Source organism: Dokdonella sp., from assembly GCF_035511235.1.
In the GTDB taxonomy this organism is placed as follows: domain Bacteria; phylum Pseudomonadota; class Gammaproteobacteria; order Xanthomonadales; family Rhodanobacteraceae; genus Dokdonella.
Genome location: NZ_DATKFQ010000013.1, coordinates 1 through 57671, shown reverse-complemented (window position 1 = coordinate 57671; position 57671 = coordinate 1). Strand labels below are relative to the sequence as shown.

Here is a 57671-nt window from a genome sequence, read left to right as displayed (position 1 = left end):
CTCGCAGGTCGCTGGACGACCTGCCCACCGGGCCGGGATCGGAACCGATCCGTGATGACGACCGTGGTGGCGGGAGCTACTCCCCTTCGTTGCGGCCGCGACTCTACACGATTCCCGGGCGGCCGTCTCAAGCCCCCGCGATCCGTGCCGGGGACGACGCCATGCGGGGCAGCGCTTATCATTCGCCGATGAACGTTCCTCAGACCGGGCCGCTGCCCGTCATTCAGCTCAAGACCGAACGCCGTTCCAACCATCCCTGGATCTTCCAGAAGATGGTCGAGAAGCCCGTCGAGCGGCCCCGGCCGGGCTCGATCGTCGACATCGTCGACCGCGACGGGACCTTCGCCGGCCGCGGCTTCTACAACGGCCATTCGCGGATCGCCCTGCGCGTGCTGACCGCCGACCCGGACGAGCCGGTCGACGAGGCCTTCTTCGCACGCAAGATCGCCCAGGCGGTCGCGCTGCGCCGCGAGGTGCTCAAGCTCGACACCGTGACCGACGCCTATCGGCTGATCCACTCGGAAGGCGACGGTCTGTCCGGCCTGGTCGTCGACCGTTTCGCCGATACCCTGGTCGTGGAGTATTTCTCGGCCGGCATGTTCAAGCAGCGCGACCTGCTCAAGCGCTGCCTGCTCGAGCATTTCCCCGGCGCGAACCTGTATGCGTTCGCCGAGGAACACGTGCAGAAGCAGGAGAGCTTCGACTGCGCGACGCCGAGCACGCCCGAGCCGACCGTCATCCACGAATACGGCGTCAAGTTCCACGCCGCGCCCGGTTCCAAGCACAAGACCGGCTTCTTCGCCGACCAGCGCGACAACCGCCGCCAGCTGGCCGACCTGTGCGCCGGCAAGCGCGTGCTGGATCTGTGCTGCAACTCCGGCGGCTTTGCGATCTACGCCAAGACGATCGGCCAGGCCGCCGAGGTGGTCGGCGTCGACCTCGACGAGGACATCCTCGAGATCGCCGAGCGCAATGCGCGCCTCAACAGGGCCAAGGTCCGTTTCGTGCAGGCCGACATCTTTCCGTGGCTGCGCGAGCTGGCGGTCGGCGGCCGCGAGCGCTTCGACGTCGTCGTGCTCGATCCGGCCAAGATGACGCGCGACCGCGACCAGGTAATCCCGGCGCTCAAGAAGTATCTGGACATGAACAAGCTCGCGCTCGGTGCGGTCAAGCCCGGCGGCCTGTTCGTGACCTGCTCGTGCACCGGCCTGGTCAGCGAGGAGCAGTTCCTGGACATGCTGCGGCGCGCGGCGTTCTACGCCAACCGCACGGTCCAGGTGCTGCGCGTCAGCGGTGCCGGTGCCGATCATCCGTTCCTGGCGCACGTCCCCGAGAGCCGCTACCTCAAGGCGGTGTTCTGCCGTGTCGAGTGAGCCGCTGCTCGATCGGCCCGGCGACCGGGACGATCCGAACGCGCCGACCCTGACACCGCTGCGGATCGCGTTCGAACCGGCCGATCCGGCGGCCGTCGCGGTGCAGGCCGACGTGCTCGCGGTGATCGGCTTCGGCGCGGCGGCGCTGCCGGACGATCCGCGCTGCCTGCGCGTCGGCCTCGAACCGGTCGGCGCGGCGCTGCTCGAGGTCTGGCGCAGCCGCGGCCCGGTGCGGACCGGACGCGACGGCGAGATCCGCTGGAGCAGCGACGGCGATTACACGTTTTTCTCGATCGAGGTGCCCGAGGACGCAGTCGATGCGATCGGCGCGGCCGCCGAGCATCTCTACCGCCGGCTCGGTGAATGGCTCGGGCAGCGGCCGCTGCACGTGCTGCGCCTGTGGAACTACTTCGACGCGATCAACGAAGGCGACGGCGACGCGGAGCGCTACCGGCGCTTCTGCACCGGCCGCGTCGCCGGCATGCAGGGCCTGTTCGGCGGCGACTACCCGGCCGCCACCGTGATCGGCCGGAAGGACGGCGTGCGCAGTCTGCAGGTCTATGGCCTGGCCGCGCGACGAGCCGGACGGCCGGTCGAGAATCCGCGCCAGCTCAGCGCCTGGCGCTATCCGCGCGACTACGGTCCGACCGCGCCGCGCTTCGCGCGCGCGATGCGTGCGCCGTCCGGCCAGATCCTGATCTCCGGCACGGCCGCGATCGTCGGCCACGCCTCGCGTCACCGCGACGACGTGGCCGCGCAGCTCGGCGAGACGCTGGCCAATCTCGACAGCGTCTGCGCGGCCGCCGGCGCGGCCACGCCGCTCGGCGAGGGCAGCGTGCTCAAGGTCTATGTGCGCCGGGAGGCCGACGCCGAGCAGGTCACGCGCGGCGTGCGCGATCATCTTGCCGGTGGCGGCGAGGCGATGCTGTTGATCGGTGAGGTCTGCCGGCGCGAGCTGCTCGTCGAGATCGACGGCAGTCACGGCTGAGCGTCGGCGCTGCGCGGCAAAGGTTCGCCGCGCTGCCGCAGCTGGGTCAGCGCACCCAGGCCGGCATCGCCGGCCGGCACGAAGCCCGGCCCCACCCGGGTCTCGCGGCGCAGGCGTTCGGACAGCGCGAACCAGTCGTCGTGGAGGCCGATCCGCGCCAGCAGCCGGCCCGGCAGCAGGAACGCGGCGCTGTCCTCGCGCGTGGCCTCGGCGGCGGCGGGATCGAACAGCAGCCACGGCACCGGCTGCTGCTCGGCCGGCAGGCCGTCGGCGAAGCCGAGCGTGCGGAACGTGATCGGCAGGCCCGGCAGATGGTCGCCGTAGAACAGCAGCAGCGTCCTGCGTTTGCGCACGCGCAGCGCCTCGGCGAGCCGGCCGAGTGCGCGGTCGGCGTTGTCCAGGTGATAGAGGAACGTGCGCAGGCGTCCGGCGCTGTCGGCCGGCAGCCGGTCCGGCACGGCGATCGCATCGCGGCGCGCGTGGTCGCCGAGCGGCTTGCGCGCATCGTAGGGTCCGTGCAGCTCCATGCTGATCGCGAGCACGAGCTGCGGCGGCCCGCTGTCGGGCAGGCGCTCGACGATGCGATCGACCAGGGCCTGATCGCTGACGAAGTAGCCCTCGCGCGGTGCGTCGGGGAAGTCCGCCTCGCTCTCGAACGCGTCGAAGCCGAGCTGCCGGAGCGCGGCGGCGCGGTTCCAGAACGCCGGATCGTTCGGATGCAGCGCCAGACTGCGGTAGCCGTACTCGGACAGCACCGAGACCAGACCCGGCAGCGCATGGTCGACGAGCTGGAAGTACGGATATTCGTTGCGCGGGAAATAGCGCATCGCCAGACCGGTCAGCACCTCGAACTCGGTGCGGATCGTGCCGCCGCCGAACGCCGGCACCCACAGGTCGCCGTGCACCGACTCGGCTGCGAGCGCGCGGTAGTTCGGCAGGACATCGCGATCATCCAGTCCGTTCAGGCGTGACGCGTCGAAGAACGACTCGCTCTGCAGGATGACGATGTCGGGCAGGGCCGCCGGCGTGACGCGCGGCGTGGGCGCGCCCCAGTCCATCCGGGCGAGCAGGTCCGATGCCGCGGCGTGGTCCGGCATCGGTACCGGCTCGGCATAGCGCCAGCGATACTGCAGCAGGCCGGAGATCAGGCCGGTTTTCGAGACCGTCTCGCGCGGCGACCACGGCACGAAACGCGCGTCCTCGCGTGCGTACAGGCTGCGCCACGGCGCGACACCGGCGAACAGCGTGATCGCGAGCAGCAGCGTGAGCAGCAGATGCAGCACGCGCATGCGCCGGCCCGAGCGCAGCTGCGCAGGCTCCCACAGCGCCAGTCCGAGCGTGACGATGCCCAGGCCCGCCAGGCGCAGCCAGTCGTCATGCGAATCGGGCAGGTAATGCAGCAGCAGGCCCGCGCTGGCCTGCGGCGTGCCGAGCATGACGAAATCGGCCGGCAGCAGCGGCGTCTCCAGATGCTCGATCTTCAGCGCATTGACGCCGTAGAGCGCCGCTAGCAGCAGCAGGGCGATCCAGAACGACAGCAGCGGGCGCCGCGTCAGCGACCACGCCACCAGGCCGAGCAGCGCGGCCGGCAGGGCGTTCAGCAGCGGCAGCGGCCATGGCGGCTCGACCGCCCGGAACGCCGGATCGAGCGTGGCGACCGCGATCGACAGCAGGCCGACCACCAGCAGCAGGTAGGCGATGTCGCCGGACCAGGCAGGCGCGTATCGCACACGCGAACGATCCTCTCCGCCTCGTCGCATCGCGGCGCTGCGCCTCCTCGCTTGCGAGCACCGGTACGCTGCCGGCACTTCGTATCGACGGCCGGTACGCCCCCCGAGCTGCGGCGTCCGGATGATGAACGCCGGAGTATGTTGCGACGCGACGTGGCAAATGTTGGCAAATCGTTAGAATCGACCGCGCTGCACTGAAAACACCTCGTGGGGAGGGAGAGCCCGCTACAGCCGCCTCGGCGCTGTAGCGGGCTTTTTTCATGTGCGGGCCGCGGCGCCGCGGGGAGGCGTGCGAGACGCTGGCCGCGGCGCCGGCGCCGCTCTCAGGGCGCCAGCGCTTCGGTCGGTTCGACCACCGGCTCGGCGGCGAGCGCCTCGTCGAGCAGCGACGGCAGCTCGCCGCGCAGCTGCAGGCGTGCCAGCGCGAGCAGACCCTCGTATTCGGCCTCGGCCAGCTCGCGGTCGTCCAGATCGATCTGCGCGCGCAGCGTGTCGATCACCGCGAAGTACGGCTCGTCGCGAATGCCGGCGGCATCGAGCAGCAGCGCCGGCAGCAGCCAGCTGCGCGTATCGAAACGCTGCGGCCGCGGCCGGGCGCTGTCGTAGAGCAGCCACGGCACGGTCTGCTGCTGCGCGTCGCGCTCGTCATCGAAGCCGAGCTGGTGGTAGACCGGCGGCAGCGCCGGCAGGTGATCGCCGTAGAACAGCACCAGGGTGCGGCGCTTGCGCTGTTTCAGCGACTCCACGAGGCGGCCGAATTCGCGGTCGGCGTCTTCGAGCAGGTACAAATAATTGCCGAACCAGTAGCGGCCGCCCTCGTCGAGACGCTCGGGCATCAACAGCCGTGCCAGTCGATCGGCGTCCAGCCCCGGGCGCCAGTCGAACGGCCCGTGGTTCTGCATGCTGATCGCGAACACGAACTGCGGCCGCGCGTCGCCGTCGAGCTCGGCCAGGATGCGGTCGGTCAGCGCGGCATCGGACGTGAACAGGCCGACGACGTCGTCCTTCGAAAACGCGCCGACGTCGATGAACTGCTCGAAGCCGAGCGCCGGATAGGCCTTGCCGCGATTCCAGAACGCCGCGGAGTTCGGATGGATCGCCGTGGTCCGGTAGCCCTGGCGCGCCAGGATCGAGGCCAGGTTCGGCAGGTCGTGGCGGTGCAGCTCCAGCCACGGATACTGCAGCCCGCCGAGCGTGTCGAGCGGCACGCCAGTCAGCACCTCGAACTCGGTGCGGATCGTGCCGCCGCCGAATGTCGGCACCGTCATCTCGCCGGCCTTGGCGCGCTTGCGCAGCCGGTGGTACTCGCGCAGGAACTGACCGCTCGGCACGTCGCGCAGGCGCGCCGGGTCGAACAGCGATTCGCTCTGCAGCACCACGATGTCCGGCGCGCCCTCGGCCGGCAGCGCGGCCAGGCGTGCGCGCAATGCGGTGCCGTGATCGTGCAGCAGGCCGAGTGCCGCATCGCGGTCGGCCCGCGGCACGTCGCCGCCGCCGAGCTCCCAGTGGTACATCAGCAAGGCGCCGATCAGGCCGACATGCGTCGTGCTCTCGGCCAATGCCCAGGGCTCGAAGCCGAGCCGGCGCGCGTCGAACACGCGCTTCCACGGCGCGCTGCCGGCGACCATCGTGACCGTCGCCGCGATCGCGAGGCCACCCAGCGCGACACGGCGCCAGCCGGCCAGCCCCGCCTGGCCGGGGCGGTTCCACAGCAGCAGCGTGAACAGCACGCCGGCCGCCATCGGCAGCAGGTGCCGCGTCTCGAACGAGACGTAATGGCCGAACAGCTCCAGCGCCGGTCCCGGTTCGCGCAGGAAGCGCAGGTCCGCCGGCAGCAGCGGCGTCTGCAGATGCTGCAGCTTGGCGGCATTGGCCGCGTACAGACCGGCGACCGCCAGCAGCGTCAGCCAGCACGCCAGCGCCAGCCGGCGGGTCAGCGCCCACAGCGCCAGCAGCAGGCCGAGCGCTGGCAGCGTATTGATCGCGACCAGGCCGAAGCCGCCGCCGGCGCGCGCGACCGGCGCCGCAAAGGCCGGGTCGAGCCGATCGACCATGACCATCAGCAAGGCGACGCAGATCAGCAGGCCGAACCCCATGCGCAACGGCAGGCGCCCGACCGGCGATTGGCGGATGGACTCGATCAGCTTCATGACAGGGACGTGACAATGCCATGAACCGATGAGGGACGCATGAATCGCCGGCACCGCCCGGCGACCGGCTGTGCGGCGGTCGCCGGCTGCGCGCGATCGCGGATAATCGCGCGATGCCCGATACCTTCCGACGCCCCGTGCTGCCGGCCGCGCTGGCCGCCCTGCTCGACCAGCGCCTGTCGCGCCTGGAGGCGGCCTGCCGCCAGGCCGACGTTCCGTTCTACGACGACGCCGGCGTCGACACGCATCTGCTCCAGGTGCTGCTGGTCAGCGACTTCGCCTACGAGACCTTGCTGCGCGCGCCGATCCTGCTGGGCCCGGAGCTGGTGCGCCTGATGGGCGACCCGCGCCATGCCGACGCGCGCGCCGGCCATCTGGCCGCGATCGACGACGAGGCGATGCTGCGCGCCGAGCTGCGGCGCTTCCGCAAGCGCGAGGCGATCCGTCTGATCTGGCGCGACGTCAACGGCCTCGATCCGGTCGAATCGACGCTGGCCGGTGCCAGCGTACTGGCCGAGTGCTGCCTCGAGGCGGCGCTGCGGCATGCCGAGCGCCAGTTCGCGGCGCGCCACGGCCACGTCCGCGCGGCGGACGGTTCGGTGCAGCGCCTGGTCGTGTTCGGCCTCGGCAAGCTCGGCGGCAGCGAGCTCAACTTTTCGTCCGACATCGATCTGATCCTGGCCTATCCGGAGGCCGGCAGCAGCGACGGCGCGCGGCCGCTCGACGCGGAGACCTTCTTCACGCGGCTCGGCCAGCAGGTGGTGTCGCTGCTGGCCGAGCACACGGTCGACGGCTACGTCTACCGCGTCGACCTGCGGCTGCGCCCGTTCGGCAGCGTCGGGCGCGTCGCGCTGTCGTTCGCGGCGATGGAGCAGTACTACCAGCGCGAGGGGCGCGACTGGGAGCGCTACGCCTGGATCAAGGGACGTCCGGTGGCGGGCGACCTCGCCGCCGGGCAGCGCCTGATCGAGGTACTGCGGCCGTTCGTGTTCCGGCGCTATTTCGACTACACCGCCTTCGCCGGCCTGCGCGAGATGAAGACGCTGATCGACGCCGAGGTCGCGCGCAAGGATCTGGCGGCCAATCTCAAGCTCGGGCCCGGCGGCATCCGCGAGATCGAGTTCGTCGTGCAGCTGATGCAGATGATCCGCGGCGGCCGCGAGCCGGCGCTGCGCGTACGCGGCCTGCTGCCGGCGCTGGCCGCCTGCGAACAGCTCGGCGTGATCCCGGCGCAGCGTGCGCGCCGCCTGCGCGAGGCGTACCGCTTCCTGCGCCGCGTCGAGAACCGCGTGCAGATGTTCGCCGACCAGCAGGTCCACGACGTCCCCGCCGAGGACGAGGCGCGACAGCGCCTGGCGCTCGGGCTCGGCCATCCGGACTGGCCGGCGCTCAAGAGCGAACTGGACCGGCAGCGCGCCGTCGTCGCCGAGGAATTCGATGCGGTCATGGCGCCGGCGCGGCGTGCGCCGGAGGACCGGGCAGCGGCCGGCTGGGCCGCGGTCTGGCAGGACTTCGTCGAGCACGGCGTGCGGGCCCGGGTGCTCGCCGAGGCCGGCTTCGATCCGCCCGAGGCACCGGCCGCCGCGCTCGAGACGCTGCTGGCCAGCCCCGCCCTGCGCGCCGCCTCGGCACGCGCCCGCGCGCGTCTGGACCGCGTCGTGCCGGCGCTGTTCGCCGCGGCGGCCGACACCGCGGCTCCGGCGCCGTGCCTGGTGCGTCTGCTCGGCCTGGTGCACGCGGTGGCGCGCCGCTCGGCCTATCTCGCCCTGCTCGACGAGCAGCCCGGCGCGTTGAAGCGCGTCACGCGCGTGTTCGCGGCCAGCGCGTTTCTCGCCGAACGGGTGACCGCCCATCCATTGCTGCTCGACGAACTGTTCGACGACCGTCACGAGGCGGCGGTACCGGACCGCGATGCGGTCGAGGCCGAGATCGGGCGGCGTCTGGCGGCCCTGCCCGACGGCGACGCCGAGGCCGAGATCGAGGCGGTCCAGGATGCGCGACTGGCTGCCGCGTTCCGGATCGGCCTGGACTTCCTCGCCGGGCGTCTCGAGGCGGTCGCCACGGCGCGGGCGCTGGCCGGCGTCGCCGAGGCGGTGCTCGGCAGCGTACTGCGGCTGGCCGAGCGCGATCTGGCCGCGCAGCACGGACGCCTGCCCGGCAGCCTCGACGAGTCGTCGGGCCTGACGATCCTCGGTTACGGCAGTCTCGGCGGCAGCGAACTCGGCTTCGGCTCCGATCTCGATCTGGTGTTCCTCTACGACGGCGCCTGCGCGCAGGCCGAGTCGCTCGGACCGCGCCCGCTCGAAGGCACGCGCTACTACGCGCGCCTGGCGCAGCGCGTCGTGCACTATCTGACCACCCTGACGCGCTCGGGCCGCCTCTACGAAGTCGACGTGCGCCTGCGCCCGGACGGCGGCAAGGGCCTGCTGGTATCGAGCCTGGACGCCTACATGGCCTATCAGCGCGAACGCGCCTGGACCTGGGAGCATCAGGCCCTGGTGCGCGCGCGCCCGGTCGCCGGCGACGTCGCGCTCGGGCGGCGTTTCGCCGAATTCCGCCAGGAGGTGCTCGCCGTGCCGGTCGACGCGCCGCGCCTGCACGGGCAGATCGTCGACATGCGCCGGCGCTGGCGGATCGAGCGCGACCGTTCCGATGCCGCGCAGTTCGATCTGAAGCAGGGACGCGGCGCCCTGGTCGACCTGGAGTTCCTGCTGCAGGGCATCGTGCTCGAGCACGCGGTCGATGCGCCGTCGCTGCTGGCGTCGGGCAACAGTGCCGATCTGATCGAAGCGGCCGCGCGCGCCGGACTGCTGTCGGCCGACCAGGCACAGGCGCTGGCGGCGGCGCATGCCGCACTGCTCGGGCGTTCGCTGTCGTGCACGCTCGATGCGCGTTCGCGCGTGATCCGCCGCGACCCGGACGTCGAGCGCCACGCCGATCGCGTCAGCACCGTCGCGGCCGCGCTGGATTTCGACTTCGCGGCACCGTCCCGGTAGCGGTCCGGCTGGAGCGAGGCGCCGGCTCGATGCCGGCCATCGCGCAGCGGGCGCCGGCGCGGTCGCCGCGCGGTCAGAAATCGGCCAGCGCGTGGCGGATGCCGGCGGCCAGGGCGCGGTCCGCCGTCGTCTCGTGCCGGGTCAGCGGCAGGTCCATCAGCAGCCGCGTGGCCTGATCGTAAGCGTCGCCGGGCACGTACTGCGCGATCTGCCCCGCGTATTCGCCGAGCACGAGCAGGGCGAGCTGCCGCAGCGAGGGCTGCGGCGCGGCCACGGCGCCTTGCAGGGCCGCGACCGCCTCGTTGCGTGCCTGCAGCGAGCGGATCGGATAGTGGATCGGCGCCCATGGCCACCAGGCCGGACGGCGCGCGCGGTGCAGGTGGTCGCGGCGCACCAGGCCGTCGAGCAGTTCGCGCGCCAGCGGCGCCATGCGCGTGGCCAGCAGATCGATCGCCGCCGATACGCGCAGTCCATGGCTCGGCGTGCCGATCACGCGCAGCGCCTGGCCGAGCAGCGGATGACTGACCGGCAGCGAAGACTTCAGCGCGACGTGATCGGCTTCGTAGCGCAGCCGCTGCTGCTCGGCGAGGTCGAACAGCAGCGCCGCGGCGGCGAGCACGTCCGGATCGATGTGGGCGCGTACCGGCGTCAGCACGCCGCTGGCTGGTTCCAGTACCAGCAGTATCGATTGTTCGGCGATCAGCACGATCGGTCGTCCTTGTGGCCCGGGCGAGGACGGGCCCGGGATCGATGATCACGCAGCGGCCGGCGGCCGTACAGCCTGCGGATGTCGAAAAATGTCTCGCGCCGGCTGCTCAGTTGGCACGGCGGGTCGGCACCCCGGCCGTCGCCGCGGCCGGCTCGATGCCGGCCCAGTCGACCGCCGGCAGACCGAGGTAGCGGTCCATCACCATCGGCAGCAGGCCCGACGGCAGCGGCGACTCGCTGTTCCAGAGCATGACGATCCCGAACCGGTACCTGGGCAGAAAGCCGACCATGCCGCGATAGCCCTGTACCGCGCCGGCATGAAACACCATCGTCTCGCCGGCGTAGTCGAAAATGCGCCAGCCGAGGCCGTAGTGCGCCGCGAGCAGCCGTCCGCGCCGCCACGGCGTGGTCGTCTGCTCGTGCGCGGTCGGAATCTGCGGGCTGTGCAGCTGGTCGAGGATCGGCAGCGGCAGCACGCCCGGACGTCCGCCCATCTGCGCGATCAGCCATTCCTCCATGTCGCGGATGCTGGCGTTGACGCCGGCGGCCGGCGCGATCCGGTAGTAGTTCTCCTTCGGCTGGAACGACTGGAAGCGATCGCCGATCCGGCGGTGCGGCCGTGCCCACGACGCCGAGTTCTCGAGGCCGTCGCGGCCATAGGTCGCGGTCGTCATGCCGAGCGGATGGAACAGGCGCTTCTCGACCTGGTGATAGAAGAAGTCGCCGGTGGCCGCGTAGGTGACGTCGCCGATCAGGCTGAAGGAGATGTTCTGATAGCCGTAGCAGGCGCCGACCGAGCACACCAGCGGGACTTCCTTGAGCCGCTCGACCAGCAGCGGATACGGCTCGTCGGCCTCGAGCAGGCGGTCGTAGGTATTGCTCGGCAGACCGACGCGCTGGCTCAGGATGTCGCGGACGGTCAGGCGCTGCCCGCCTTCGACGTCGGCCAGCGTGAAGGTCGGCAGCATCTCGGCGATGCGCGTATCCCAGCGCAGGCGATCGTCGCCGACGACCAGCGCCGCCAGGGCGCTCGCGAAGCCTTTCGACAGCGATGCCAGGCGGAAGGCCGTCGTCGCGGTGACCGGCGTCTGCGTGTTCCAGTCGGCGTAGCCGGCGACGCGCTCGAGCACGACGGTATCGTCCTTGACGATCGCGACGGCGAGACCGGCGACCTGCCCGCTGGTCTCGATCGCGTCGAGCCAGCGGTCCGCATCGGCGACCACCGTGGCGGTGTCGACCGCGACCGCGTGCGGATCGACGCGCGGCACGATCAGCGGCAAGGCGGCAGCCGGCGCGGCCTTGCGGGCGGCCTTCTTCCGGGGAGCGCCGATCGTATCGGTCGCGGTGGTCGTCCCGATCAGTACGGTGAACAGAAAAATCAGCAGATTTCGGGTGGTACGACTCAACGCGAGCCTCCGGGGACGTCGGCATGGTCATGCTATTCTGCGGCCGGCAGCGGTTCAACCCGGTGCCGACGTCCACCATCCAGCACGGGGATATCGTCCGATGGGTTCGATCGTTTTCCTGGTCATCGTCGCAGCGGTCGCGTTCTGGGCGATCGGCCTCTACAACGGCCTGGTCACGGCCCGCAACGCGTACAAGAACGCGTTCGCGCAGATCGACGTGCAGCTGACGCGTCGCTACGACCTGATTCCGAACCTGGTCGAGACCGCCAAGGGCTACATGAAGCACGAGCGCGAGACGCTCGAAGCGGTGATCCAGGCGCGCAACTCGGCCGTGTCGGGCCTGTCGGCGGCCAAGGCCAATCCCGGCGACGCCGCGGCGATGCAGCAGCTGGCGCAGTCCGAAGGCGCCCTCGGCGCGACGCTCGGCCGCCTGTTCGCGCTGGCCGAGGCCTATCCGGACCTCAAGGCCAACCAGAACATGATGCAGCTCTCCGAGGAGCTGACCTCGACCGAGAACAAGGTCGCGTTCGCGCGCCAGGCGTTCAACGACTCGGTGATGACCTACAACAACCAGCGCGAAGTCTTCCCGAACTCGCTGATCGCCGGCATGTTCAACTTCCAGCCGGCCGAACTGCTGCAGATCGAGGCGCCCGAGAAGCGCGAGCCGGTCAAGGTGTCGTTCACCTGATCGATCGGCCCGGACCGTCGCGCGGCCAGTCTCGCGCGCGACGGTCGACGGCCGGTCCGGAGGCTCGCGCGGCATGGATTTCTTCGCCCATCAGGCCCAGGCGCGCAAGCAGTCGCGCCGCATGATCGGACTGTTCGTGCTGGCCGTCGTCGCGATCGTCGGCCTGATCGACCTGGCCTTCATCGTCGGTTTCGGCCACGAGATGATCCGCGCCGGCGACGCGGCCGGATCGGTGCGTGCCCTGCTCGTGCTGTCGCTGTTGGTGGCCGCGGCGATCGGTGCCGGTTCGCTGTACCGGATCGCCACGCTGCGCGGCGGGGGCGCTGCGGTCGCGCGCCAGCTCGGCGCCACGCCGGTACCCGAGAACACCGCCGATTTCGCGTATCGGCGGTTGCGCAACATCGTCGAGGAGATCGCGATCGCCTCCGGGGTGCCGGTGCCGGACGTCTACGTGCTGGAGGAGGACGCCGGCATCAACGCGTTCGCGGCCGGCTACTCGCCGGCCGACGCGGCGGTCACGGTCACGCGCGGCGCGCTCGACAAGCTCGACCGGGACGAGCTGCAAGGCGTGATCGCGCACGAGTTCAGCCACGTGCTCAACGGCGACATGCGCCTGAACATCCGCCTGATCGGCGTGATCTTCGGCATCCTCGTGATGGCGACGATCGGCCGCAAGATCATCGAGGTGGCCGGTCGCGGCCGCGGCCGCAGCACCGGAGGCATCGTGCTGTTCGGCGCCGCGCTGTTCGCAGCGGGCTACATCGGCGTGCTGTTCGCGCGCATGATCAAGGCTTCGGTGTCGCGGCATCGCGAGTACCTGGCCGATGCGTCGGCGGTGCAGTTCACGCGCCAGACCGAGGGCATCGCCGGTGCCCTGAAGAAGATCGGCGGCCTCGCCGAGGGTTCGCGGCTGAGCGGCGACGACCGCGAGGAGGTCGCGCACATGCTGTTCGGCGACGGCGTCGGCTATTCGGCATGGTTCGCGACGCATCCGCCGCTGGTCGAACGCATCAAGCGGCTGCAGCCGCGCTTCGACCCGGCTGAATTCGCCGCGATCGCAGCCGCCTGGTCGCAGCCGGTACGCGTCGGCGACGTCGAGGCGTCGAACGTGTCGATCTCGGGCTTCGCTCCGGCCGCGGTCGCCGCGCATCTGGCGTGCGCGCCGGCCGCCGCGCCGGGCCGGCTGCCGCCGGCCGATGCGGTCGTGTGCGTGGAGCCCGAACGCGTCTCGCGGCAGGTCGGCAATCCCGGCACCGACGATCACCGCGCCGCCGGCGTCATCCACCACGCGATTCCCGACCCGCTGCGCGAGGCGGCCTATCGCCAGGAGCGCGCGATGGCGGTGGTCTTCGCGCTGCTGCTCGCACCCGATGCGGCCGTGCGCGCACGCCAGCTCGGCGCGATCGAGCGCCGCTTCGACGCCGGCACGCGCGTCGACGCCGAGGCGCTGGCGGTGGTCGTCGCGCAACTGCATCCGGTGCAGCACCTGCCGCTGGCCGCACTCGCGTTTCCGGCGCTGCGCCGCCGGCCGCGGCCGCAGCTCGACCGCTTCCTGGCGGTGCTCGACGAGCTGATCCGCGCCGACGACCACGTCTCGCTGTCGGAGTACTGCCTGGCGCGTCTGGTCCGGCTGCAGGTGATCGAGGCGCTCGATCCGTCCGCGGCGTGCGGCGTCGGCCGCTACAAGCTGCCGCAGCTGGCCGGCGAGCTCGCCGCGGTCTTCGCGATCCTCGCGCAGCACGGCCACGGCGACGCGCGCCTGGCCTCGCGCGCGTACCGCCTCGGCCTGCACGAAACACTGCCCGACTCGACCGCGCCGTACGCGCCGCCGGCCGACTGGATCACGGCGCTCGACCATGCGCTGCCGCGGCTGGATCTGCTGGCGCCGGCCGGCAAGGAACTGGTCGTGCGCGGCCTGACCCTGGCGATCGGCGAAGACGGCGTGATGAGCGTCGCCGAGGCCGAGCTGCTACGGACGATCTGCGCGGCGCTGCATTGTCCGCTGCCGCCGATCCTGCAGCGCTGAGGCGGCCTCGGGATCAGAACGTGCCGGCGTCGAAGGTCTCTTCGGCCATCGGCGAGTCGCCGCCTTCGGCGAGCCGGATCTTCAGCGCGAGGCCGTCGCGCGAGTCGGCCTTGTTGAGTGCTTCCTCGAGGTCGATCTTGCCTTCCTTGTAGAGCGCGTAGAGCGCCTGGTCGAAGGTCTGCATGCCTTCCTGCAGGCTGCGGTCCATCGCTTCCTTGATCTCGTGCACCTGGCCGCGCCGCATCAGGTCGCGGATCATCGGCGTGTTGATCAGCACCTCGGCGGCCGGCAGGCGGCGGCCGTCCTTGCCCATCACCAGACGCTGGCTGATGACCGCCTTGAGGTTCAGCGACAGGTTCATCAGGATGTTCTTGTGCGCCGACTCCGGGAAGAAGTTCAGGATGCGCTCGAGCGTCTGGTCGGCGTTGTTGGAGTGCAGCGTCGCCAGGCACAGATGACCGGTTTCGGAGAACGCGATCGCCGCCTCCATCGTCAGCGCATCGCGGATCTCGCCGATCATGATGACGTCCGGCGCCTCGCGCATCGCGTTCTTGAGCGCCTCGTGGAAGCCGTGCGTGTCCAGACCGACCTCGCGCTGGTTGACGATCGACTTCTTGTGCCGGTGCAGATATTCGATCGGATCCTCGACCGTCAGCACGTGGCCGGAGATGTTGATGTTGCGGTAGTCGATCATCGAAGCCAGCGTGGTCGACTTGCCCGATCCGGTCGCGCCGACGACCAGGATCAGGCCGCGCGGCTCCATGATCAGGTCCTTGAAGATCTGCGGCAGGCGCAGTTCCTCGATCGACGGGATCTCGCTCTTGATCGCGCGGATCACCATGCCGACTTCGCCGCGCTGCTTGAACACGTTGATGCGGAAGCGCCCGGCGTCCTTGACCGCGATCGCCATGTTGAGCTCGAGATCGCGCTCGAACTGCGGCACCTGGCCCTCGTCCATCAGCGAGTAGGCGATCTTCTTGACCATGCCGTTGGGCAGGCCGGTATTGCCGAGCGGATAGAGCTTTCCCTCCACCTTGATGTGGACCGGCGCGCCGGTGGTCAGGAACATGTCCGACGCACCTTTCTCGGTCATCAATTTGAGAAAGTAGCCGATATCCATCGCAGGTATCCCCTCAGGCCGCTGCGGTGCGGTTGCCAAAGCCGTGCGGAGCTTCCCACAATAGCGAGCCCAAGCCGATCCGCACCTTAGACGATGTTTATGACATCAGCGCTCAGAAAAATCCATGCGCCGGTCGCCCTTTTGGGCGTCTGCCTGATCGCGGCCTGCAGCCCGACCCGGCCGCCCGGCGACCTGTTCGGCGCCGCCAACCGCCAGCTGGCGACCGCGCGCCAGGCCAGCGCGCAGACCTATGCGCCACTGGAGCTGCGCTTCGCCGAAGAGCGGCTGTCGCAGGCGCAGGCCGCCAATGCCCGCGAGGACTACGCGGCGGCGCTGCGACTCGCGCGCGAGTCCGAGGTCAATGCCGAGCTCGCCACGGTCAAGGCGCGGCTCGGCAAGGCGCGCGAGGCTACCGATGGCCTACGCCAGCAGAACGCCGCGCTCGAGCGCGACCTGCAGACGCACGGCGGGGAGGGTTTCCGATGAACCGATCGCATGCAGGGCTGTGGGCCCTGGCGCTGGCTGCCTGCCTGGTCGGCGGCTGCCAGACCGCCTCGCCGCAGCGCGACCTCGATCTGCAGCGTCTGGAGCGCAGCCTCGACCAGCTGGCCGGCGATGCGCGCCTGGGTGGATACGCGTCGGCCGAGATCGCGCGCACGCGCGCCGCGCTGACGGCGCTGCGCGAATCGCGGCGCGGCGGCGAGGAAGGCGCGCACGAGGTCTACGTGGCCGAGCGTCTGCTCGACATCGCCTGGGCGACGGCCCAGGCGCAGGAACTGGAGAACGAGCGCGAGCGGCTGCAGCGCGAGCATGATCGGCTGCAGCTGCAGGCCGCGCGCCGCGACGCGGCGCTGGCCCGCGCCGAACTCGAGCGACAGCGCCTCGCTGCGCAGATCCAGGCCGAGGAAGCGGCGCGGCTGGCCCAGGCGGCTGAAGCCGCCCGCCTGCAGGGCGACGAAGCGGCGCTGGCGGCCGAGTCGGCGCGTGCCGAGGCGGCTCAGGCGCGCCGGATCGCCGACGCGCAGTCGCAGGCGGCCGCACTGGCCAAGCAGGAGGCGGCACTGGCGGCCTCCGCGGCCGATTCGCTGCGCGCACGCCTCGGCGCGCTGCAGGCCACGCGCGGTGCGCAGGGCATGCAGATGACGCTCGATGACGTCGCGTTCGCGCCGGGCCAAGCCGCGCTCAAGCCGGAAGCACGGGCCGGTCTCGACAGGCTGGTCGAGTTCGTCAACGGCGAACCGGCGCGCCCGATCCGGATCGTCGGCCATACCGACGCCACCGGCGGCGCCAATGCCAACCAGGTGCTGTCGCAGCGTCGCGCCGAAGCGGTCCGCGACGCACTGGTCGCGGCTGGCGTCGATGCCGGCCGGATCACCGCGGTCGGTGCCGGCTCGGCACAGCCGGTCGCCGGCAACGACACGCCGCAGGGGCGCGCCCGCAACCGCCGCGTCGAGGTCATTCTCGAGGAGCGCTGACGCGGCGAAGGCCGCGCCGGCCGGTGCGCGCGAGCCTTCGCGTCGGCGCTATCGTTAAGAAATCGTTGAGAAATCGGCGCCTTTTTCGCGCTGAGGTCCGGTTGCTTCGGCGCCGTCCCGGGAGTAGCTTCGGTGTCCCATGCGGGAGACCTTGTCTCACGCCCCGCATGGGCCCAAGCCCATGCCGATCGACGCCGACACGCCAGCGTTCCGGAATGCCTCGCACCGCGAGGGCCGGGCCGCGCCCGCGATTGTCCCTGGCAGTGACAGTCCCGCTGCGCGATCCGCCGTTCGTTCACGACGCGTCCTGAGCGCTTCGCCGCCCCGGCCCGCCCGGATGGGCTTTCGTTCGTGTCCGCCATTCCGCCGGTCCCGTGACGCGGTGCGTGGGCTCCGCGCCGCGTCACGGTCCTGGCGGTCGGCGTCCGGACCGCCGGGACCGCCGGCATGTCCCCAACGAGGAGGTCGATGCTGATGTTCGAAGAGCACGAGAAAGACGTCGAGTCGCTGATGCAGTCCAACAGCGAGTTCCGCGCGCTGTACTACAAGCACAAGGAACTGGACAGCAAGGTCCACGACGCCGAGATCGGCGTTCTGCCGATCGACGACGTGACCCTGCACAACCTCAAGAAGGAAAAGCTCTGGGCGAAGGAAAAGCTGCTGCAGATGTGGGCCGCCCAGGGGAGTCCGCCGCCCGCCGCCTGAGCCGGCCGCCGCGCGCCGTTCCCGCGCCTTCGGACTGCGCAGCCTCGGGTATGATCCGGGCGCCTCGGCACGCCAGTGTCTCAAGCGGAAGCCCCGAATGACGATTCATACCAGCGTCCTCGAGCTGATCGGCCGCACGCCGATGGTTCAGGCGCAACGCCTCGATGCCGGCCGTTGCGATCTCTTCCTGAAACTGGAAAGCGCCAATCCCGGCGGTTCGATCAAGGACCGCATCGGGCTCAGCATGATCGAGGCCGCCGAGCGCGCCGGACGCATCCGTCCGGGCGACACCCTGGTCGAGGGCACCGCTGGCAACACCGGCATCGGGCTGGCCCTGGTCGCCCAGCAGAAGGGCTACAAGCTGATCCTGGTCGTGCCGGACAAGATGAGCCGGGAGAAGATCTTCAACCTCAAGGCGATGGGCGCCGAGGTGGTGCTGACCCGCTCGGACGTCGCCAAGGGCCATCCGGACTACTACCAGGATCTCGCCGAACGGCTCGCGCGCGAGACGCCGGGCGCGTACTTCATCAACCAGTTCGGCAATCCGGACAATCCGCTTGCGCACGAGCAGACCACCGGGCCGGAAATCCTCGAGCAGATGGACGGCCGCGTCGACGCGATCGTCTTCGGCTGCGGCTCGTCGGGCACGATGACCGGCCTGTCGCGCTACTTCGCGCAGGCCTCGCCCGACACGCAGTTCATCCTGGCCGATCCGGTCGGGTCGATCCTGACCCAGTACATCAACGAGGGCACGCTCTCGACCAAGTCCGCCAGCTGGATGGTCGAAGGCATCGGCGAGGACTTCCTGCCGTCGATCAGCGACTTCAGCCGCGTCCGCAAGGCCTACGCGATCCCCGACAAGGAGAGCTTCCTGACCGCCCGCGAGCTGCTGGCCAAGGAAGGCATCCTCGGCGGCTCGTCGACCGGCACGCTGGTCGCCGCGGCGCTGCGCTACTGCCGCGAGCAGACCGAGCACAAGCGCGTCGTGACCCTGGTCTGCGACACCGGCAACAAGTACCTGTCGAAGATGTACAACGACTACTGGATGCTCGACAACGGCTTCATCGAGCGTCCGCTGCACGGTGACCTGCGCGACCTGATCCTGCGTCCGTACGCGCAGCGCGACACCGTCGTCGTCGCACCCGGCGATCTGCTGATCGTCGCCTACAACCGCATGAAGCTCTACGACGTCTCGCAGCTGCCGGTCATGGACGGCGACCGCATCGTCGGCATCCTCGACGAGTCGGACGTGTTGATGCACGTGCTCGAGGACGAGGGCCGCTTCCGTGATCCGGTGTCGACCGCGATGGTCACCAAGCTGCAGATGCTGGACGTGCGCGAGTCGATCCAGGCGCTGGTGCCGGTGTTCGACGCGGGCCACGTCGCGATCGTCGTCGACGGCGAGCGTTTCCTCGGCCTGATCACGCGCATCGACCTGCTGAACTTCCTGCGGCGGCGCGCGGGTTGACGCGGTGTACTTCGGCACCACAGCACAGCATCGCGTACACAAGATGAGCCCCGTCGACGCGCTGTGCATCAGACCGAACCCGGCGGCTCGAGGACATGATAGGTTTCCGGCCGCTGTCCCGTCCCGGTCATTCGTTCATCGCTCCCCATCGCCGCTCCGGCTTCCCGCTCCAGGAGACACCCTATGAAAAAGCTCGTCGACCGTCTGATGCGCACCGGCAACCGGCAGGACGTCCTCGAATCGGGCGTATCGCGCGAAGCCGTCGAGTGGGCCTATCGGCTGCTGCTGGGGCGGGAACCCGAGACTGAGGCGGTCATTGAATTGCAGATGGAAGGCAATCGGGATCTCGGACAACTCCGCAACAGCTTTCTGGCAAGCCCGGAGTTCAACGATCGCCTGCCTCCGGCTGCGCGGATCCAGCTGCACGGGGGAGAGCCGCCGAACGTCATCGAGAGCGATGGAAGTCCTGAGCTACTCGCGCGTCTGTTCGAACATATACATCGATCATGGCACCAGTTCGGAGAGGAGCAGCCGTTCTGGTCGGTCCTGACGGCGCCCGAGTATCGCGATCAGCCCGAGGAGGTCGCGATTGAACGCTTCTTTGCCAGCGGCAAGGCGGAGATCGAACGCTTTCAGAAGACGCTCAAGCGCATGAATCTAAGTCTGGAAGGGCGGCGAACCTGTCTTGAGTATGGCTGTGGCTTGGGTCGCGTGACGCGCCACCTCGCGCCGCACTTCGAACGTATCACCGGCGTGGACATATCGGCGGCCCATCTGGCCAAGGCACGTGCCCTGGCCGAAGCCAAGGGAATCGAGGGCATCGACTGGCTGCATCTGCGGTCGATCGATCAATTGAACGAGCTACCGCAGGTCGACGTCATCTATTCCCTGATCGTCCTCCAGCACAATCCGCCACCGGTCATCGAACGCATCATCAAGACGTTTGCACGCATTCTGCGGCCCGGCGGGATCGCCTATTTCCAGGTCCCGACCTATCGGGTCGGGTATGAGTTCCGCCTCGCCGACTATCTCAACGGAAAACTCAAGCCGGGCATGGAAATGCATGTCTATCCGCAGAGCCGCATCTTCCGGATCTTCGCGGAAGCCGGCGCCGTGCCGGTGTCAGTCGTCGAGGACGGCTGCACCGGCATTCTTCGTGAAAGATCCAATACCTTCATCTTTCAGAAGGCGCAAGCCTAGGTCAGATTGTTGGCCACCACCTTCGGAGCACTACCGCTGTCGATGATCGAAGCCACCGTGTTCTCCTTCAGAAAATTGTTGGCGATGATGTAATTTGAGCAACCGGACGTCACTTGTACACCGTACAGGTTTGGAGGGAGGTATGCGCCAACGGCATGCGATCCGTGCACGGCAGTCGTGCAGTTGCGTACCGCAAAGTTCGTGGCGTTTCCTACGAACACAAAGCCCGTACCGTTTGAAATACCCGAAGCGGTACACGCATCCACATTGATGTTCTTTGCCGACGGGCCGGTCACCCAGAGTCCATTGCCCTGCGGTGAGTTGAGGAATCGGTGTCCCGTGAACTGCACGCCATTGACCTCACCGCCGATGGCGCAGGTGTCCAGAGTCGAGCTGGCGCTCCAGCAGTTGCTGAAGTGCATGCCGAACACGACCGCACCTGCGCCCGGTTGTATGACCATGCAACGTGATGCCGAAGTATCCCAGGCGCAACCGGAGAAAAAGCCGTGAACAACCGAGTATCCGTTCGGCGGATCAATCATTAGACCCACATTGCAGCGAATGAAGTCGCAATCGGTTACCCAAACGCCTGCGACTGAGCGAAGGCGCAACCCATATGCCGGCTGCGGAAGAACAGCTCCAGGATCTACGACGAGATTGATGATGTGGAGTTCGCCGGCAGGCCCGGCGCTTACATCACCCCCGGCCAAGACCGCGGTCCCATTGGGTGCTGGATTGTAGTAGCCGCCCAGTATGGTAACCCTGCCGCCTTGCCCATTGATTTCCACGGATACGAATTGATTGACGATCCACAGGTTCTCGATCAATACGTCCGAAATATAGCAGTGAATGGCACGGCCGGCACTCGCGGCAGTTCCGTTGGTTTGAATTGTGAGGTTCTTTATGCTGCAGCTCAGGCAGTGCGTATAGCGAATCATGTCTTGGGTGGTGGTAGATGGAACTACCAGAACCGATGTATGACTGCCCATTCCTTGGATTGTTATTCCATGCGAGTTGACGTAGATCGTTCCGCTGATCAGGTAATTCCCGGCAGGGACGAGAATGACTCCGCCACCTGCCGCAGCTGCCGCATCGACAGCGCACTGGAAAGCCGCCGTGTCATTAGTAGTGCCGTTGCCAACTGCGCCGTAGGATTTCACGTTGAGGAACGGCAGGGGCGTAAGCGTCACGCTGCAAGCCGCCTCAGCTGAATTCGATTGGCCAACGGCCAGTCCGCCTATGCCGGCCGCTACGAGACTCTGCATGAATCCACGACGTTTCCTGCGCTCAGCCAGCTGCGGCTCTTGAGATGCTAGACTCGTTTCCATGACTGCCCTTTCGATAGACGTAAGTTTTTGCTCCACGGAGCACAAGAACTGTATGAGTAGAAGGAGTCGATGTCCGTGACGAAACTATCTGCAAATGCCGAGGATATCCGCTATGCTTATCGGCTCATTCTAGGAAGAGAGCCTGATCAGAGCGGGTTCGAGCACTACAAGAACAATGTTCTAACCGCGGGTGTCGATCCGCCCAAGCTCGCCAGATATCTTCTGGAATCGGAAGAATATAAGAATAAAAATCGAGAAGTCAGCGAGCTCAAGGAGATTGATTTCAATGGCATCAAGCTTTTTCCATGGATCGGCGATGATTTGATCGGTGGGAATATCATTAACAGCGGCTCCTACGAGCCTCATGTACTGCCGCGCTTCTTGGAGTGTCTGAAGCCAGGATTCGTCGTCCTGGATGTCGGCGCCAATATCGGAACGTTCTCGTTGACGGCTGCCAAAGCGGTCGGAACTGCGGGACGTGTGGTGTCGGTCGAACCCGTCGCCAAGAACGTTCGTTCGATCTGCGCAGGCGTCGTCGGCAACGGCTTCGAGAATGTCACGATTCTTCCCGTCGCCGCCTCGGATCGCTCGCGGGTGGTACCGATCTTGCGCCATGCCGACTCGTCCAACGGTATTGTCGACGTCCACGCCCCGGCATCAGTGGCAGATGCCTACGTACCCGCGTTGCGCCTCGACGAGACACTCGCGTATCTCGACCGCCTAGACGTGCTCAAGATCGATATCGAAGGTCACGAGCCGATGGCATGGCCCGGAATTGCCGGGCTGGTCAGCCGGCATCGGCCGATGGTCTTCAGCGAGCTCAATCCGGTGGCGATTCGCAATCACTCGCATGTAGAGGCCGATCGCTATCTCGAGTTGTTGTTTGCGCATACGGACGTCATCACCGTTCTGCACTTGGACGGCCGAGTGGCGCGATGCAAGTCGATGCAGGAGGTCATGCGCGAATGGCGTGAAGTCAATCGTCAGAAGGGTCTCAACGGCGAGTATCTGGTCGATCTTATGTTCAAAGCGGAGCGCTGATCGTTCAATTTGAGCACGAGTATGCCGACCTCGCTTATTGCAGCCCCTTCGATCTCGATGAGTGATAGGTCCGAGAGGTGCAGTCCGGCACAGCCCATTGCTGTGCCGGAGCAAACGCCAGAGATCTTCGCTTCGCTGAACTCAGGTCAGGTTGTTAGCCACCACCTTTGGCGCACTTCCAGCATCAATTAGAGAGGCATATAAGTTTTCTTTGAGATAGTTGTTTGCAACGATGTAGTTTGTGCAGCCAGCCGTAACCTGGACACCATATGCGTTAGGAGGGAGATAGGCTCCCACCGCATGTGATCCGTGCACGGCAGTCGTACAGTTGCGAACCGCAAAATTCGTTGCATTTCCCACAAAAACAAAACCTGTCCCCGACGCGATCCCGGAAGCGACGCATGCATCTGCGTTGATATTCTTCGCTAAGGGTCCCGTCACCCATAGGCCATTCCCCTGAGGCGAATTGAGGAAGCGATGTCCGGTGAACTGAACGCCGTTGACTTCACCTCCTATCGCGCAGTTGTCCAGCGTCGATGTGGCACTCCAGCAGTTGGTGAAGTGCATTCCGAAGACCACTGCGCCGGAGTTGGGCAGTATCACGATGCAGCGCGACGCAGCGGTATCCCAGGCCGTGCCAGCGAAAAAGCCGTGGACGACCGAACGCCCCGTCGGCGGATCAATCATCAGACCGACGTTGCAGCGGATGAAGTCGCAGTCGGTTACCCAAACGCCAGCTACGGAGCGCAGCCGGAGACCGTAGGCTGGCTGGGGAAGCGTGTCTCCCGGGTCCACTACCAGATTGATGATGTGAAGCTCGCTGACCGCCTCTTCTACTGACAGATCGTTTCCGGCCAGAACCGCAGTACCGTTGGGCGCGGGATTGAAGTAGCCGCCGAGAATCGTGACTCGTCCGTACTTCCCGTTAATTTCGACGGACGTGAACATATTCTGGATCCAGAGGTTCTCGATGAGGAGATCCGATCTGTAGCTGTGAATAGCTCTTCCGGCCGTTGCGGCTGCGCCTGAGGTCTTGATCAGGAGATTTCGGATAACTCCACTCAAACAGTTTGCGACGCGAAACATGTCGTGCGTCATGCGCGCGGGGGCGAGCAGGGTAGTCGTGTGGCTTCCCATGCCCTGAATGGTGATGCCATTGGTTGTGATGTTGACGGTGCCAGCCAGATAGTAGTTGCCCGCCGGCACGAGAATGGTGCCGCCGCCGGCTGCTGCTGCCGCATCGACCGCGCACTGGAAAGCCGCCGTGTCGTCGGTGACACCATTCCCGACGGCGCCGTAAGATTTGACGTTGAGAAAGGGCACTGGCGCCGTCGTCACGGTACACGCAGCGTTCACGGCTTCGGACTGACCTGCGATCATGCCACCGATGCCGGCCGCGACAAGCCCCTGCATGAAGCCACGACGTTTCCTGCGTTCTGCCAGTTGCGGTTCTTGAGAAGCGAGACTCGTGTCCATAATATCCCCTTCGTTTTTGAGTGTGTAAGTCGCTCAGTCAAGCCGTCCAATTCTATGCACTACACATGTGCGATGTTTGTGATGAAGTGGACGCCACTGACGGACGTCGCGCCGAAATGCGGTCGGTCCTCCTGCACTCGGCCTATGCTCGAATCGGAGCGGCATGCGCCCTCGCGACCCATTCCCGTTAGGAAGCGTATGTGTCGTGCCCCGGCATCACGTCCCGCTCCAGCGCCAGATGATTGGCCAGCAGCGCGACCTGGGTGCGGTTGGACACGCCGAGCTTGCGCATGATCGCGGTCATGTGCGCCTTCACGGTGGCTTCCGAGACGCCGAGGTCGTAGGCGATCTGCTTGTTGAGCAGGCCCTCGGCGATCATCGTCAGCACGCGGAACTGCTGCGGCGTCAGGTCGGCGACGCGGGCCGCGGCGTCGGCTTCGCCGGGCGGCAGCGATTTCTCCGGGCCGACGCTGCCGGGCGGCAGCCAGACGTCGCCGTCGAGCACCGCCTGTACGGCGCCGACGATCGTCTCGACCGGCACCGACTTGGGGATGTAGCCCGACGCGCCGTGCGCGATCGCGCGCGCCATGACCTGGCTTTCCTCGTGCGCCGACACGACGATGATCGGCAGGCCCGGATACTGGCCGCGCACGTGCGCCAGCGTCGAGAAGCCGCTGGCGCCGGGCATGTGCAGATCGAGCAGCAGCAGATCGGCGTCCGGATACTGGTCGATCAGCGTCTGCAGCGCCGGCACGCTGTCGGCCTCGCGCAGCAGCGCGTCGGGCAGCGCCTTGAGCACCGCGCGCTTGAGCGCATCGCGGAACAGCGGATGATCGTCGGCGATCAGGACTTCGCGCATGGTCGGGCCGTGGCCGGAAGGACGAGCGCCCGTGCGGAGGGCACGAGCGCGTCGACGGTAGCGCGCATCATGGGCCGATACCGAGGCCTGCGCATGGAAATCGCGTACCGCGCGGCATCCGCGGGCGAGCGATCGTTCAGCGGAACAGCCGCTCGTTGACCAGATTCGACACGACCGACGGATCGGCCAGCGTCGAGGTATCGCCCAGGGCCTCTGGCTGGTTCTCGGCGATCTTGCGCAGGATGCGCCGCATGATCTTGCCCGAGCGCGTCTTCGGCAGTCCCGGCGCCCATTGCAGATGGTCCGGCGTCGCGATCGGACCGATCTCCTTGCGTACCCAGGCCACCAGGTCCTTGCGCAGCGCCTCGGTCGGCTCGACGCCGGTCTTGAGCGTCACGTAGGCGTAGATGCCCTGCCCCTTGATGTCGTGCGGGCAGCCGACGACCGCCGCCTCGGCGACGTCCGGATGCGCGACCAGCGCGCTCTCGACCTCGGCCGTGCCGAGGCGATGGCCCGACACGTTGATGACATCGTCGACGCGGCCGGTGATCCAGTAGTAGCCGTCCTCGTCGCGGCGTGCGCCGTCGCCGGTGAAATAGGTGCCCGGATAGGCGCGGAAATAGGTGTCGATGAAGCGCTGGTGATCGCCGTAGACGGTGCGCATCTGGCCCGGCCACGAATCGGTCAGCACCAGATTGCCTTCGGCCGCGCCCTCCAGCACGGTGCCGTTGGCATCGACGATCTGCGGCTTGACGCCGAAGAACGGCAGCGTCGCCGAGCCGGGTTTCAGATCGGTCGCGCCGGGCAGCGGCGTGATCAGGATGCCGCCGGTCTCGGTCTGCCACCAGGTGTCGACGATCGGGCAGCGGCCTTCGCCGACGACGCGGTAGTACCACTCCCAGGCCTCGGGATTGATCGGCTCGCCGACCGAGCCGAGCAGGCGCAGCGAGGCGCGCGAGGTCTTGCGGACCAGATCCTCGCCTTCGCGCATCAGCGCGCGGATCGCCGTCGGCGCCGTGTAGAACAGCGTGACCTTGTGCTTGTCGACGACCTGCCAGAAGCGCGAGGAATCCGGGAAGTTCGGCACGCCTTCGAACATGACCGTGGTCGCGCCGTTGGCGAGCGGACCGTAGACGAGGTAGCTGTGGCCGGTCACCCAGCCGATGTCGGCGGTGCACCAGTAGACGTCGTCCTCGCGCAGGTCGAACACCGTCTCGTGCGTGAAGCTCGCGTAGACCAGATAGCCGCCGGTCGTGTGCAGCACGCCCTTGGGCGTGCCGGTGGACCCGGACGTGTAGAGGATGAACAGCGGATGCTCGGCCTCGCAGGCGACCGGCTCGTGCGCCGACGGTTGATCGGCGATCAGCGCATGCCACCAGCGGTCGCGCGGCACCTGCATGTCGACCGCGCCGCCGGTGCGGCGCACCACCAGCACGGTCTCCACGCTGTTGGTATTGGGGCGCTTGAGCGCCTCGTCGACATTGGCCTTCAGCGGCACCTTCTTCTTGCCGCGCAGGCCTTCGTCGGCGGTGATGACCAGCTTGCAGCGGCTGTCGGCGATGCGGCTGGCCAGCGAATCGGGCGAGAAGCCGGCGAAGACGATCGTGTGGATCGCGCCGATGCGCGTACAGGCCAGCATCGCGACGGCCGCCTCGGGAATCATCGGCAGATAGATCGCGACGCGATCGCCCTTCTTGACGCCGAGCTGGGTCAGCAGGTTGGCGGCCTTGCAGACCTCGGCATGCAGCTCGCGGTAGCTGACGCGGCGCGATTCGGCCGGGTCGTCGCCCTCCCAGATGATCGCGGTCTTGTCGCCGCGCGTGGCCAGGTGGCGGTCCAGGCAGTTGGCCGAGACGTTGAGCTCGCCGTCCTCGTACCAGCGGATGTGCAGGTCGCTGGCGTCGTAGGACACGTTCTTGATCTTCGTGTACGGCTTGATCCAGTCAAGGCGACGTCCGATCCGGTCCCAGTAGCGTTCCGGATCGGCGATCGACTCGGCGTAGTCGCGCTGATACCGGGCCTTGTCGATGCGCGCATGCGCGGCAAAGGCCTCGGGAACGGGATGGAGCTTGGTCATGACGGCCTCCCTGGTGGTCCGGTGTGGCGAAGAAGAGCGCCAGATGGTGCCACGCCGCACGGCGGCGCGGCCTCGCCCTACGACTTTGGTCGCAGATTCGACCATCGGCGAATAGGCCGGCCCGACCGGACCTGCGCATGCTGGCCGGACAACCACACATCGGGGAGGGGATGTCATGCACGCACGCAGCGGAATCTCGTTGCGCAAAACCGCGCTGGCGCTGGCCTGCGTACTGGGCCTGCCGGGGCTGGCCGTGGCCGACGAAGCGCGCGAGGCGGCGCTCGAGGCACGCGTCAGCCAGCTCGAGCAGCAGCTCGCCGAAGTCCTCTCCGCGCTCAAGGCCCAGCGTGCCGCCCCGGCGGCCGCCCCGGCTCAGGCCGCCGCTCCGGCACTGCCGGCCGGCAAGCTGCCGATCCAGGCCGTGTCGATCACGCCGGGATCGCCGGCCGGTACCACGTTCCGCTACGGGGGCTTCATCAAGGCCGATTTCCTGGCCACCAAGGCACACGACGGCCAGCTTGCCGACGCCGCGGTGGGCCGCGCGCTGTACGTGCCGAGCCAGACGCCGGTCGGCGGATCGGCCTCGGACATCGACTACGACGCCCATGCCAAGTTCTCGCGCTTCGGCCTCGGCGTCGACACCGTGACCGAGAACGGCGACAAGGGCGGCGCCTTCGTCGAGATGGACTTCTTCGGCAACTCGCTCGGCAACCAGAACGCGACCAATACCTACGGCGTCACGCTGCGTCACGCCTATGCGTACTGGAACAAATGGCTGGCCGGCCAGACCTGGTCGAACTTCATGGACGTGGGCGCGCTGCCCGAAGCGGTCGACTTCATCGGTCCGACCGACGGCGTGATCTTCGTGCGTCAGGCGCAGGTCCGCTACACGACCGGCGGCTTCTCGGTCGCGCTGGAGAATCCCGAGACGCTGATCATTCCCAACGGCGGCGGCGCGACGGTCGCCTCCGATCGCGGCGCGTTCCCGGACCTCACGCTGCGCTACGGCTGGAAGGGCGACTGGGGCACGTTCGGCATCGGCGGCCTGATCCGCGACCTGGCGGTGGATCGCCCGGCCTCCGGCTCGACCGCGGCCGCGGACGACCGCACCTTCGCCGGCGCGGTCACCGTCGGCGGCAAGTGGGTGCTCGGCAAGCACGACGACCTGCGCTACCAGCTGACCGCCGGCAACGGCTTCAGCCGCTACATCGGCCTGGGCATCACCGGCGACACCGCGATCGACGGCGCCGGCAATCTCGACTCGATCGGCGGTCTGGCCGGTTTCGTCGCCTGGCGCCACGCGTTCACGCCGCAGACCCGCTTCAACCTGATCTATGCGCGCAGCCAGTACGACAACCCGGTGGGGCTGACCGGCGGCGCTGCGACCGAGATGGTGCAGAGCATCCGCGCCAACGTGTTCTATTCGCCGATGCCGAAGGTCGACGTCGGTGCGGAACTGATGGTCGGCGAGCGCGAGCTCGAAAACGGAACGGACGGCCGGCTGACCCGCCTTCAGTTCACCACGAAGTACTCATTCTGAGGGGGCACACGCGATGGCATCCGTTCCGCACACCGGCAATCTCACCCAAGGCCACAAGCGCGTCATCATCGCTTCGAGCCTCGGCACGATCTTCGAGTGGTACGACTTCTACCTCTACGGTTCGCTGGCGGCGATCATCGCCGTCCACTTCTTCTCGTCCCTGCCGTCCGGCAGCGCGTTCATCATGGCGCTGCTGACGTTCGCCGCCGGCTTCGCGGTGCGTCCGTTCGGCGCGATCGTGTTCGGCCGGCTCGGCGACATGATCGGCCGCAAGTACACGTTCCTCGTCACGATCGTGATCATGGGCATCTCGACCTTCCTGGTCGGCGTGCTGCCCACCTACGCATCGATCGGCATCGCCGCGCCGATCCTGCTGGTCGTGCTGCGCTGTCTGCAGGGCCTGGCGCTCGGCGGCGAGTACGGCGGCGCGGCCACCTACGTGGCCGAGCATGCGCCGAACGGCAAGCGCGGTCTGTACACCAGCTTCATCCAGACCACCGCGACGGTCGGCCTGTTCCTGTCGCTGCTGGTGATCCTCGGCTGCCGCACGCTGCTCGGTGAAGAGGCGTTCAAGGAGTGGGGCTGGCGCGTACCGTTCCTGATCTCGTTCCTGCTGCTGCTGGTCTCGGTCTGGATCCGAATGAAGCTCAACGAATCGCCGGTGTTCCAGCAGATGAAGGCCGAGGGCAAGCACTCCAAGGCGCCGCTGACGGAGAGCTTCGGCAACTGGAGCAACGGCAAGATCGTGCTGCTCGCCCTGCTCGGCGCCACCGCCGGCCAGGCCGTGGTCTGGTACGCCGGTCAGTTCTATGCGCTGTTCTTCCTGACCCAGACGCTGAAGGTCGATGCGATCACCGCCAACCTCTTCATCGCCGCCGCACTGGCGATCGCGACCGGCGGCTTCATCTTCTTCGGCTGGCTGTCGGACAAGATCGGTCGCAAGCCGATCATCATGGCGGGCTGTCTGCTCGCGGCGATCACCTACTTCCCGATCTTCAAGGGCCTGACGCACTACGCCAATCCGGCGCTGGAAGCGGCCGCGAAGAACTCGCCGGCGGTGGTCGTGGCCGATCCGAAGGACTGCTCGTTCCAGTTCGTGCCGGGTGAGCTCAAGAGCCACGTCAAGTTCACGAGCTCCTGCGACATCGTCAAGAACCTGCTCAACGGCCGCAGCGTGAACTACACCAACGAGACCGCGGCGGCCGGTTCGGTCGCGAGCGTTCGGATCGGCAATACGGTGATCCAGGGCGTCGACGTACGTCAGCTCTCACCGGAAGAGGCCAAGGCCGCGCAGGCCAAGCTGGCCAGCGACGTCACCGCGGCGATCGACGCCGCCGGCTACCCGGCCAAGGCCGACAACAGCCAGATGAACAAGCCGATGGTGCTGTTGCTGCTGGTGATCCTGGTGCTGTACGTGACGATGGTCTACGGACCGATCGCGGCCTGGCTGGTCGAGCTGTTCCCGACGCGCATCCGCTACACCTCGATGTCGCTGCCTTACCACATCGGCAACGGCTGGTTCGGCGGCTTCCTGCCGACGACCGCGTTCGCCCTGGTGCTGCTGACCGGCAACATCTACTCGGGCCTGTGGTACCCGATCGTGATCGCCGTGTTCACGTTCATCGTCGGCACGCTGTTCCTGCGCGAAACCAAGGACGTCGACATCAACAACTAGAAGACGACGTTCGCCCTGCACCCGGTCCGCCCGGCCGGGTTGGAAGCGGCCCCTCCTTCGGGAGGGGCCGTTTTCATTTGGGGCGATCGATTCCGCGCGCGGACGATCGGCGTCCGGCCGGCGATACGGTCAGCGCGCCAGGCGCTTGCGCAGACGCGTCAGCAGCGGCACGTGGACCGCACGGCGGATCCGGCCGAGCAGGTTGCGGTCGAGCCGCGGCAGCAAGGCGAGCGCGCCCAGGTTCTGTTCGAGCTGCTCGCGCCGACGCGCGCCGAGGATCACCGTCGAGACCGCCGGGTGGCTCAGGCACCAGGCGATCGCGAGCTGCGCGAGGCTGGCGCCGAGCTCGTCGGCGATCGCGGTCAGCGCGGCGATCTGCGCGCGGCGCTGTGGATCGGCCGCGCGCTCGGCCAGCCAGGCATTGGCCGGCTCGCCGGCCCTCGAATCGGCCGGTATCGCGCCGGCTGCGTACTTGCCGGTCAGCAGACCCGAGGCCAGCGGCGACCAGACCGTGGTGCCGAGACCGAGCTCGCGGCGCAGCGGCGCGTATTCGGTCTCGAAACGCTTGCGGTTCAGCAGGTTGTACTGCGGCTGCTCGGCACGCGGCGGCTGCAGATGATGCAGGCGCGCGATCCGGTGCGCCTCGCGGGTCGCCCCGGCCGGCCATTCGCTGGTGCCCCAGTACAGCACCTTGCCCTGGCGGATCAGCGTGTCCATCGCCGCCACCGTCTCCTCGAGCGGCGTGGCCGGATCCGGGCGGTGACAGAAGAACAGGTCGAGATAGTCCACACGCAGCCGGCGCAGGGCCTGATCGCAAGCCTCGGTCAGATGCTTGCGCGACAGGCCCTGCTGGGTCGGCAACGGATCGGGCACGGCGCCGAAGCGCGCCTTGCTCGACACACACCAGGCATCGCGCGGCGGCCGCAGATCGGCCAGCACGTCGCCGAGCAGCCGCTCGGCCTCGCCGTACGCGTAGTTCTCGGCGCCGTCGAAGAAGTTGATGCCGTGATCGAGCGCGGTCGCGACCAGCTCACGCGCGGCGCGCCGGTCGACCTGCGCGCCGAACGTCAGCCAGGTTCCCAGCGACAGCGCCGACAGCGGCAGGCCCGAATCGCCGAGGCGGCGGTAGATCATTGCAGCGTTCCCGAGCGCCGGATGCTCAGCGCAATCCGGCCCGCGTCACAGCGCATCGGCGTCCAGATCGCCGGTGCGGATCCGCACGATGCGCTCGAGCGGATAGACGAAGATCTTGCCGTCGCCGATCTTGCCGGTATGCGCGGCCTGGATGATCGTCTCGACGACACGGTCGACGGCGTCGTCCGCGACCGCGATCTCGATCTTGACCTTCGGCAGGAAATCGACGACGTACTCGGCGCCGCGGTAGAGCTCGGTATGGCCTTTCTGGCGGCCGAAACCCTTGACCTCGGTCACCGTGATGCCCTGGATGCCGACCTCGGCCAGCGCCTCGCGCACGTCGTCGAGCTTGAACGGCTTCACGACCGCCATGACCATCTTCATCGGACATTCTCCGGACCGGTTCGGGGGCGGCGCGGACCCTGGCCGCCGCTGCCGCAGACCGCCGCGATAATATCCGGAAGCCCCCTTGCGCGCCGCATAGCGGCCCCACCCGGTCAGCGCCGTGTAAGAAATTTCTTACACGATCTTCCGAATTCTGCCGATGGCAGGATCGAGTCGGATCCTTAGACTGTTCATCAACACGGAGCGCCGCGCTAGCCACAGGGAGTCGGGAGCGCGGGGAGCAGGGAGGCATTGCAGGATGCACGCAGGGAGGCTGCGCCTGCCGGTTCAGGGAATGAGCCGGCAGGCGCATACTTGTGTCACCGTCACGAAGACCGGCGGCCTGAGCGCCCTCCAAGCCGGCAGACGACTCTAGTACGGGGTGTATCCATGACTGTCATCCGTTCCATCGACGAGCTCGCCTCGCGCCTGGCCGATCTGGTTCCGCCCGGCCTGCGCGAAGCCCGCGAAGATCTCACGTCCAACTTCCGCAGCGTGCTGGCCGGCGGCCTGCGCCAGCTCGATCTGGTCACGCGTGAGGAGTTCGACGTCCAGCGCTGCGTGCTGCTGCGCACGCGCGAGAAGCTCGAGGCGCTCGAGCGCCAGGTCGCGGCGCTCGAAGCGGCGCTGCTGGCGCCCGGACAGACCGCCCGGCACTGACCGCGGCCTCCGCGCCGCTCGAAACGACTTGAATCGACCCGCCTCGGCGCGTACGCCGCAGGCCGGTCGAGCGCCCGGCTCACCGGCATGGCCGGTCCGCAGGCGGGCACGATTTCCGGGAAGCCCGTCGTCCCGCAACGCTCACCCCAGTCGGGATGGCGGGCTTTTTTTGCAGGATGCAGCCGATGAGTCTCGCCCGTGTCTACAGCCGTGCCCAGGATGGCGTCGCCGCGCCGCTGGTCACCTGCGAAGTGCATCTGTCCGGCGGCCTGCCGGGCACTTCGATCGTCGGCCTGCCCGAAACGGCCGTGAAGGAAGCGCGCGACCGCGTCCGCGCAGCGATCCTGACCGCGCGGTTCGACTACCCGGCACGGCGCATCACGGTCAATCTGGCGCCGGCCGATCTGCCCAAGGACGGCGGGCGCTTCGACCTGCCGATCGCGCTCGGCATCCTCGCCGCCAACGGCAGCCTGCCGGCGGCCGCGCTGGCCGACCACGAGTTCATCGGCGAGCTCGCGCTGTCCGGCGAGCTGCGGCCGGTGCGCGGCGCCCTGCCGGCGATCGTGCGCGCCACGCGCAGCGGTCGCCGTGTCGTCGTGCCGAGCGGCAATGCCGCCGAAGCCGCCCTGGTCCGCGACGCCGACGTGCGCATCGCCGACAGCCTGCTCGCGGTCTGCGCGCATCTGGCCGGCCAGGCCGAACTGCCGAAGGTCCGGGCACTCGATGAGACGGCCGATGCCGAACCGGGTGGCCACGACCTGGCCGACGTGTGCGGCCAGCCGCAGGCACGGCGCGCACTCGAGCTGGCCGCCGCCGGCATGCACAACCTGCTGCTGATCGGCCCGCCGGGGACCGGCAAGACGCTGCTGGCGAGCCGCCTGCCCGGCATCCTGCCGCCGCTCGAGGAGGACGAGGCGCTGGAGCTGGCCGCCGTGCGCTCGGTCGCCGGCATCGGATCGGACGCCGGCCAGTGGAAGCGGCGCGGCTTTCGCAGCCCGCACCACACCGCCTCGGCCGTGGCCCTGGTCGGCGGCGGCTCGATCCCGCGTCCGGGCGAGGTCTCGCTGGCGCATCACGGCGTCCTGTTCCTCGATGAACTGCCGGAGTTCGATCGTCACGTACTGGAAGTGCTGCGCGAGCCGATCGAATCGGGCCGCGTGGTCATCTCGCGCGCCGCGCGCCAAGCCGAATTCCCGGCCCGTTTCCAGTTCGTCGCGGCGATGAATCCGTGCCCGTGCGGCTATGCCGGCGATCCGTCCGGCCGCTGCCGCTGCACGCCCGAGCAGATCGCACGCTACCGCGCGAAGATCTCCGGTCCGCTGCTCGATCGCATCGACCTCAAGCTCGAGATGCCGCGCGTGCCGTTGGCCGAGCTGCACGCCGCGCAGGCCGGCGAATCCAGCGCGACGGTCCGCGCACGCGTCTGCCTCGCGCGGCAGCGCCAGATCGATCGTGCCGGCAAGCCGAACGCCTGGCTCGACAACCGCGAGGCCGAGCGCGACTGCGCACTGGGCGCCTCCGAGCGCGCTTTGTTCGATCGCGCGGTCGAACGCCTGGGCCTGTCGGCGCGTGCGTACCACCGCGTGCTGCGCCTGGCGCGCACGATCGCCGATCTGGCCGGTCAGCCGACCATCGAAGCGGCGCATCTGTCCGAGGCGATCCAGTACCGGCGGCTCGATACCCATTGAGGTCGCGGCGCTCGCCGGGCGAAGAGGCCGACGCCCTGAGCTGCAGGTGGCCAGCGCGCCAGGATCGCGGCCGGAGTGTTCGCGTCGCCGTATACGCGTGAACGCAGCGTCCGAACGGTCGTCGGCGGGCTCGCCGCCGAGTGTTGCCTGGACGTGCCTCTCCCGGTAGTGACGGCGTCTGCGCGCGCATCGTGCCGATGCGCGCCGGCTTACGCACCATCAAACGAAAACGGCCGCCCGAAGGCGGCCGTTTCGATCTCGCGCTGTCGACCCGCGATCAGATCGCGTAGTACAGCTGGTACTCCAGCGGATGCGTGGAGGCGCGGAACTTGGTGACCTCCTGCATCTTGAGCTCGATGTAGCCGTCGATGAAGTCGTCGGAGAACACGCCGCCGGCCTTCAGGAACGCGCGGTCCTTGTCGAGCGCCTCGAGCGCCTGGTCGAGGCTCGAGCAGACCTGCGGGATGTTCTTCTCCTCCTCCGGCGGCAGGTCGTAGAGATCCTTGTCGGACGGCGCGCCCGGATCGATCTTGTTGAGGATGCCGTCGAGGCCGGCCATCAGCAGCGCGGTAAACGTCAGGTAGCCGGTGTTGACCGGATCGGGGAAGCGCACCTCGATGCGGCGCCCCTTCGGGCTGTGCACGAACGGAATGCGGCAGCTCGCCGAACGGTTGCGCGCCGAGTAGGCCAGCATGACCGGCGCCTCGAAGCCCGGCACCAGGCGCTTGTAGCTGTTGGTCGAGCTGTTGGCGAACGCGTTGATCGCGCGCGCGTGCTTGAAGATGCCGCCGATGTACCACAGCGCCAGCTGCGACAGGCCGCCGTAGCCGTCGCCGGCGAACAGGTTGGTGCCGCCCTTGGCCAGCGACTGGTGCACGTGCATGCCCGAGCCGTTGTCGCCGACGATCGGCTTGGGCATGAAGGTCGCGGTCTTGCCGTTGCGATGGGCGACGTTCTTGACGACGTACTTGAGCTTGAGCAGTTCGTCGGCCTTGGCGACCAGCGTGTTGAACTTGGTGCCGATCTCGCACTGGCCGGCGGTCGCGACCTCGTGATGATGCACCTCGACGGTCAGGCCGACCTGTTCGAGCACCTTGCACATCTCGCTGCGCAGGTCGTGCAGCGAGTCGACCGGCGGCACCGGGAAGTAGCCGCCCTTGACGCCCGGACGATAGCCGGAATTGGCGCCGTCGAACTTGTCCTTGGACGACCAGGCCGCCTCTTCGGAGTTGACCTCGAAGAAGGTCTTGCCCATGTCGTTCTGCCAGCGCACCGAGTCGAAGATGAAGAACTCCGGCTCCGGACCGAAGAACGCGGTGTCGGCGATGCCGGTCGACTTGAGGTACGCCTCGGCGCGCTTGGCCAGCGAGCGCGGATCGCGCGAGTAGGCCTGCATCGTGCTCGGCTCGAGGATGTCGCAGGTCAGGATCAGGGTCGGGTCGCCGGCGAACGGGTCGAGCACGGCGGTCGACGCGTCGGGCATCAGCACCATGTCCGACTCGTTGATGCCCTTCCAGCCGGCGATCGAGGAACCGTCGAACATGCGGCCTTCCTCGAACAGCGACTCGTCGATCGAGTGGGCGGGGAAGGTCACGTGGTGCTGCTTGCCGAGCATGTCGGCGAAGCGCAGGTCGACGAACTCGACGTCGTGGTCCTTGATCAGCTTGAGCACGTTCTGGGCGGACATGTAAAACCTCGGTGGGTAATCGGTTGCTGCCCCGCAGCAGGATGCATGCCAATGGGGCAGGAGGTCGCTCGATCAGGGGCTTGTGCGAGCTCGGCGTTAAGAATGGAGAAGATCAGCACCTGATTGGTGCAAACGAAGCTTCCCTGCGCACCGGTATCGTGCAAGTGCGCGAGGGCGGGCGATTATCGCATCGATGTATGGCAAGGCGGGGTTCTCGCCTATGCTTGCCGGCTCTCCCGTCGCGACGCGCACCGCCCATGTCCGATCTGCTCGATGCCATCGTGCTCGGTATCGTCGAAGGCATCACCGAGTTCCTGCCGATCTCCAGCACCGGCCATCTGCTGATCGCGCAGCACTGGCTGGGCGCGCGCTCGGACACGTTCAACATCGTGATCCAGGCTGGCGCGATCCTCGCCGTCACGCTGATCTACTGGCGGCGGCTGTGGCAGCTGGCGACCGGCTGGCGCGATCCCTCGCATCGCGACTACCTCGCCAAGCTCGCGACGGCGTTCGCGATCACCGCCGTGCTCGGCTTCGTCGTGACGCGGCTGGGATTCACCCTGCCCGACCGCGTCATGCCGATCGCGATCGCGCTGATCGTCGGCGGCTTCTGGATCCTGGCGGCCGAGCGCCTGACCGCGGCGCGACCGCCGAACGCGACGATCACCTGGAAAGTGGCGATCCTGGTCGGCCTCGCGCAGATCGTCGCGGCGATCTTTCCGGGCACCTCGCGCTCGGCCGCGACGATCTTCACCGCGATGCTGGCCGGCGCCAACAGCCGGCCGGCGGCGACCGAGTTCGCGTTCCTGGTCGGCATTCCGACGATGTACGCGGCCAGCGGCTATCAGATCCTCAAGAAGCTGACCGAAGGGCCGGGCCAGGAGGACTGGGTTCTGCTTGGCGTCGCGTTCGTCAGCGCAACGATCACCGGCTTCATCGCCGTCAGATGGCTGATCGGCTACATCGGCAGCCACAGCTACCGGCCGTTCGCGATCTACCGGATCGTGTTCGGTGCGATCCTGCTGCTGGTGGTGCCGGGGGGATGAGAGCGGGTGCGCGCCGGGCGGTGGTCCGGCGCCGGCGTCGGGGTCGATGAGTACACCAGTCTTCCAATTCGGCGATTTCAGGCTCGACGCCGCGCGGCGCGAGCTGTGGCAGGGCGGCGAGCGTCTGGTCATCCCGCCGAAGGTGTTCGACTGCATCGCCTATCTCGTCGAGCACCGCGCGCGCGCGGTCGGCCGCGACGAGCTGATCGCCGCGGTCTGGGGCAAGGCCGACGTCACCGACAACCTGCTCGACCAGGTGATGCTGCGCGCCCGGCGCGCGCTCGGCGACACCGGCGAACAGCGCCGCTACATCCTGACGATGCCGCGCTTCGGCTTCAGCTGGGTCGCGCCGACCGATCAAGTGCCGGCTTCGGCGGGCCTCGCACCGCAGCCGCTGGCGGCCGGGTCCGCCGCGGAGTCGGCGCCGGTCGGCACGCGCGAGCGGGCCGGATCCGATCCCGTTGCGCCGGTTGCGCCTGCGTCCGCTGCGCGCCGGCGCGTCGCACCGTGGGTCTGGGCCGCCGGCTTCGCCGCCGCGATCGCCGCTGCCGCCGCGGTCTGGCTCTGGCGTCCCGCGCAGGCACCGCTGCCGGGCGCGGCCACGTCCGATGCGACTGCGGCTCTGGTGCTGCCGGTCGAGGTCAGGGCCGAAGGGGCCTTCGCCTGGGTGCGGCTCGGCGTCATGGACCTGGTCGCCGAACGCCTGCGGCTGACCGGCCGGCCGGTTCTGCCGAGCGACAACGTCGTCGCGCTGACGCGCGACCGCGGCCCGTGGACGCGCGGCAGTCCCGCGACCGCCGAGCTCGGACGCGCCGCCGGTGCCTCGCTGCTGATCGCCAGCGAGGCCACGCTGGCCGAAGGGCGCTGGCGCGTCGCCCTGCGCACGATCTCCGGCACCGAGTCGCCGATCCTGGTCGAGGGCCAGGCCAGCGACGTGCTCGACGCGGCGCGGCTGGCCTCCGATCAGCTCGAGCAGGCGCTCGGCTGGTCGCTCGGCGCCGAGAATCCGCTGCCCAACGATCCGGCGCTGTCGCTGATCCTGCGCCAGGTCGACGCGGCCTTGCTGGCCGATCAGACCGCGCTGGCGCGGCGCCTGCTCGACGGCCTCGACGCCGAGCAGCGGGCGGTGCCGGAGATGCGCTTCCGGCAGGCCTCGGTCGATTTCCGCGACGGCGATCTGGACGCCGCGGCCGCCGGGTATCGCGCGCTGCTCGAGGCGGTATCGGCCGCCGACGCGCCGCTGCTGCGCGCCCGCATCCTGTCGGGCCTGGGCAACGTCCATCTGCGCCGCGACCAGCCGGCCGAACTCGAAGCGCTGTCGGACCAGGCGATCGACCTGCTCGCCGGGCAGCCGCCGACGGCCGAGCTCGGCCGCGCGCTGACCGGCCGCGCGATCGCGCGCAGCACGCAGGGCCGCTTCGACGCGGCGATGGAGGATTTCGCGCGCGCGCGCATCGTGCTCGAGAGCGTCGGCGACCGCTTCGGCCTGACCCGCGTGGACATCAACATCGGCATCCTCGATGCGCGCCGCAACCGCTACGCCGAGGCGCTGCCGGTGCTGACCACGGCCGCCGACCGGTTGACCGCGTTCGGCGACTTCACCAACGAGCTCTACGCGCGCGTCGCGCTGGCGCGCGCGCGGCTGGAGTTGCTCGATCCCGGTTCGGCGCTGGCCGGCGACGAGCGCCTGCGCGAGCTGATCCAGAACGAGCCGTCCGCGGCGCTGCGCCGCTACGCCAGCCTGGTGCGGATTCTCGTGCACGACGCGAACGGACGGCTGCAGGCCGGCCGGGCGCTGACCGACAGCCTCGGCGCCGACGCCGCCGCGGCCGGGGATACCGTCATGGCGGCGCTGGCGGCGGCGGTCGCGGCGCGCGCGGCCTGGGCCGACGGCGACGCGGCTGCGGCGGCCGCTGCGGCTCGGCGAGCGCTGGCCACCGACTGGTGGAACGAAGGCCCGCTCGACTATGCGCGCACCTGGCGCATCCTGACGCTTGCGCAGCAGCGGGCGGCCATGCCGGCCGAGGCCGCCGCCGCGCTCGACGGGCTGCGCCGCTGGGCGACCGATCGCCGCGACGGCGGCATCGGCATCCAGCTGGCGCTGGCCGAGGCCGCGCTGGCCGCAGACGAAGACGCGCGCGCCGCCTACGAGCGCGCGCTGACGCTGGCCGAGGAGCGGCGCGTGCCGTCCGAGCTGATCGAGATCGCCCAGGCCTATCTGCCGTGGCTGATCGAGCGCCGCGACTTCGCGCGGGCCGGCGTGATCGCCGGGCGGACCGCCGGCTGGGCCGAGCGCGACTACGACGCGGCCCTGCTGCAGCTCAGGCTCCAGCATGCGCTCGGCAACCTCGCCGGCTGGCGCAATGCGCTGGCGCGGGCGCGGTCCCTGGCCGGCGAGCGACGCGTGCCCGAAGCACTGCTGCAGGCGCCGGCCGCGCGCGGTCAGGGGGCGTCAGATGCCTGACCGGTCATGACGTAAGGGACAGGTAAGGCCGCACGAAGCGCGGTCGAATGTGGGCGTCGGCGGCCCGTGGCACCGTCGGGACCGCAATCGGGGCCGTCGTGGCCCTGGCGAGGACCCTCCATGAACAACAGCAGCAAGCCCGGCCGGCGTGGCACGGGCATCTCCTGGCGCGCGCTCGGCGTCGCCGCGCTGACCGCGATCGCCGCGGCCGTCGCTGGGGTCGCCTCGCCGGCGCTCGGCGGGCCGGCCGAGGCCGGCGTGATCGTCCGTCCGCAGCGCCCGGGACCGGCCCTCGACGGCAGCGGCGCCGAGATCGACCAGGCCCTCCTGCGCGGCCTGCAGAGCGGCACGCCGCGCAGCTTCGTCATCGAATTCAAGGAACAGGCGGACCTGTCCGCAGCGGCCGGCATGGACTGGCAGCAGCGCGGCCGCTACGTCTACGAGCAGCTGCGTGCCGCCGCCGAGCGCGCGCAGGCGCCGCTGCGTTCGACGCTGCGCGCGCGCGGCGCGACGGCCGAAGCGTTCTGGATCAAGAACGCGATCGTCGTGCGCGACGGCGACATCGCCGCGCTGCAGGCCGCCGCGGCCAGTCCGCAGGTCAAGCGCATCCGCGCGTTGCCGACGACACGGCTGGTCGAGCCGGTCGAGCCGCCGGTGGCGGTCGCCGCGCGCGGCGCCGATACGGTCGGCGACAATCTCAGCTGGGTCGGGGCCGACCGGGTCTGGGCGCAGGGCACGACCGGCGCCGGCGTGACGGTCGGTCTGATCGACACCGCGGTCTTCTTCCAGCACGAGGCCCTGGTGTCGCAATATCGCGGCAACCTCGGCAACGGCAGCTTCGACCACGACTACAACTGGCTCGGCGTCATGCCCGAGCCGTACGCCGGCATCGAACAGCACGGCACGCATGTGCTCGGCACGATCCTCGGCGACAGCCGCAGCGCCAGCGGCCGCCAGCGCATCGGCATGGCGCCGGACGCGCAGTGGATCGCCTGCGACGGCTTTCCGATGGAGGCCGATCCGGCGCTGATGCTGCTGCGCTGCGGCCAGTTCATGCTGGCGCCGCATCGCCGCGACGGCAGCGGCGCCGATCCGGACAAGCGGCCGCAGGTCGTCAACAACTCCTGGTCCGAAGGCAATTGCGACGGCACGGCCACCGCGTTCTATGCCGACATGATCGACGCCTGGGTCGCCGCCGGCATCTTCCCGGCGTTCGCGGCCGGCAACACGTTCAGCTGCGGCCTGTCCGAGCCGCCGGGTCTGTCGAGCCTCTCCAGCCCGGCCGCGCTCGGCACCACGTTCGCGATCGGCTCGACCGGCAATCACGACGGCGCATACGCGGTCCATTCGCTGTGGGGACCGACCGCCGATCCGAGTCCCGGCCTGCCGCTGCATCCCGATCCGCGCGGCTATCCGCAGCTCAAGCCGCAGGTGGTCGCGCCGGGCGTGGAGATCCGCTCGGCCCTGATCGACGACGCCCAGGCCTACGGCACGATGACCGGCACCTCGATGTCGACGCCGCACGTGACCGGACTGGTCGCGCTGATGATCGACGCCGCGCCGTGTCTGGCCGGCGACTACGCGACGCTCGGCGGCCTGATCATGCAGACCGCACGCCCGATCCCGTATGCGACCGGCGGCACGCCGTCGCCGGGACCCGGCAACGTACCGAACTACGCGACCGGTTGGGGCGAGATCGACGCGGTCGCGGCGGTCGACGCCGCGGCCGGGATCTGCGGCCCGACCGGTTCGGTCGGCGGCCAGGTCAGCGATGCGGCGGGACGCCCGGTCGCCGGCGCGACCGTGACCTTCCTCGACGCCGGCGCGCAGCCGGTGCACCAGACCACCACCGACGGCAGCGGCCAGTACGTGCGCCGCCTGCCTGCCGCCGGCGCGACTTATGGCCTGCGCGTGTCGGCCTACGGCTATCTGCCGTACACCGAGACCGGCATCGTCGTCACGGCCGGCCAGCAGGCGCGGCTCGACGTCGTGCTGCCGGCGGCCCCGAGCCACAAGGTCTCGGGCATCGTCACCGATGCGGCGACCGGCTGGCCGCTGCACGCGCGCATCACCGTGGTCGGCGCGCCGCTCGCGCCGATCTGGACCGATCCGTCCAGTGGCCGCTACTCGCTGCAGCTGGCCGAGGGCGCGAGCTATCGCCTCGACGTCGAGCCCGGCATCACCGGCTACCGCGCGGCATCGCGCGAGCTCGGTCCGCTCACCGCCAGCCGCGCCGAGGATTTGACGCTCGAGGCCGACGCGGCGCGCTGCGCGGCGCCCGGCTATGCCTATTCGGGCACGAGCTTCGGCGAGAACTTCGAATCCGGCGCGCTGCCGCCGGGCTGGACGCGCAGCAGTCAAGGCATCGGCTGGCTGTTCGGCAGCGCCGGCGAATATTCGAGCAACTACTTCGCGATTCCCGAGCACGGCCGCTTCGCGGTCAACAACGACGAGCTCGGACCCGACACCGGCTGGGCCAACGACGCGCGCTTCGATTATCTGGTCATGCCGGCGATGAACCTCAGTGGCCTGGACCGGCCCGCGCTGCGCTATCGCAGCTTCCATACCTACGTGCCGGACGCTTTCAGCAGCGGCGAGCCGGCGCGCGTCGAGGCCAGCACCGACGGCGGCGCGACCTGGGTGCGCCTGGGCGTGCCGACGTCGACCACGTTCGTCGACGGCTGGACCGACGAGGCGGTCGATCTGACGCCGGTGATCGGCCCGTCCGTGCTGATCCGCTTCCATGCCGACGACCTCGGCACCGACGAGTGGGATCTGCTCGGCCCCGGCTGGGCGATCGACGACGTCGCGATCCGCACCGGCTGCACGGCGCCGGCGAACGGCGCGCTGATCGTCGGCCAGGTCCGCGATGCCAACACCGCGCTGCCGCTGGACGGCGCGCAGGTGCGCGTCGACGGCGGCGCGCCGGTCACGACGCGCGCCAGCGCCGACCCGTCGATCGGTTCGGGCTACTACGCGATCCACGCGCCGGCCGGTGCCGGCGCGCTGATCGCGACGCCCGGTCCGTCGCTGATCGCCGGCTACGGCGAGGTCCAGGTACCGGTTGCCGCGGGCGCCGGCACCGAGCGGCGCGATCTGGGTCTGCCGGCCGGGCGGCTGCGGCTGTATCCGGAGCGGCCCTCGGCCACGGTCGAGCTCGGCACGACCGGCAGCGCGACGATGACCGTCAGCAACACCGGCGGCTGGCCGCTGACGTTCGGTTTCGAAGGCGTCGCGGTCGAGGAGCACTTCGAGGACGCGTTCCCGCCGGCCGGCTGGACGCTGCTCAATCACGCCACCGGCTGCACCTGGACGCGGCCGACGCGCCTGGGCAACTACGCCGGCGGAAACGGCCTGCCGGCCGGCATCGATCTGTGGGACTGCCGCGACGACGGCCCGGTCGACACCTCGCTGGTCACGCTGGCGATCGACCTGTCCGGCAGCGCGACCGCGTCGATGGGCTTCTTCGTCGCGATGTCGGTCGGCGCCGACAGCTGGCCGCGCCTGGACGTCGACGCCTCGATCGACGGCGGCGCGACCTGGACCACCGTGCACAGCCTGACCACCGACATCGCCTACGACGCGCCGCATCTGCAGGAGATCGACCTGTCCGCATTCGCTGGTCATGCGGCGGTGCAGGTGCGCTTCCATTACACGGCCCTGCCGCCGTGGGGCTACGTGATGATCGACCAGGTCCATCTGTTCAATTCGATCTCCAAGAGCGGAACGGTGACGATGGCGCCCGACCACGGGCCGCTCGCGGCCGGCGAGAGCCGGACGATCACGGTCGGCTTCGACGCGCGCTCTCTCGACCAGCCTGGCGTCTATCCGCTGGCGGTGCGCGTCGCCGAGGACACGCCGTACGAATGGCCGTTCGGCGATGTCGAGGCGGTCATGACGGTCACCGCGCCGGCGCACTACGGATCGGTCGGCGGCGTCGTGCGCGGTCTGGGGTCGTGCGATCTGTCGCCGCTGCCGATCGCCGGCGCGACCGTGCACCTCCAGGCCGGTTCGCAGACCTATACGACGAGGACCGCCGCCGACGGCAGCTACCGCTACTGGCTGCCGGGCTCGATCGGGACGCTGTCGGTCACGATCGAAGCCGACGGCCACCTCGGCCAGACCCGGCCGGTGACGCTGAGCGCCGGCGTCCAGACGCCGCTCGACTTCGATCTGCGCCTGCTCGCGCCGTGCCTGCTGCCCGATCCGGGTGCGCTGAGCGCGTTCGTGCAGCCGGGCCAGACGCTGCAGCGTCCGTTCGATCTGCTCAATGCCGGCCCGGTCGCCGGCAACTGGCAGGCCCGTGCCGGCGGCGATCCGAGCGTGCTGGTGCCGGTGTCGGTCGCGCAGACCAACAGCCTCGATCCGGAGCAGTTCACGAGCGTCGGCTGCGTCGTGCCGGCGACCGGCTATTCGCTCGAGAACCGCTACTTCCGCGTGTTCCAGCCGGCCGAACTCCCGGGCAGCGGCTCGATCCGGCAGATCAGCGGCATCAGCTTCGCGATCGATTCGGCGACTTCGCCGACCGGCACGCAGCCGCTGACGGTCCGCCTGCACCAGCTGGCCGGCCCGCTGTCGCTGGCCAACATGAGCCTGGTCGCCGAAACCGTGGTCGCCGTGACCGACGATCCACTGGCGCGCTATCGCGCCACGTTCGATACGCCGGCCGTGGTCGCGCCCTCGGCGGTGCTGGTCGCCGAGCTCCACGTGCCGATCGGCACGCAGGCCGGTACCAGCGTCTACCCCGGTGGCAACACGCTCGGCGGCCGCGCGCCGGCGTACTGGGCGTCGGCCAGCTGCGGCCTGCCCGAGCCGGTCTCGATGATCGAGGCCGGTTACGGCTGGATCAATTTCCTGATCGAGCTGGACGTGCTCGACAGCGATCCGTGCGGCCCGACCGCGACGGCGGTGCCGTGGCTCAGTGTCGCGCCGGGCGCCGGCAACGTGCCGGGTGACGGCAGCACCGCGCTGACCGCGACGCTGGCGGCCGGCAGCCAGCCGATCGGCCTGCATCGCGGCTCGATCTGCCTGGCCGCGGACGGCGCCCGTCCGGCCGTCATGCCGGTCACGTTGAACGTCGCGACCGACGTCGACCGGATCTTCTCCGACGGCTTCGACTGATCACGCGCGATCCAGCGATCCGGCCGCCGCCTGCGCGGCGGCCGCGCACGGCCCGGCGATCCGCGAGGATCGGCCGGGCCGTTGCGTGAGAGGCGTAGACCATGCGCGTCGGTCCGCGCCGGAGCGGACCCGACGCTCCCGGGCGGTTTCGTCGCGGCGGGTCCGCAAGGCCGGTCGAGCATGCGTCGAACATCCACGGGCTGCCGGCATCGCCGAACGGCCCGTTTCGCCGAGTTACCGGAACGGCATGCCGGCGCCGGTCCGATCCGGCGACGGCACCGCAGCGCGGCCGGCGACCGGACGATCCGCCGCGCCGCGATCGGCCGGTTCAGCGTCCGACGCGCGGGTTGAGCGTGTAGGTGCCGGTCAGTGCCGCTTCGGCCAGCACGTGACCGGCCATCGCGGCGCGCACGTCGCTCAGCGTGAAGCGGTCCGGCAGCTCGAGCCGGGCCACGTCGAGCGCGTAGACGCGGAAGTGGTAGTGATGCAGGCGCGCGTCGTTCCACGGCGGGCACGGACCGTCGTAGCCGAAGTAGTCGCCGCCCATCTCGGCGTCGCCGGCGAACCAGCCGGTGTAGTCGTTGAGGCCCTGGCGTGCGCCGGGCGGCCCGAACGGCTCGCGCTTGCCGCGCGCGACGACGCCCTCCGAGCAACTGCCGGCCGACAGCTCGCGGCAGTCGACCGGAATGTCGACCATCAGCCAGTGCGTGAACTCGGCGCGCGGCAGATCGGCCGGCACTTCGCGGCCGGCCTGGTTGACGTCGTCGCCGACGGTCGGCACGTCGGTGTCGATGCACATCAGCACGAACGAGGCGGTCCGCTCCGGCACGTCGCGCCAGGCCAGATGCGGATTGCGGTTGTCCGAGAACACGCAGGGCTCGCCGTTCGGGCCGGGCCGGCCGAACGCGAACGCGGCCGGAATCGGGCCGTCCTGGGAAAAGTCGTCGCTGCGAATCTGCATGATGCCAATCTCCGGTTGCGTGAGAGAGCGTGGAACGGTCGCGGTGCGCCGTCGCGCGCAGACGTCATCGACGCCGACGCCGTGCCGTCGCCGGACTCAGGCCGCCGCGTCGTCGCCGGCGACCTGCGCGAACGGCTCGGCGAGGACGCTCGCATAGTGACGCCAGTGTCCGGCCGGGAAGCGCGACGGCAGACCGCCGGGCCACTGGTCGGCCTGCGCCAGCTCCGGGCCGCGGCGCAGCAGACCGCCGAGGCCGAGGAACGCCGACAGGCCGGCACCGCCGGTGGCCGGATCGGCCAGCACCGCGTCGGCATCGACGTGCAGCCGGCGCGGATCGTCCAGGCCGGCGCCGTGGTGCAGATGGCGCTGCGCGCGGGCCAGCCAGCGCGCAGCGGCGGCGACGTCGCTGCAGCCGATGCCGGGCAGCCAGCCGAACGCGAGCCAGTTCAGCAGCGCATCGCGCGGATCGCGCTCGACCACGATCAGGCGTGCGCCGGGCATCGCCTGGCGCAGCAGCGCCAGCAGGCGCGCATCCCAGCGCGGCAGCCAGTCGACCACGGTGGCGTCGGCGGGGATGCCGGCGCGGCGCAGCGGCGCGACGTAGCGGGCGCGGATCGCATCGATCGCCGCGTCGTCGAGTTCGCGATAGGCCTCGAATCGCGGCGAGGTGAAATCGTCGTCGCGCTGCCAGCGGCCGCTGCGGTCGCGCAGTACGACCAGATCCGGCTGATCGGCGAGCAGCGCCGCGATCCGCTCGACGCCGCTGCCCGGCGCGCCGAGCAGCAGCACCGGCGCTTCGGCCCAGGCCGGCTTCGCGGCGCCGGCCAGCGCGGCGTCGAGCTCCGCCGGCACCGTGCGGCTGAGCGGATGCAGCGCGCTCGGCGCCCCGTGCTGGGCCTGCGCGAATGCGCGCGCGGCCTGGGCATGGTCGCCGGCGTGGTCGTGAACCTGGCCGAGATAGTTCAGGCACTGGCGGCGGCTGTTCTCCGACAGCGGCCGGCTGTTCCAGTCCTCGAGCAGCTCGCGTGCGCCGGCGTCGTCGCCGTCGCGCAGCCGCGCCCGGATCCGGACCAGGATCGCGCCGGGCTCGTCGGGCTTGAGCGCGATGACGCGTTCGGCCGCGGCGAGCGCGGCCGGATACTCGCCCTGCCGCTCGTGCAGCTGGGCCAGGCGGATCTGCGCCTGCAGATCGTCCGGATCCTGCTCGGCCAGCACGGCCCACTCGGTGATCGCCTCGGCCGGCCGCCCGATCGCGGCATTGACCTCGGCGCGCGCGGCGCGCACGGTGCGGTCGTTCGGATGGCGCTGCAGGAACTGGTCGTAGGCGGCCATCGCCTCGTCGCGGCGGCCGAGCTCGGTCAGGCACCAGGCCAGCGGCACGACGATCTGGGCCTGGCCCGGACTCGCCGCCAGCGCCGCGCGATAGCCTTCCACGGCGGTATTCAGATCGCCGCGCGCGCGAGCGACGTCGGCGAGGCCGAGGGCGCCGATCGGACCGAACGAGGGATGCTCGGCCAGCGTGCGGAAGTGCGGCTCGGCCTCGTCGGGCCGTCCGCCCTCGAGCAGCAGCTGCGCGAGCATGTGCCGCGCCGGATGCAGGTTCGGGTTCAGGCGCAGCGCGTTGCCGTAGGCCTGTTCGGCGAACGCGGGCGTGCCGCGTTGCGTGAACGCGCGGCCGAGCAGGAACTGGATCTGCGGATCGCCCGGCGCCAGTTCGGCCGCGCGGGTCAGCTGCTTGAGCGCAGTCTCGGCATCCCCGCGCTCGAGCGCGATCGAGCCCAGGCCCGCGTGGGCGGCCGGCGACTCGGCCAGGCGCAGCGCCATGTGGAAATGCTGCTCGGCACGCGTGGTCTCGCCGAGCATCAGCAGTGCCTGGCCGAGCCCGGCGTGCACGATCGCCTGGTTCGGATCGAACGACAGCGCATGCTCGTAGCGCCGGCACGCGCCGGCGAAATCGCGCTTCTCGAAGCAGACGTTGCCGAGGCCGATCATGATGTCGATGCGGTCCGGCGCCAGCTCGTGCGCGCGCAGCATCAGCGCCTCGCCCTCGTCGTAGGCACCGAGCTCGCGGCGCAGGATGCCGTACATGTAGAGCGCCTCGATGTCGTTCGGGTGCTCGGCCAGCCAGAGGCGATATCCCTCGTCGGCCTCGGCGTAGCGGCCCGTGCGGTGCAGTTCGATCGATTGCTTCAACATGAATTGGGGAATCCGGCGCGCAAAGACGGCGATTATGCCGCAGCGCGCCGCCGGGCAGCGGATGCCCGCACGTGCCGGTCCGCAGCATGGCGGGCGGCGGTTCCAAAGCCGCCGCCACGCTCTACACTGCCGCTCCGGCCGCCGACCTCCCGTTCATGAGTCCCCACCAGAATCTTTCCGCCCTGCTGCGCGCACGCACGCCGCTGCTGATCGTCGAGTCGGCGGCCGAGCACCAGGTCGTCGACGGTTTCCGTCACGCGATCTCGCAGAGCCTGCGGCCGCTGTACCGCTGGTCGATCACCGATGGCCTGGTGCGTCTGGACATGGACATGGACGGCGATCCGCCGCCGCCGGATACCACCGCCCTGCTCGAGGCGATCAAGCGCCACGCCGAGCCCGGCATCTACCTGCTGCTCGACTTCATGCCGTACCTGCGCTACCCGATGGCGCTGCGGATGCTGCGCGAGATCGTGCTGCGCAGCGGCGTGGCCGAGCACACGCTGGTGCTGGTCGCGCCGCGCGTGGAGCTGCCCGAGGATCTGCAGCCGCACGCGACCCGCTTCGAGCTGCCGCTGCCGGGCGCCGAGGCGATCGCCGCGATGCTGCGCGAGGAGGCGTTCCGCTATTCGCGCGAGCACGGCCGCCGCGTCGAGGTCGACGCCGAGGCCGCGCGCGCGATCGTGCGCAACCTGCGCGGGCTGGTGCTCGAGGATGCGCGCCGCATCGCGCGCAAACTGATCCAGGACGACGGCGCGCTGACCGTCGGGGATCTGCCGGCGCTGGCGCAGGCCAAGCACCGCCTGCTCGACCGCAACGGGCTGCTGCATTTCGAGTACGAGACCGCCGCGTTCGCCGACGTCGCCGGCCTGGCGCGGCTCAAGCGCTGGGTCTCGCAGCGCCGCGCCGCGTTCATCGGGGCGCGCCAGCCGGTCAGGCTCGATCCGCCCAAGGGCGTGCTGCTGCTCGGCGTGCAGGGCTGCGGCAAGAGCCTCGCCGCCAAGGCGATCGCCGGCGGCTTCGGCGTACCGCTGGTGCGCCTGGACATCGGCACGCTCTACAACAAGTACCACGGCGAGACCGAGCGCAACCTGCGCGAGGCCCTGCGCAATGCCGAGCTGCTGGCGCCGTGCGTGCTGTGGATCGACGAGATCGAGAAGGGCTTGGCCGGCGACGACAACGACGCCGGCGTCTCGCGCCGCGTGCTCGGCTATCTGCTGACCTGGATGGCCGAGCGCAAGGCCGCGGTGTTCCTGGTCGCGACCGCCAACCAGGTCGACCGCCTGCCGGCCGAGCTGCTGCGCAAGGGCCGCTTCGACGAGGTGTTCTTCGTCGACCTGCCCGACGCGGCGACGCGCGAGCAGATCTTCGCGATCCATCTGCGCCGCCGCGCCTTGCGCGGCGAGGACTTCGACCTGCCGGCGCTGGCTGCGGCCAGCGAAGGCTATTCGGGTGCCGAGATCGAGCAGGTCGTGGTCGCCGCGCTCTACGCGGCGGTCGCCGAGGACACCGCGCCGGCGCAGCGCCATCTGCTCGAGTCGATCGCGGCGACGCGACCCTTGTCGGTGCTGATGGCCGAGCCGGTCGCCGCGCTGCGCGCCTGGGCGCGCGAGCGCACCGTACCGGCCGACTGACCGGCGCTACGCCGCGCTGGCGAGTGCCGGCGCCGCTGCCGCCTCCTCGGCATCGGCATCGGCCGCGAATTGGCCCTGGTTGGCGAGCTCGGCGAACAGGCCGCCGGCTGCGATCAGTTCCTCGTAACGGCCCTGCTCGACCAGCCGTCCCCGATCGAGCACCAGGATCCGATCGGCATTGCGCACGGTCGAGAGCCGGTGCGCGATCACGAACGTCGTGCGGCCTTTCGCCAGCGTCGCGAATGCACGCTGGATGCGCGCCTCGGTCGCGTTGTCGAGTGCGCTGGTGGCCTCGTCGAGGATCAGGATCGGCGCGTCCTTGAGCATCGCGCGCGCGATCGACAGCCGCTGGCGCTCGCCGCCCGACAGCGAGCGGCCGCGCTCGGCGACCAGGGTCTGGTAGCCGTCCGGTTTGGCGAGGACGAACTCGTGCGCCTCCGCCGCGCGCATCGCCGCCTCGATCGCGGCCGGGCCGGCCTCCGGATCGGCGACGCGCAGATTCTCGAGGATCGAGCGGTAGAACAGTCCCGGCTCCTGGAACACCACGGCGATCGCGCGGCGCAGCGACTCCAGACGCAGCGTGCGCAGGTCGTGGCCGTCGATCGTGATGCGGCCGTGCTGCGGATCGTAGGCGCGATACAGCAGCGACAGCGCGGTGGTCTTGCCGGCGCCGGTCGGGCCGACCAGCGCGATCGTGCTGCCGGCCGGTACGTGGAAGCTGAGGCCCGACACCGCCGGCATTGCCGATCCATAGCCGAAACCGACACCCTCGAACGCGACCTCGCCGCGCACGGTCGCCAGGTTGATCGCATCGTCGGCGTCGGTCACGCCCGGCGTCTCGTCGAGCACCGTGAAGAAGTCGCGCAGCGAGTGGGTCTGGAAGAACAGGTTCGAGACGAAGCCCGCGAACTGCTCGAGACGTCCGATCAGCATCAGCGAGAAGCCGACGAAGCTGACGATGTCGCCGACGCTGGCCTCGCCGCGCCCGTGCAGATACGCGCCGAGCGCGAAGATCGCCACGACCGTCAGCGTGCTCGCGGTGCGGTTGAGCACCGACAGGATCGCCCAGCCGTTCAGCACCGGATATTGCGCCGACAGCACGCGCTGCATCAGCGCGCGCAGCGAGCGGGTCTCCTCGCCGATCCGCGTGAAGCTCTGCACGACCGAGATGTTGCCGAACACGTCGCCGGCGCGCGCGGCGATCTCCTGGTGCAGACGCTCGACCTCGCCCTGCGCGCGATGCGTACGACGCACGGTGACCGCGTTGAAGATCGTGAAGCAGATCATCAGCGCGACCATCAGCACGGCCAGCCGCCAGTTCATCCAGACCGCCAGCGGCACCATCACGAGGATCGCCAGCAGCGTCGCCAGATGCTCGCGGAAGAAGCCGAGCCACAGCCCGAACAGATTGCCGACACCGGCATTCATGATGCGCCCGAGCCGACCGGTGTGGTTCTCGCCGTGGAATGCCAGCGGCAGCGTCGCGGCGTGCTCGAAGAACGCCGCGATCGCGGCCAGGCGGCGCCGGTGCGCGAGGCGGTCGGCGTGCAGCGACACCCAGACGCCGGCGACGACGCCTGCCAGGCCGATGCCGGCCCACAGCGCGATCAGGCGCGGCGCGTCGTGCGCGCCGTCCTTGCCGAGCGCGTCGACGACACGGCCGAACAGCATCGGCTCCAGGAAGTACACGCCGGCCAGGCCGAGGTTGGCCAGCGCCAGCAGCATCGCCAGCCGCCACTTGGGCGCCAGCAGTCCGAGGACCCGCCCATACAGACGCAACACCGACACGGCAGCTCATCCGATCTCGAGGCGCGCGATCGCGCGGCGCGCATTGGCGCATCGATCGGCTCAAGCCAGGCTGAACGCAGCCGCCTGCGCGGGCCGATCGGGGCCTGCGACACCAAACGTGACAATCGCCTGATCCGCCGGGTCCGGCATACCGCCCTCGTGCACCGGCTTGGCCTGCCGCCGCCGGGCCGCTACGCTCTGGCGACGACGATCACCGGTCATCCGCATGCGCATCATCAGCTTCAACGCCAACGGCATCCGTTCGGCAGCCAACAAGGGCTTCTTCGACTGGCTGGCGCAGCAGGACGCCGACGTCACCTGCATCCAGGAGACCAAGTCGCAGGAGGACCAGCTCGTCGACGCCCGATTCCGTCCGGACCGCCACCACTGCTTCTATCGCGACGCGATCACCAAGAAGGGCTACAGCGGCGTCGCGATCTACTCGCGCCGAGAGCCAGACGAGGTGCGCACCCAGCTCGGCTGGGCCCCGTTCGACGATGAGGGGCGCTACATCGAGGCGCGCTACGGCAATCTCAGCGTGGTCTCGTTCTACATCCCGTCCGGCTCGTCCGGCGACGAGCGCCAGCAGTTCAAGTATCGCGCGATGGCATATCTGAAGCCGGTCTTCGACGAATGGCTCGCCAGCGGACGCGACTACGTGCTGTGCGGCGACTGGAACATCGTGCGCGCGCGCAACGACATCAAGAACTGGACGTCCAATCAGAAGAATTCCGGCTGCCTGCCCGACGAGCGCGCCTGGCTCAACGGCCTGATCGCCGACGAGTGCGGCGACGGCACGCCGGCACCGTCGCATGGCTGGGTCGACAGCTTCCGCGCGGTCAAGCCCGACGCGGTCGAGTACACCTGGTGGTCCAACCGCGGCCAAGCGCGCGCCAACAACGTCGGATGGCGCATCGACTACCAGATCGTCACGCCGTCGCTGCGCGACCGCGTGCGCGCCTGCGCGATCACCGCCGAGCCGCGCTTCTCCGATCACGCGCCGTACGCGGTCGACTACGACCTGTAGCGATACCGCTGCCGGACGCGCCGCCACCCTGTCCGATCGCGATGGCGCGCGCGCCGCTCCGGCCGCGCCGCATCGCCACCGTGCCGGTCAATCGCGTCCGAGCGGATTCGGCGAGTGCGGTGGAGGCGCCTGGCGTGCGCATCTCAGCGAGGCGCTTCGGCCGATGGCGCCGGCGCGGCGCCATCGGCCGAGCGGCGCAGGCCGGCCTCGCCGATCGTGTCCTCGACCAGGCCGGCGCGCATCAGCCACGCGAACAGCACGATGCCCGGCAGCGCGGCGACCGTGGTCAGCAGGTAGAAGTCGATGTAGCCCAGGCGCTCGATCAGGCTGCCGGCGGTCGTGCCGGTGACGAAACGGCCGACGATCGAGGCGGCGGCCGACAGCAGCGCGAACTGCGTCGCCGTGAACGACAGATTGCACAGCGCCGACAGATACGCGACCACGACTACCCCGCCGATGCCGCTGGCGATGTTCTCGAAGCACATCGCGAACGCGAGCAGCGCATTGCTGTGGCCATAGGCCGCGAGTCCGGCGAACGACAGGTTCGACACGCCCATCAGCACCAGGCTCAGCATGACCGAGCGCTTCAGGCCCAGGCGCGTGTAGAGCAGGCCGCCGAGGAAGATGCCGACCAGATAGGCGACGAAGCCGAAGCCGACATCGTACTGGGCGATCTCCGCGTTGCTGTAGCCGAGCTCGTCGAGCAGCAGGCGCAGCGTCAGATTGGCCAGCGTGTCGCCGAGCTTGTGCATCAGCACGAAGGCCAGCACCAGCCAGGCGCCGTGGCGGCTGAAGAATTCGGTCAACGGCGCGACCACCGCGGCGAGCATCGCCGCGGCACTGCGCGCCGCGACCGGCTCGCGATGGCGCGGCGGCTCGCCGAGCCACAGGCAGGCCGCCACCGCCGGCAGCACGAAGGCCGCGCAGAGGAGGTAGGCACCGGTCCAGCCGAGCGAGTCGGCCAGCAGCAGCACCAGCGCACCGGCCGATACCGAGCCGATGCGCCAGCCGTACTGCGACATGCCCGAGCCGACGCCGAGCTGGCGCGGTTCGAGGCTTTCGATGCGATAGGCGTCGATGACGATGTCGAACGTCGCGCCGGCCACGCCGACCAGCACCGCTGCCACCGCAGTCGCGCCCAGATGTGCGGCCGGTTCGGCGAAGCCGAGGAATGTCACTGCGGCCGCGACGCCGGCGGCCGACAGCAGCAGCCACGAGCGGCGATGGCCGAGCCGGCCGAGCAGCGGCAGGCGCACGCGATCGACCAGCGGCGCCCACAGGAACTTGATGTTGTAGACCAGGAACGCCAGCGAGAACGCGGTGATGGAGCGCTTGTCGATGCCGTCCTGAGCCAGCCGCGTGGTCAGCGTGGCGCCGATCATCGCGTACGGGAACCCCGAGGAGATGCCGAGCAGCAGCGCGGCGACCGGTGCCCGTTCGAGATAGGGTCCGAGCAGCGCGGCGAGACCGCCGCGGCGGTCGGGCGAAGAGGGCGTCATGCGCGGCATGCTAGCCGATCGGCCGGGCATGCGGCCGATTGCATCGCATCGGCGTCGAACTCGGCCCCGGCGCGCTCCGATCCGCGTGGCTTCGGATCGCCGATCAGCGACCGGGACCCGGCGGATGGATCGCGCCGAGCAGGCGCGGACCGCGCGCACCGGTCACCGCCGGCAGGTTGCCGGGGCGCCCTTCCAGGCGTTCGCGCGCGAGCCAGGCGAACGTCGCGGCCTCGACGAAGTCCGGGTCGACGCCGGCCGCGGCGGTGCTGCGTACGATCGCCGGGGCCAGCGCCGCGCCGAGCGCGTCGATCAGCGCGCGGTTGTGGACGCCGCCGCCGCAGACCAGCACCTCGCGCAGGCCGCCGCACGCTGCAGGATCGAGCGCGTCCGCGATGCTGCGCACGGTCAGCGCCAGCAGGGTCGCCTGCACGTCGCGCGCGTCGCAGGCGGCCGGCAGCCGTGCGTCGAGCCAGTCCAGATTGAAGTATTCGCGACCGGTGCTCTTGGGCGCCGGCATCGCGAAGTACGGGTCGTCGAGCAGGCGCGCCAGCAACGACGGCTCGAGCGTGCCGCCGGCCGCCCAGGCGCCGCCGGCATCGCGCATCTGGCCCAGATGGCGGGACGCCCAGGCGTCCATCAGGCAGTTGGCCGGCCCGGTGTCGAAGCCGCGCACCGATCCGTCCGCGCCGATCAGCGTGACGTTGGCGATACCGCCGAGGTTGAGCACCGCGCACGGCGCACGCGCGGCGAACGCCGCGGCATGGAACGCCGGCGCGAGCGGCGCGCCCTGGCCGCCGGCGGCGACGTCGCCGCGGCGGAAGTCGGCGATCGTGACGAGGCCGGTGCGCTCGGCGATCACGCTCGGATCGCCGATCTGCAGCGTGAACGGATGCGGTGCCGCGGGGCGGTGGCAGATCGTCTGGCCGTGCGAGCCGATCGCGCGGACCGCTGCTGCCTCGACGCCGGCTGTGTCGAGCAGGGCCAGCGCAGCGGCCGCGAACGCCGCGCCGATCTCGACGTCGAGCGCGCCGTAGTCGTCCAGCGCGATCTGCGCCGAGGCGCGCGCCAGCGCGAGGATCCGGACGCGCAAGGCTTCCGGATACGGATAGGTGTGTGCGCCGAGGATGCGCGGTTCGGCGCCGAAGCTCAGCAGGGCGGCATCGATGCCGTCGGCGCTGGTACCGGAAATGAGTCCGAGATAGAGCGCTTCAGCCATTGCCCGCCGGCCGCGGCGAGCCGCTCGCGGCGAGGCGGCTGCCGTCGACCATCTGCAGCTTGGCCAGCATCGGCGAGGTCTGCTGGCGGAAGCGGGCCAGCTCGCCGGCCGGCAGCGGAGCCGGCGGCGGCAGCGTGACCGTCAGCGGATCGCGGTGCGCGCCGCCGATGCGGAATTCGTAGTGCAGATGCGGGCCGGTGGCGAGGCCCGTCGAGCCGACGTAGCCGATCGTCGAACCCTGCGACACGCGCTGGCCGACCTTGACGCTCGCGAAGCGCGACATGTGGCCGTACAGCGTGGTGTGCTTGCCTTCGTGCTGGATGATGATCGTGTTGCCGAAGCCGTTCTGCCAGCCGCGGAACGTGATCTTGCCGTCGCCGGCGGCGCGGATCGGCGTGCCGGTCGGCGCGGCGTAGTCCACGCCCTTGTGCGCGCGCATGTAGCCGAGCACCGGATGCTTGCGGCCGGCACTGAACTTCGAGGAGATCCGCGTGAACTCGACCGGCGTGCGCAGGAAGCTCTTGCGCAGCGGGCGGCCGTCCTCGGTGTAGTAGACGGTCTCGCCGTTGGTGTCGGTGTAGCGCACCGCGGTGTAGCGCTTGCCCTGGTTGACGAACGTGGCCGCCAGCACCTCGCCGTTGCGCAGGCGTTCGCCTTCGCGGTAGACCTCGTCGTAGATCACGCTGAAGCTGTCGCCCTCGCGCAGATCCTGCGCGAAGTCGATGTCGTAGCCGAACGCGTTGGCGAGCTTGATGACCATCGCATCGCTGATGCCGGCCTGTTCGCCTGCATCGAACAGCGATCGCGTGACCACGCCGTGCGCAACCTGGACGCGGCGCTCGACCAGCCGGTCCTGCACCGCCTCCTGCACGCCGTCGCCGCTGAACTGCAGCGTCACGCGCGCGTCGTCGCCGCGGTCGAAGCGCATCGCACGCAGCGAGCCGTCAGCGGCCAGATCGAACGCGAACTCGTCGCCGGGGCGGATCCGCCGCAGCGCCGAGGCGTCGTCCTGCGCATCGAGCGCGCGCTGCAGATCGTTCGGCGACAGGCCCTGCTCGCGGAAGATGTCCGACAGCGACTGGCCGGCCTTGACGCGCACGATGCGCCATTCCGGCGCGCTGCCGGCGGTGGCATCGGCCAACGCGGCGATCGCCGGATCGGCCTCGTCGAGCGGGCGCTGCGGCAGGTCGATCTGCACGGTGGTATAGGTGACCGGCACCGGATCCTGGCGCGTCGCGCCGGCGAACGTCGGCACGATGAAGCCGGCCAGCACGATGGCGGTGACGGCTGCGCCGCCGAGAACCCAGTGTTCGCGCCGCCAGGACACCGGCGCGGCCGATACGTTCTGGACGAAGGTCCAGTTCGCGCAGCGCGAATAGAGCTGAAAGTAGTGACGCTGAACCCAGCGGCGGATGGCGAGCGGGCGATTGCCCGAGCGGGTGGCCTGCGGCCGCTGGGAATGGTCGGTCACTGCTGTCGCCTCGGTGGTACTGGCGGCGTACCATACCGGCCCCCCGCAAGCGCCGTCAACGCCAATGTTTACGCGGGTTTGCGTGATTTTCTTGAGTAACGAATAATTAACGCGGGCGCTCGCTTTCGGCCGGTCGGCGCCGCTCGTCCCTTCCCCACTTCTGCTCTGGATCCTTCATGTCCGCTACCCAGTCCGCCCTCGACCTGATCGGTCGCGGCGCCGAAGAAATCATCAAGCACGACGAGCTCGAGGCGCGGTTGCGGACCGGCCGGCCGCTGCGGATCAAGGCCGGCTTCGATCCGACTGCGCCGGACCTGCACCTGGGCCACACCGTCCTGTTGAACAAGATGCGGCAGTTCCAGGATCTCGGCCACCAGGTGATCTTCCTGATCGGCGACTTCACCGGCATGATCGGCGATCCGACCGGCAAGAACGTCACGCGCAAGCCGCTGACGCGCGAGGACGTCGCGGCCAACGCGCGGACCTATGCCGACCAGGTCTTCAAGGTGCTCGACCGCGAGCGCACCGAGCTGCGCTTCAACAGCGAGTGGTTCGACCCGATGCCGGCAGCCGACATGATCCGGCTGGCCGCGCAGCACACGGTCGCGCGCATGCTCGAGCGCGACGACTTCGCCAAGCGTTACGGAGCACAGCAGCCGATCGCGATCCACGAGTTCCTCTATCCGCTGGTGCAGGGCTACGACTCGGTCGCGCTGCGCGCCGACGTCGAGCTCGGCGGCACCGACCAGAAGTTCAACCTGCTGATGGGCCGCGGCCTGCAGGAGCACTACGGGCAGCCGCCGCAGGTCGTGCTGACGATGCCGCTGCTCGAGGGGCTCGACGGCGTCGCCAAGATGTCCAAGTCGCTCGGCAACTACATCGGCATCAGCGAGCCGGCGATCGACATCGTGACCAAGACGATGAAGATCGGCGACGAGCTGACCTGGCGCTGGATCGATCTGCTGAGCTTCGATATCTCGATCGCCGAAGCCGCGCAGCTGCGCGAGGCGGTCGCGTCCGGCCAGCTCAATCCGCGCGATCTCAAGCTGCGTCTCGCGCGCGAGCTGGCGGCGCGCTTCCACGGCGCGGCCGCCGCCGAGCAGGCGATCGCCGGCTGGCATGCCGTGGTGCGTGGCGAAGGCGATACCGCGCTGCTGCCGCTGACCGATGTCGTGGTGCCGACCGAAGGCGTGCGCCTGCCGGCGCTGCTGACCGCGGCAGGACTGACCGCCAGCAACTCCGAGGCCAATCGCAAGCTCAAGGAGAACGCCGTGCGCATCGACGCGCAGGTCGTCGTCGACGCGCAGCGCATGTTCGCGCCCGGCTTCGAGGGCGTGCTGCAGGTCGGCAAGCGCACGTTCGCGCGCGTGCGCCTCGTCGCGGCCTGAGGCGCCGCGCGGTCGCGGCGGCGCGCGATCGGCCCGCCGCCGAGAAATTTTCATCGATCCCCCTTCCCGAAAGGTAGCGATGTGGTTAGGATGCGCGCCCCTTGCAGGGAAGGCCGGAAGGCCGAAGCGGGGTCGGCGCAGGAAGGGCCGGCGGGCGCGGGCGGAGCGGTTGAAGTCGAGGCGCACGCAGGTGTTGACGGACGCGAAAATGGTTGTATGATGCGCGGCTCCCTCGGACGAAATGTCGTGAGGGGCGGGACGAAGAAAGTCTCGCAAGCGAT

40 protein-coding genes are annotated in these 57671 nt (G+C 69.4%); 21 read left to right on the top strand and 19 right to left on the bottom strand.

Going from position 1 to position 57671, the window contains the following annotated elements:
• The first annotated feature begins 188 nt into the window (after positions 1 to 188).
• Positions 189 to 1373 (top strand): class I SAM-dependent rRNA methyltransferase, encoded by a 1185-nt coding sequence (locus VMR06_RS07590; protein WP_325374761.1) that lies wholly within the window; start codon positions 189 to 191, stop codon positions 1371 to 1373.
• Positions 1363 to 2361, top strand: coding sequence for a pteridine-dependent deoxygenase (locus tag VMR06_RS07585; RefSeq protein ID WP_325374759.1), 999 nt, complete (start codon positions 1363 to 1365; stop codon positions 2359 to 2361). Before VMR06_RS07590 ends, VMR06_RS07585 begins: the two co-directional genes overlap by 11 nt.
• Here VMR06_RS07585 and VMR06_RS07580 read toward each other — a convergent pair.
• On the bottom strand, positions 2352 to 4091 hold the full coding sequence (locus tag VMR06_RS07580; protein WP_325374757.1) for an LTA synthase family protein: 1740 nt from the start codon (positions 4089 to 4091) through the stop codon (positions 2352 to 2354). The genes VMR06_RS07585 and VMR06_RS07580 overlap by 10 nt on opposite strands.
• Positions 4092 to 4414: 323 nt before the next feature.
• Positions 4415 to 6241, bottom strand: a complete 1827-nt coding sequence (locus tag VMR06_RS07575) for an LTA synthase family protein (RefSeq protein ID WP_325374753.1) — start codon at positions 6239 to 6241, stop codon at positions 4415 to 4417.
• A gap of 113 nt (positions 6242 to 6354) precedes the next feature.
• Between VMR06_RS07575 and glnE the strand changes: the two genes are divergently transcribed.
• Positions 6355 to 9237 (top strand): bifunctional [glutamate--ammonia ligase]-adenylyl-L-tyrosine phosphorylase/[glutamate--ammonia-ligase] adenylyltransferase, encoded by a 2883-nt coding sequence (glnE, locus tag VMR06_RS07570; protein WP_325374749.1) that lies wholly within the window; start codon positions 6355 to 6357, stop codon positions 9235 to 9237.
• Positions 9238 to 9310: 73 nt separating this feature from the next.
• Here glnE and VMR06_RS07565 read toward each other — a convergent pair whose 3' ends face one another.
• On the bottom strand, positions 9311 to 9943 hold the full coding sequence (locus tag VMR06_RS07565; protein ID WP_325374742.1) for a GPP34 family phosphoprotein: 633 nt from the start codon (positions 9941 to 9943) through the stop codon (positions 9311 to 9313).
• Between the two features lie 109 nt (positions 9944 to 10052).
• Positions 10053 to 11351, bottom strand: coding sequence for a serine hydrolase domain-containing protein (locus VMR06_RS07560; RefSeq protein ID WP_325374740.1), 1299 nt, complete (start codon positions 11349 to 11351; stop codon positions 10053 to 10055).
• A gap of 100 nt (positions 11352 to 11451) precedes the next feature.
• On the opposite strand from VMR06_RS07560, the gene VMR06_RS07555 reads away from it, so the two are divergent.
• Positions 11452 to 12039 (top strand): LemA family protein, encoded by a 588-nt coding sequence (locus tag VMR06_RS07555; RefSeq protein WP_325374738.1) that lies wholly within the window; start codon positions 11452 to 11454, stop codon positions 12037 to 12039.
• Positions 12040 to 12112: 73 nt separating this feature from the next.
• On the top strand, positions 12113 to 14065 hold the full coding sequence (locus VMR06_RS07550; protein WP_325374736.1) for a M48 family metallopeptidase: 1953 nt from the start codon (positions 12113 to 12115) through the stop codon (positions 14063 to 14065).
• A gap of 13 nt (positions 14066 to 14078) precedes the next feature.
• Here VMR06_RS07550 and VMR06_RS07545 read toward each other — a convergent pair whose 3' ends face one another.
• Complete coding sequence (locus VMR06_RS07545; RefSeq protein WP_325374734.1) at positions 14079 to 15185, bottom strand: PilT/PilU family type 4a pilus ATPase; 1107 nt, start codon at positions 15183 to 15185, stop codon at positions 14079 to 14081.
• Between the two features lie 93 nt (positions 15186 to 15278).
• On the opposite strand from VMR06_RS07545, the gene VMR06_RS07540 reads away from it, so the two are divergent.
• The 5 genes from VMR06_RS07540 (at position 15279) to VMR06_RS07520 (ending at position 20033) form a co-directional block, all read left to right on the top strand.
• Positions 15279 to 15671, top strand: coding sequence for a DUF4398 domain-containing protein (locus VMR06_RS07540; protein WP_325374730.1), 393 nt, complete (start codon positions 15279 to 15281; stop codon positions 15669 to 15671).
• A complete protein-coding gene (locus VMR06_RS07535) occupies positions 15668 to 16660 on the top strand; it encodes an OmpA family protein (protein ID WP_325374728.1) in 993 nt (330 codons plus the stop codon). Before VMR06_RS07540 ends, VMR06_RS07535 begins: the two co-directional genes overlap by 4 nt.
• Positions 16661 to 17134: 474 nt before the next feature.
• Positions 17135 to 17365, top strand: a complete 231-nt coding sequence (locus VMR06_RS07530; RefSeq protein ID WP_325374895.1) for a YdcH family protein — start codon at positions 17135 to 17137, stop codon at positions 17363 to 17365.
• A 97-nt stretch (positions 17366 to 17462) separates the two neighbouring features.
• Positions 17463 to 18833: a pyridoxal-phosphate dependent enzyme gene (locus VMR06_RS07525; protein WP_325374727.1), complete on the top strand. Its 1371-nt coding sequence runs from the start codon at positions 17463 to 17465 to the stop codon at positions 18831 to 18833.
• 183 nt (positions 18834 to 19016) lie between these two features.
• Positions 19017 to 20033: a class I SAM-dependent methyltransferase gene (locus tag VMR06_RS07520; RefSeq protein ID WP_325374726.1), complete on the top strand. Its 1017-nt coding sequence runs from the start codon at positions 19017 to 19019 to the stop codon at positions 20031 to 20033.
• Here VMR06_RS07520 and VMR06_RS07515 read toward each other — a convergent pair.
• Complete coding sequence (locus VMR06_RS07515; RefSeq protein ID WP_325374725.1) at positions 20030 to 21361, bottom strand: glycosyl hydrolase family 28-related protein; 1332 nt, start codon at positions 21359 to 21361, stop codon at positions 20030 to 20032. The two genes, VMR06_RS07520 and VMR06_RS07515, sit on opposite strands and share 4 nt — an antisense overlap.
• Before the next feature lie 75 nt (positions 21362 to 21436).
• Here VMR06_RS07515 and VMR06_RS07510 point away from each other — a divergent pair, with 75 nt between their 5' ends.
• The gene (locus VMR06_RS07510) at positions 21437 to 22402 is read left to right on the top strand and encodes an FkbM family methyltransferase (RefSeq protein ID WP_325374724.1); all 966 of its coding nucleotides are present in this window, start codon (positions 21437 to 21439) and stop codon (positions 22400 to 22402) included.
• A 141-nt stretch (positions 22403 to 22543) separates the two neighbouring features.
• Here VMR06_RS07510 and VMR06_RS07505 read toward each other — a convergent pair whose 3' ends face one another.
• From VMR06_RS07505 to acs, 3 genes are all read right to left on the bottom strand, one after another.
• The gene (locus tag VMR06_RS07505) at positions 22544 to 23878 is read right to left on the bottom strand and encodes a glycosyl hydrolase family 28-related protein (RefSeq protein WP_325374723.1); all 1335 of its coding nucleotides are present in this window, start codon (positions 23876 to 23878) and stop codon (positions 22544 to 22546) included.
• Between the two features lie 187 nt (positions 23879 to 24065).
• The gene (locus VMR06_RS07500) at positions 24066 to 24737 is read right to left on the bottom strand and encodes a response regulator transcription factor (protein WP_325374722.1); all 672 of its coding nucleotides are present in this window, start codon (positions 24735 to 24737) and stop codon (positions 24066 to 24068) included.
• A gap of 136 nt (positions 24738 to 24873) precedes the next feature.
• On the bottom strand, positions 24874 to 26814 hold the full coding sequence (gene acs, locus VMR06_RS07495) for an acetate--CoA ligase (RefSeq protein ID WP_325374721.1): 1941 nt from the start codon (positions 26812 to 26814) through the stop codon (positions 24874 to 24876).
• A gap of 175 nt (positions 26815 to 26989) precedes the next feature.
• Between acs and VMR06_RS07490 the strand changes: the two genes are divergently transcribed.
• Positions 26990 to 28354 carry a DcaP family trimeric outer membrane transporter gene (locus VMR06_RS07490; RefSeq protein ID WP_325374720.1) on the top strand — a complete coding sequence of 455 codons (1365 nt, stop codon included), beginning with the start codon at positions 26990 to 26992 and terminating at the stop codon, positions 28352 to 28354.
• A 13-nt stretch (positions 28355 to 28367) separates the two neighbouring features.
• Entirely contained in the window at positions 28368 to 30029 is a 1662-nt protein-coding gene (locus VMR06_RS07485; protein ID WP_325374719.1) for an MFS transporter, read from the top strand.
• Between the two features lie 129 nt (positions 30030 to 30158).
• Here VMR06_RS07485 and VMR06_RS07480 read toward each other — a convergent pair whose 3' ends face one another.
• Both VMR06_RS07480 and glnK read right to left on the bottom strand, forming a co-directional pair.
• Complete coding sequence (locus VMR06_RS07480; protein ID WP_325374717.1) at positions 30159 to 31163, bottom strand: aldo/keto reductase; 1005 nt, start codon at positions 31161 to 31163, stop codon at positions 30159 to 30161.
• A gap of 45 nt (positions 31164 to 31208) precedes the next feature.
• Positions 31209 to 31547, bottom strand: a complete 339-nt coding sequence (gene glnK / locus VMR06_RS07475) for a P-II family nitrogen regulator (RefSeq protein ID WP_325374715.1) — start codon at positions 31545 to 31547, stop codon at positions 31209 to 31211.
• 390 nt (positions 31548 to 31937) lie between these two features.
• Here glnK and ubiK point away from each other — a divergent pair, with 390 nt between their 5' ends.
• Together ubiK and VMR06_RS07465 are read left to right on the top strand one after the other, a co-directional pair.
• On the top strand, positions 31938 to 32207 hold the full coding sequence (gene ubiK / locus VMR06_RS07470) for a ubiquinone biosynthesis accessory factor UbiK (RefSeq protein WP_325374712.1): 270 nt from the start codon (positions 31938 to 31940) through the stop codon (positions 32205 to 32207).
• Positions 32208 to 32392: 185 nt separating this feature from the next.
• Positions 32393 to 33895 carry a YifB family Mg chelatase-like AAA ATPase gene (locus VMR06_RS07465; protein WP_325374708.1) on the top strand — a complete coding sequence of 501 codons (1503 nt, stop codon included), beginning with the start codon at positions 32393 to 32395 and terminating at the stop codon, positions 33893 to 33895.
• Positions 33896 to 34172: 277 nt separating this feature from the next.
• On the opposite strand, the gene glnA is transcribed toward VMR06_RS07465, so the two are convergent.
• On the bottom strand, positions 34173 to 35582 hold the full coding sequence (gene glnA, locus VMR06_RS07460; RefSeq protein ID WP_325374705.1) for a type I glutamate--ammonia ligase: 1410 nt from the start codon (positions 35580 to 35582) through the stop codon (positions 34173 to 34175).
• 257 nt (positions 35583 to 35839) lie between these two features.
• Between glnA and VMR06_RS07455 the strand changes: the two genes are divergently transcribed.
• The 3 genes from VMR06_RS07455 (at position 35840) to VMR06_RS07445 (ending at position 44213) form a co-directional block, all read left to right on the top strand.
• On the top strand, positions 35840 to 36628 hold the full coding sequence (locus tag VMR06_RS07455; protein ID WP_325374702.1) for an undecaprenyl-diphosphate phosphatase: 789 nt from the start codon (positions 35840 to 35842) through the stop codon (positions 36626 to 36628).
• A gap of 46 nt (positions 36629 to 36674) precedes the next feature.
• Positions 36675 to 39092 carry a winged helix-turn-helix domain-containing protein gene (locus VMR06_RS07450; protein ID WP_325374699.1) on the top strand — a complete coding sequence of 806 codons (2418 nt, stop codon included), beginning with the start codon at positions 36675 to 36677 and terminating at the stop codon, positions 39090 to 39092.
• A 120-nt stretch (positions 39093 to 39212) separates the two neighbouring features.
• Positions 39213 to 44213: a carboxypeptidase regulatory-like domain-containing protein gene (locus VMR06_RS07445; protein WP_325374697.1), complete on the top strand. Its 5001-nt coding sequence runs from the start codon at positions 39213 to 39215 to the stop codon at positions 44211 to 44213.
• 328 nt (positions 44214 to 44541) lie between these two features.
• Here the strand turns inward: VMR06_RS07445 and VMR06_RS07440 are convergent, their stop codons facing one another.
• Both VMR06_RS07440 and VMR06_RS07435 read right to left on the bottom strand, forming a co-directional pair.
• Positions 44542 to 45174: a YbhB/YbcL family Raf kinase inhibitor-like protein gene (locus tag VMR06_RS07440; protein WP_325374695.1), complete on the bottom strand. Its 633-nt coding sequence runs from the start codon at positions 45172 to 45174 to the stop codon at positions 44542 to 44544.
• Positions 45175 to 45270: 96 nt separating this feature from the next.
• Entirely contained in the window at positions 45271 to 47370 is a 2100-nt protein-coding gene (locus VMR06_RS07435) for a tetratricopeptide repeat protein (RefSeq protein ID WP_325374692.1), read from the bottom strand.
• Between the two features lie 155 nt (positions 47371 to 47525).
• On the opposite strand from VMR06_RS07435, the gene VMR06_RS07430 reads away from it, so the two are divergent.
• Positions 47526 to 49001: an AAA family ATPase gene (locus VMR06_RS07430; RefSeq protein ID WP_325374690.1), complete on the top strand. Its 1476-nt coding sequence runs from the start codon at positions 47526 to 47528 to the stop codon at positions 48999 to 49001.
• A gap of 6 nt (positions 49002 to 49007) precedes the next feature.
• Here the strand turns inward: VMR06_RS07430 and VMR06_RS07425 are convergent, their stop codons facing one another.
• Positions 49008 to 50789, bottom strand: a complete 1782-nt coding sequence (locus VMR06_RS07425; RefSeq protein WP_325374688.1) for a glucan ABC transporter ATP-binding protein/ permease — start codon at positions 50787 to 50789, stop codon at positions 49008 to 49010.
• 60 nt (positions 50790 to 50849) lie between these two features.
• Entirely contained in the window at positions 50850 to 51035 is a 186-nt protein-coding gene (locus VMR06_RS07420; protein WP_325374686.1) for a hypothetical protein, read from the bottom strand.
• Between VMR06_RS07420 and VMR06_RS07415 the strand changes: the two genes are divergently transcribed.
• Positions 51016 to 51816: an exodeoxyribonuclease III gene (locus tag VMR06_RS07415; protein ID WP_325374684.1), complete on the top strand. Its 801-nt coding sequence runs from the start codon at positions 51016 to 51018 to the stop codon at positions 51814 to 51816. The genes VMR06_RS07420 and VMR06_RS07415 overlap by 20 nt on opposite strands.
• A 143-nt stretch (positions 51817 to 51959) precedes the next feature.
• On the opposite strand, the gene VMR06_RS07410 is transcribed toward VMR06_RS07415, so the two are convergent.
• The 3 genes from VMR06_RS07410 to VMR06_RS07400 form a co-directional block, all read right to left on the bottom strand.
• On the bottom strand, positions 51960 to 53315 hold the full coding sequence (locus VMR06_RS07410; RefSeq protein ID WP_325374682.1) for an AmpG family muropeptide MFS transporter: 1356 nt from the start codon (positions 53313 to 53315) through the stop codon (positions 51960 to 51962).
• 103 nt (positions 53316 to 53418) lie between these two features.
• Positions 53419 to 54531, bottom strand: coding sequence for an anhydro-N-acetylmuramic acid kinase (locus VMR06_RS07405; RefSeq protein ID WP_325374680.1), 1113 nt, complete (start codon positions 54529 to 54531; stop codon positions 53419 to 53421).
• A complete protein-coding gene (locus VMR06_RS07400) occupies positions 54524 to 56002 on the bottom strand; it encodes a M23 family metallopeptidase (protein ID WP_325374678.1) in 1479 nt (492 codons plus the stop codon). Before VMR06_RS07400 ends, VMR06_RS07405 begins: the two co-directional genes overlap by 8 nt.
• 176 nt (positions 56003 to 56178) lie before the next feature.
• Here VMR06_RS07400 and tyrS point away from each other — a divergent pair, with 176 nt between their 5' ends.
• On the top strand, positions 56179 to 57390 hold the full coding sequence (gene tyrS, locus VMR06_RS07395) for a tyrosine--tRNA ligase (RefSeq protein WP_325374676.1): 1212 nt from the start codon (positions 56179 to 56181) through the stop codon (positions 57388 to 57390).
• Positions 57391 to 57671 lie beyond the last annotated feature (281 nt).

Coding starts and splice junctions, on each gene's coding strand:
- VMR06_RS07590 (WP_325374761.1), top strand. CDS start 189: ATGAACGTTCCTCAGACCGGGCCGCTGCCCGTCATTCAGCTCAAGACC.
- VMR06_RS07575 (WP_325374753.1), bottom strand. CDS start 6,241: ATGAAGCTGATCGAGTCCATCCGCCAATCGCCGGTCGGGCGCCTGCCG.
- glnE (WP_325374749.1), top strand. CDS start 6,355: ATGCCCGATACCTTCCGACGCCCCGTGCTGCCGGCCGCGCTGGCCGCC.
- VMR06_RS07555 (WP_325374738.1), top strand. CDS start 11,452: ATGGGTTCGATCGTTTTCCTGGTCATCGTCGCAGCGGTCGCGTTCTGG.
- VMR06_RS07550 (WP_325374736.1), top strand. CDS start 12,113: ATGGATTTCTTCGCCCATCAGGCCCAGGCGCGCAAGCAGTCGCGCCGC.
- VMR06_RS07545 (WP_325374734.1), bottom strand. CDS start 15,185: ATGGATATCGGCTACTTTCTCAAATTGATGACCGAGAAAGGTGCGTCG.
- VMR06_RS07540 (WP_325374730.1), top strand. CDS start 15,279: ATGTTTATGACATCAGCGCTCAGAAAAATCCATGCGCCGGTCGCCCTT.
- VMR06_RS07535 (WP_325374728.1), top strand. CDS start 15,668: ATGAACCGATCGCATGCAGGGCTGTGGGCCCTGGCGCTGGCTGCCTGC.
- VMR06_RS07530 (WP_325374895.1), top strand. CDS start 17,135: ATGTTCGAAGAGCACGAGAAAGACGTCGAGTCGCTGATGCAGTCCAAC.
- VMR06_RS07525 (WP_325374727.1), top strand. CDS start 17,463: ATGACGATTCATACCAGCGTCCTCGAGCTGATCGGCCGCACGCCGATG.
- VMR06_RS07520 (WP_325374726.1), top strand. CDS start 19,017: ATGAAAAAGCTCGTCGACCGTCTGATGCGCACCGGCAACCGGCAGGAC.
- VMR06_RS07515 (WP_325374725.1), bottom strand. CDS start 21,361: ATGGAAACGAGTCTAGCATCTCAAGAGCCGCAGCTGGCTGAGCGCAGG.
- VMR06_RS07505 (WP_325374723.1), bottom strand. CDS start 23,878: ATGGACACGAGTCTCGCTTCTCAAGAACCGCAACTGGCAGAACGCAGG.
- VMR06_RS07500 (WP_325374722.1), bottom strand. CDS start 24,737: ATGCGCGAAGTCCTGATCGCCGACGATCATCCGCTGTTCCGCGATGCG.
- acs (WP_325374721.1), bottom strand. CDS start 26,814: ATGACCAAGCTCCATCCCGTTCCCGAGGCCTTTGCCGCGCATGCGCGC.
- VMR06_RS07490 (WP_325374720.1), top strand. CDS start 26,990: ATGCACGCACGCAGCGGAATCTCGTTGCGCAAAACCGCGCTGGCGCTG.
- VMR06_RS07485 (WP_325374719.1), top strand. CDS start 28,368: ATGGCATCCGTTCCGCACACCGGCAATCTCACCCAAGGCCACAAGCGC.
- VMR06_RS07480 (WP_325374717.1), bottom strand. CDS start 31,163: ATGATCTACCGCCGCCTCGGCGATTCGGGCCTGCCGCTGTCGGCGCTG.
- glnK (WP_325374715.1), bottom strand. CDS start 31,547: ATGAAGATGGTCATGGCGGTCGTGAAGCCGTTCAAGCTCGACGACGTG.
- ubiK (WP_325374712.1), top strand. CDS start 31,938: ATGACTGTCATCCGTTCCATCGACGAGCTCGCCTCGCGCCTGGCCGAT.
- VMR06_RS07465 (WP_325374708.1), top strand. CDS start 32,393: ATGAGTCTCGCCCGTGTCTACAGCCGTGCCCAGGATGGCGTCGCCGCG.
- glnA (WP_325374705.1), bottom strand. CDS start 35,582: ATGTCCGCCCAGAACGTGCTCAAGCTGATCAAGGACCACGACGTCGAG.
- VMR06_RS07455 (WP_325374702.1), top strand. CDS start 35,840: ATGTCCGATCTGCTCGATGCCATCGTGCTCGGTATCGTCGAAGGCATC.
- VMR06_RS07450 (WP_325374699.1), top strand. CDS start 36,675: ATGAGTACACCAGTCTTCCAATTCGGCGATTTCAGGCTCGACGCCGCG.
- VMR06_RS07445 (WP_325374697.1), top strand. CDS start 39,213: ATGAACAACAGCAGCAAGCCCGGCCGGCGTGGCACGGGCATCTCCTGG.
- VMR06_RS07440 (WP_325374695.1), bottom strand. CDS start 45,174: ATGCAGATTCGCAGCGACGACTTTTCCCAGGACGGCCCGATTCCGGCC.
- VMR06_RS07435 (WP_325374692.1), bottom strand. CDS start 47,370: ATGTTGAAGCAATCGATCGAACTGCACCGCACGGGCCGCTACGCCGAG.
- VMR06_RS07430 (WP_325374690.1), top strand. CDS start 47,526: ATGAGTCCCCACCAGAATCTTTCCGCCCTGCTGCGCGCACGCACGCCG.
- VMR06_RS07415 (WP_325374684.1), top strand. CDS start 51,016: ATGCGCATCATCAGCTTCAACGCCAACGGCATCCGTTCGGCAGCCAAC.
- VMR06_RS07410 (WP_325374682.1), bottom strand. CDS start 53,315: ATGACGCCCTCTTCGCCCGACCGCCGCGGCGGTCTCGCCGCGCTGCTC.
- VMR06_RS07405 (WP_325374680.1), bottom strand. CDS start 54,531: ATGGCTGAAGCGCTCTATCTCGGACTCATTTCCGGTACCAGCGCCGAC.
- tyrS (WP_325374676.1), top strand. CDS start 56,179: ATGTCCGCTACCCAGTCCGCCCTCGACCTGATCGGTCGCGGCGCCGAA.